We start from the raw sequence: 57671 nt of genomic DNA on the forward strand, positions 1-57671 counted from the left end.
CGAGTCAAGAGCAATGAGGCTTGAACAAAGTGAAAGCCAGCGTCTTTAGGCGCTGGCTGGTAATTTGGGCTTATAGCCCTGAGACAAACCACCCGTTTGACGGGTGGTTATGATTTTGGTTGACGATTCAGGTTGAAAAACCCATTGAAATTATTAAAAACAAGGCAAAAAACAAGCTTATTTTTGTCGTATGGCTTGCTATTATTTCGCTTATCATCCTTGTCTCAGGAATTTTTTTACAAGAAACAAAGAGTAGTCAATCTAGTATTAACATACAGATACAGAATTTAGTACCATGGGACACAGTAAAAGACTGGAGAAGGATTGAATTCCTTGGAATTGAAAGTAACTCTGCTAAAAATGGAGAACTTAGTGATTCAGATGGTAAGTATATACAGATAGTTGCTGCCTTAAAAAACTTAGATTTTTTATATATAGAACGATCTTCGGCATATGTTCCAGATTTCATGAAAACTTCACATGTTATAGAAAATTTTTCTAAACAATTAGAAAATGACGGGATAACGAATCCAGAAATAAATAAAGAGTTGATTTATATCAATCAAACAGGTGCTAACTTACAAAATAAAGTGAATGGAACAAACTATCATCTTTTAGATAATAAGATAGCAACCATCTATATTCCTGAAAAATGGAAAGAAAATCAGAAATCTATTGAGAATACAGTTGTAGCAGAACAATTTATTGGAACAAACTATACAAAAGAAGAGCTTGCAGTACAAATAATTCCTGATGGTAATAAAATTTTTTATTTCAATGAGGATGCTGATATCGATCATAAAAATAAAGATATTTTACCAATGGCAAGTGTAGCAGATAGCAAAGATAACATTGTTGTTGTGTTAGATACAGACAAAATGATGGAAAATAATAAGTTTTCTTTGGCTAGTAACATACTATATAAATCTCTTTTTAGTCCTGAAGCGGTAAAAAAAATAAATGAGATGACTGTCCCGTTGAATTTCTCAATGAATCCAGTAGATGTTTACCAAATTGTGAAATTAAAGATCCAATCCTTAGAGCACCAAATTCTACTATCACAAATCTTGCAGAAGATAATTTACAGTATTGTCTTTATACTCATTTATCAATATGTCCAACTTTTTATTACTCTAAAACAGAATGAATATGTGAAAAAAATCATTTTGGGTCTGTCAAAAACATATATAGCAATTTCAAGTCTCAAATATTTTATGATGACTATTACAATGGTTATTCTATTTACATTTCTTATGACAGGGCAAATAGAGTTGTTATATATTGGAGCGGCTTCTCTGCTAGTTTTGATGTTGTCAATCATAATGAGTTTTAGGAAATTATCTGAAAGCTACACTAAAATTTTAAAAGGAGATGAATCATGACAATTGACCTTTTGAACGTTTCAAAGAGTTTCGGCTCAAAGAAGATCTTTACAGACTTAAATTTAATATTTGAATCTGGAAAAAGCTATGCATTGATTGGAGGTTCTGGCTCCGGTAAAAGTACCCTTCTTAATATTATAGGAAGATTAGAAAAAATTGACAGTGGGAATGTTTTAGTTGATAAACAAGATATTTGGAAGATAAAAGAAAGAACTTTTTTTAAAAATACTGTTGGATATGTATTTCAGAATTATTCTTTAATAGATAACAAAACAGTATATGATAATCTGAGCCTTATCACTAAAGACAAAAAAACAATAACTGACGTACTTGAAAAAGTAGGACTGTCAAGTGACTATTTACATCAAAAAATATACGAATTGTCTGGTGGGCAGGCTCAACGTGTAGCTATTGCCAGAATGTTAATGAAACCACGTAAAATTATTTTAGCAGATGAGCCCACAGGAGCTTTAGATGGTGAGATTGGAAAAGAAATCATTCGTTTGTTATTAAATGAAAAAGATGAAGACAAATATGTTATAATAGCGACGCATGATCCAGCTGTCTATAACGAAGTTGATGTGATAATTGACATGAAAGATATAGGGTATAATGTATGAAAAAGATAATTTATATTGCTTTGATCTTTGTAGCTGGGTTACTTGCCTTCTTCTTTTTTGGAAAACAAATGATTACAAAAGAAAATATCAATAAGCCAACGGTAGAGTTAACAGTCTATACGCTTTCTTCTAGTGATACAGAAAAATGGAATAAAGTGAGACAAGTAGAAACGGAAGAGGCTATATACTTCATAATTGTGAAAGAAGCAGAGTCTTCTGAAGAAGTATTTTCAAACATCATTGCAAATGGAGCTGCTACGGGGTTCGGAGTTCGTGAAGAAGAAGTGAAGAAATTCAATAATGATTTAGGAGACACTATAGAGGACTCTAAGCATAATAAACTAATTGAAATAGAATTTTTTACTTTTTCTGATGCTGACGAGGGGATTTGTAGTAGCAAACTTTGACTACGGTAAAGAAGAGTTGAATTCTCAGAAAAAAGATATAAAAGAGTTATATAAAAAAATATATGAATCTTTTAAAGAAAAGAATAAATGATTGTATTATAATCCTTGTATTTTGCTATGGTTTGTTAATTGATTTTTGCATATCTTATTTCAACATACTATAAAATAAGACATAAGAAAACGAGTATCTCCAACTACGGAAATACTCGCTTTTTGGTATTTAGAAGTGTTTTTTGCTCTGCTTCTTTTATTCCGATTAACGCATGGTTACAAATTCTTCAGATGCAGTTGGGTGAATCGCTACGGTTGCATCAAAGTCTGCCTTGGTTGCTCCCATTTTGATAGCAACAGCAAATCCTTGAATCATTTCATCAACGCCGTAGCCAATTCCATGAAGTCCGACAACTTTTTCTTCTGAACCAGCTGTGATCAATTTGAAACGAGTTTCTTGACGGTTGCAAGTGCAAGCAGAGTACATAGAAGTAAAGCTTGATTTGTAAACCTTGATTTGGTCTTGACCGTATTCTTTAATAGCTTGTTCTTCTGTCAAACCAACCGTTCCGATAGCAGGGTGTGAAAAGACAACAGTTGGAATAGTTGAGTAGTCCATTTTTGCAGTTGTTTTTCCGTTAAAGAGACGTTCAGATAGGGTACGCCCAGCCTTGATAGCTACTGGAGTCAGTTCCTTTTCACCTGTTACATCACCTAGAGCGTAGATTCCCTCAACAACAGTATTTTGGTATTCATCCACTTGTATAAAGCCACGTTCGTTCAAAGTTACTCCAGCTTTTTCAAGTTGCAAGCCCTTAACGTTTGGACGGCGGCCTGTAGCCCAGATAACTTGGCTAGCTGTGTGACTAGTACCATCTTCGAAATGAATGGTAATGCCTTCAGCAGTTTTTTCTAACTTAACAGGGACTTTGTGAGTGTGAAGTGGTAAGTTTGTTCTTTCCATTTCCTTGACCAAACCTTCAACGATGTAAGAATCAAAACCACGTAAAGGACGATCGCGGCGAACAAAGAGATCTGTCTTGACACCAAAAGTGTGGAGTACGCCAGCCAATTCAACGGCAATATAACCAGCGCCTAGAATGGCAACTGATTCTGGCAATTCTTCCCAGGCAAATACATCATCAGAAGAGCCACCTAGTTCAGCACCAGGAATGTTTGGAATACTTGGATGGGCACCAGTAGCAATCACAATATGTTTAGCACGAATCAGTTCACCATTTACGCTAACAGTATGAGAATCTACAAATTCAGCATGACCTTCAATCAAGTCCACGCCGTTGCGTTTAAAACTGCCATCATAAGAAGAACGAGCGCGATCAATGTAGGCTTCACGATTGCGACGTAGGGTTGCAAAGTCAAAGTTAAGATCAGTAGTCTTAAAGCCGTAGTCTTCTCCAAATTGATGGAAAGTCTCAGCGATTTGCGCCCCGTACCACATGATTTTTTTAGGAACACAGCCGACATTGACACAGGTTCCACCTAGTTTCTTTTCCTCAATAACGGCCGCTTTGGCTCCGTGTTCACCAGCACGGTTCATGGTAGCAATCCCTCCGCTACCTCCACCGATAGCAATGATATCGTATTCTCTCATTGAAAACTCCTTTGTACTCTTTTAAATAGTAGAGTGTCATTTTTTGATAGTCATATTCTATCTTTTTTTTAATTTGATTGCAAAAATCTGCTACGTTCAAAAAATTTAAAGAAAAGGCTTGCAAAAAGGAAAAATAAAGTGCATTATATATCTAGTACAATAACTAAACAAAAATTCCGAACAATAATTAAATCCTGAAATGTCATTATTTCGTTCTAAAATGTTATTGTTTCAAATTGATAATTTTTGTATAATATTGTTAAGAACTTTAAATCAAAAAGGAGTTTCATTATGAAAAAGAATGGTAAAGCTAAAAAGTGGCAATTGTATGCAGCAATCGGTGCTGCCAGTGTAGTTGTATTGGGTGCCGGGGGGATTTTACTCTTTAGACAACCCTCGCAAACCGATGTTAAGGATGAAATACCACATCTAGTAGTGGCAAAAGAGGGAACTGTTGCTTCGTCGGTTTTATTGTCAGGGACAGTAACAGCAAAAAATGAACAATATGTTTATTTTGATGCTAGTAAGGGAGATTTAGATGAAATCCTTGTTTCTGTGGGTGATAAGGTCAGTGAAGGGCAGGCTTTAGTTAAGTACAGTAGTTCAGAAGCCCAGGCGGCCTATGATTCAGCGAGTCGAGCAGTTGCGAAGGCAGATCGTCATATCAATGAACTCAATCAAGCACGAAATGAAGCCGCTTCAGCTCCGGCTCCTCAAACCTCTGCGCCAGCAGGAGGAGAAGATGCAACGGTGCAAAGCCCAACTCCAGTGGCTGGAAATTCTCTTGCTTCTATTGACGCTCAGTTGGGTGATGCCCGTGATGCTCGTGCAGATGCAGCAGCACAATTAAGTAAGGCTCAAAGTCAGTTAGATGCAATGACGGTTCTCAGTACCCTAGAGGGAACTGTGGTCGAAGTCAACCACAATGTTTCTAAATCTCCAACAGGAGCTAGCCAAGTAGTCGTTCATGTCGTAAGTAATGAAAACTTGCAAGTTAAGGGAGAACTGTCTGAATATAACCTCGCCAACCTATCTGTAGGTCAAGAAGTAACCTTTACTTCTAAAGTTTACCAAGATAAGAGCTGGACTGGTAAGATTAGCTATATCTCTGATTACCCTAAAAACAATGGCGAAGCAGCAAGTACAGCTGTAGCAGCAGGCGGTAATTCTGGCTCTAAATATCCATATACCATCGATGTTACAAGTGAAATCGGTGATTTGAAACAAGGATTCTCAGTAAGTGTTGAGGTCAAGAATAAGAGTAAAGCTATTCTGGTTCCTCTAACAAGTGTTGTGACTGAAAATGATAAGAACTATGTCTGGGTGCTTGACGAGCAGAAAAAGGCCAAGAAAGTGGAAGTTGGTTTGGGCAATGCTGATGCAGACAACCAAGAAATCACTTCAGGTCTGACAAATGGAGTCAAGGTCATCAGTAACCCAACGTCTTCTCTAGAGGAAGGAAAAGAGGTGAAGGCTGATGAAGCAACTAATTAGTCTAAAAAATATCTGCAGAAGCTACCGTAACGGTGACCAAGAACTGCAGGTTCTCAAAAATATCAACCTAGAAGTGAATGAGGGTGAGTTTGTTGCCATTATGGGACCATCTGGTTCTGGTAAGTCTACTCTCATGAATACGATTGGCATGTTGGATACACCAAGTAGTGGAGAGTATTATCTTGAAGGTCAAGAAGTGGCTGGATTGGGTGAAAAACAACTAGCTAAGGTTCGCAACCAACAAATCGGTTTTGTCTTTCAGCAGTTCTTTCTTCTGTCTAAACTCAATGCTCTGCAAAATGTAGAATTACCCTTGATTTACGCGGGAGTTTCGGCTTCAAAACGGCGCAAGTTAGCTGAGGAATATCTAGATAAGGTTGAATTGACAGAACGTAGTCACCATTTGCCCTCTGAATTATCTGGTGGTCAAAAGCAACGTGTGGCTATCGCGCGTGCCTTGGTAAACAATCCTTCTATCATCCTAGCGGATGAACCGACAGGAGCCTTGGATACTAAAACAGGGAATCAAATTATGCAACTATTGGTTGACTTGAACAAAGAAGGAAAAACCATTATCATGGTAACGCATGAACCTGAAATAGCTGCTTATGCTAAACGCCAGATTGTCATTCGAGATGGAGTCATTTCGTCTGATAGTGCTCAGTTAGAAAAGGAGGAAAACTAAGATGCAGAATCTGAAATTTGCCTTTTCATCTATTATGGCTCACAAGATGCGTTCTTTGCTTACCATGATTGGGATTATTATCGGTGTTTCATCAGTTGTTGTGATTATGGCTCTAGGTGACTCCCTATCTCGTCAACTCAACAAAGATATGACCAAATCTCAGAAGAATATTAGTGTCTTTTTCTCTTCTAAAAAAAGTAAAGATGGGTCTTTTACTCAGAAACAATCAGCTTTTACGGTTTCTGGAAAAGAAGAGGAAGTTCATGTTGAACCACCAAAACCGCAAGAATCTTGGGTCAAGGAGGCAGCCAAACTGAAGGGAGTGGATAATTACTATGTAACCAACTCAACGAACGCCATTTTGACTTATAAAGATAAAAAGGTTGAAAATGCCAATTTGACAGGTGGAAACAGAACTTATATGGAGGCTGTTAAGAATGAAATTATTGCAGGACGTAGTTTGAGAGAACAAGATTTCAAAGAATTTGCAAGTGTCATTTTGCTTGATGAAGAATTATCCATTAGTCTATTTGGATCTCCTCAAGAGGCTATTAACAAGGTTGTAGAAGTTAATGATTTTAGTTATCGAGTCATTGGTGTTTATACTAGCCCAGAATCTAAAAATTCAAAAATATATGGTTTTGGTGGCTTACCTATTACCACAAATATCTCCCTTGCTGCGAATTTTAATGTAGATGAAATAGCTAATATTGTCTTTCGAGTGAATGACACAAGCTTGACTCAAACTCTGGGTCCAGAACTGGCACGAAAAATGACAGAGCTTGCTGGCTTGCAACAGGGAGAATATCAAGTATCAGATGAGTCAGCTGCATTTGCAGAAGTTCAACAAACGTTTAGTTTTATGACGACGATTATTAGTGCCATTGCAGGTATTTCTCTCTTTGTTGGAGGAACTGGTGTTATGAATATCATGCTGGTTTCGGTGACAGAGCGTACCCGTGAAATTGGTCTCCGTAAGGCTTTGGGTGCAACTCGTGCTAATATTTTAATCCAGTTTTTGATTGAATCCATGATTTTGACCTTGTTAGGTGGATTAATTGGCTTGACAATTGCAAGTGGTTTAACTGCCTTAGCAGGTTTGTTACTGCAAGGTTTGATTGCGGGTATAGAAGTGGGAGTATCGATCCCAGTTGCCCTATTTAGTCTTGCAGTTTCGGCTAGCGTGGGTATAGTTTTTGGGGTCTTGCCAGCCAACAAGGCATCGAAACTTGACCCAATCGAAGCCCTTCGTTATGAATAAAATAAACAAGATGGACACTCGTCTATCTTGTTTTTGTATAGATTTCCCTATCGAAAATCCTTAAAAATGTGATATAATGAAGTGTTAGAAAAACAGGTTTCATTTGCCTGGAAAGGAAAAATTATGTCTGAAAAGAATTTTTATATTACAACGCCGATTTACTATCCATCTGGTAAGCTTCATATCGGTTCTGCCTACACAACCATTGCTTGTGATGTCCTAGCACGTTATAAACGCCTGATGGGCTACGATGTCTTTTATTTGACAGGTCTTGATGAACATGGTCAAAAGATTCAACAAAAAGCAGAAGAAGCTGGCATTACACCACAAGCCTATGTTGATGGAATGGCAGTTGGAGTTAAAGAACTCTGGCAATTACTAGATATCTCATACGATAAATTTATCCGTACAACGGATGACTACCATGAAAAAGTTGTCGCACAGGTCTTTGAGCGCTTGCTTGCTCAAGATGACATCTATTTGGGTGAATACTCTGGCTGGTATTCAGTATCAGATGAAGAATTCTTTACAGAAAGCCAGCTTGCGGAAGTATTCCGTGATGAAGCTGGAAATGTAACTGGTGGTATTGCTCCATCAGGTCACGAGGTTGAATGGGTATCTGAAGAATCATACTTCCTTCGCCTCAGCAAATACCAAGATCGTTTGGTCGAATTTTTCAAGTCCCATCCTGAATTTATCACTCCAGATGGTCGTCTGAATGAAATGCTTCGCAACTTCATCGAGCCAGGTTTAGAGGATTTGGCAGTTTCTCGTACAACCTTTACATGGGGTGTGCCAGTCCCATCAAATCCTAAGCACGTTGTCTATGTTTGGATTGATGCCCTTCTTAACTATGCGACAGCTCTTGGCTACGGTCAAGACGAACATAGTAACTTTGACAAGTTCTGGAATGGAACAGTCTTCCACATGGTAGGAAAAGACATCCTTCGTTTCCACTCCATCTACTGGCCAATCCTTCTTATGATGTTGGATGTTAAATTACCTGATCGTTTGATTGCCCATGGTTGGTTTGTCATGAAAGATGGTAAAATGTCTAAATCTAAAGGGAATGTCGTTTACCCTGAAATGTTGGTAGAGCGTTATGGACTAGATCCACTTCGTTACTACCTCATGCGCAGTCTTCCAGTTGGTTCAGACGGAACCTTCACTCCGGAAGACTATGTAGGCCGTATCAACTACGAATTGGCCAATGACCTTGGCAACCTCCTCAATCGTACGGTTTCTATGATTAACAAGTACTTTGATGGACAAATTCCTGCCTATGTAGAGGGTGTAACAGAGTTTGATAATGCTCTTGCTGAGGTTGCAGAACAATCAATTGCTGACTACCATACACACATGGAAGCAGTTGACTACCCACGTGCACTTGAAGCAGTCTGGACCCTGATCTCTCGTACTAACAAATACATCGACGAGACAGCTCCATGGGTACTGGCAAAGGATGAAGCACTCCGCGATCAATTGGCAAGTGTCATGAGTCACTTGGCAGCCAGCCTTCGTGTCGTTGCTCACTTGATTGAGCCATTTATGATGGAAGCCAGTCGTGCAGTCTTGACTCAACTTGGTTTGGATGAAGTAGCGAGCCTTGAGAACTTGAGCTTGGCTGACTTCCCTGCGGGTGTGACTGTAGTTGCTAAGGGAACACCAATCTTCCCACGTCTGGATATGGAAGAAGAAATCGCCTATATCAAGGAACAAATGGAAGGTAACAAACCAGCAGTCGAGAAAGAATGGAATCCAGACGAAGTTGAACTCAAACTAAACAAGGAAGAAATCAATTTTGAAGACTTTGACAAGGTTGAAATCCGTGTCGCAGAAGTCAAAGAAGTGTCTAAAGTAGAAGGTTCAGATAAGTTGCTTCAATTCCGCTTGGATGCTGGTGATGGAGAAGATCGTCAAATCCTCTCAGGAATTGCAAAATACTATCCAAATGAACAAGAATTGGTTGGTAAGAAAGTTCAAATCGTTGCTAACCTCAAACCTCGTAAAATGATGAAGAAATATGTCAGTCAAGGGATGATCCTCTCAGCTGAATATGATGGAAAATTAACCCTTCTCACAGTTGATCCAGCTGTACCAAACGGAAGTGTGATTGGGTAAAAGTAGACAGGACTAGTTCATGCTAGTTCTGTTTTTTTATGTACACTCAATGAAAATCAAAGAGCAAACTAGGAAGCTAGCCGCAGGTTTCTCAAAGCACTGCTTTGAGGTTGNNGTCAGTAACCATATCTACGGTAAGACGACGCTGACGTGGTTTGAAGAGATTTTCTAAGAGTATCAACTATTATGCTTTACAAACTAGTGTGAAGTGGTATATTATAGATGAAGCTACTAGTAAGTATTACAAAATAGATAGAAGGGGGAAGGGATGAAAGAAACTCAACTATTAAAAGGTGTTCTTGAAGGTTGTGTCTTGGATATGATAGGTCAAAAAGAGCGATATGGTTATGAGTTGGTTCAGACTTTGCGAGAGGCTGGATTTGATACTATCGTTCCAGGAACTATTTATCCTTTGTTGCAAAAGTTAGAAAAAAATCAATGGATAAGAGGCGACATGCGCCCGTCGCCAGATGGTCCAGATCGGAAGTATTTTTCATTAACGAAAGAAGGAGAAGAGCGTGTCTCAGTCTTTTGGCAACAATGGGATGATTTGAGTCAAAAAGTAGAAGGAATTAAGAATGGGGATTAAATCATGAAGAAAATGAAGTATTACGAAGAAACAAGCGCTTTGCTACATGAATTTTCTGAGGACAATCAGCAGTATTTTGAGGAACTGTGGGATAGTTTTAATCTTGCTGGATTTCTCTATGATGAAGACTATCTCAGAGAGCAGGTTTATTTGATGATGTTAGATTTCTCAGAAGCAGAACGAGATGGCATGAGTGCAGAGGATTATTTAGGTAAGAATCCTAAAAAAATAATGAAAGAGATTCTCAAGGAAGCACCACGCAGTTCTATCAAGGAGTCCCTTTTAACACCAATTTTTGTCCTAGCGATATTACGTTATTATCAACTACTAAGTGATTTTTCTAAAGGTCCTCTCTTAACAGTCAATTTGCTCACATTTTTAGGGCAACTTCTTCTTTTTTTGATTGGATTTTGGCTTGTAGCCACAATCTTACGATGGAGTTTAGTCCAAGATTCTTCTAAAATGAAAATTGGCACTTATATTGTCGTTGGGATTCTTGTCCTTCTAGTTGTTCTGGGATATGTAGGAATAGGAAGTTTCATACAAGAAGGAGCATTTTATCTTCCTGCTCCCTGGGATAGTTTCCTTGTCTTTACGCTTTCTCTAGTCATCAGTATTTGGAATTGGAAAGAAGCGGTCTTTCGTCCCTTTGTCAGTATGATTGTTGCCCATCTTATTGTAGGCTCTCTGCTCCGTTATTATGCGTGGATGGGCATTTCAAATGTTTTCCTTACAAAATTCATTCCTTTAGCTGTTCTTTTTATTGGCATTTTTCTCTTGTTCCGTGGGTTTAAGAAGATAAAATGGAGTGAAATATAGTCAAAAAGCCGTTGCAAAGCGGTTTTTTGTTATAATGAAGGGAAGAATGTTAGAAATTAAAGGAGAAAAATTTGATGAGATACATAACTCTTGGTCAAGATGACAAAGAATTATCAGAAATTGTTCTCGGAATGATGAGAATAAAAGATAAGTCTGTAAAAGAAGTTGAAGAGCTTGTAGAAACAGCACTTTCTGTTGGAATCAATGCTTTCGACTTGGCTGATATATATGGTCGTGGTCGTTGTGAAGAACTGTTAGGTCTTGTCCTAAAAAATCGTCCAGATTTAAGAGAAAAGATGTGGATTCAGTCCAAATGTGGCATTCGCATAGAAGAATTTACCTATTTTGATTTTTCTAAGGACTATATTATAAAATCAGTAGACGGTATTTTGCAAAGATTGAAGATTGATCATCTGGACAGCTTGCTTCTTCATCGACCAGATGCTTTGATGGAATCTGACCAAGTAGCAGAAGCCTTTGATCTTCTTTATAAACAAGGTAAGGTTCGAGATTTTGGAGTTTCTAATCAAAATCCTATGATGATGGAGTTGCTTAAAAAAGATGTCAAGCAGCCGTTAGCTGTTAATCAGCTACAATTGAGTGCGGCTTTTACTCCAGGATTTGAATCAGGTTTTCATGTTAATATGGAAGATAGTCAAGCAGCTATGCGAGATGGCAGCATTTTTGAATATTGCCAATTACACGATGTGGTCATTCAAGCATGGTCTGTCTTACAATTTGGGTATTTTAAAGGGAATTTTGTTGGAAATGAGAAATTTCAAGCTTTAAATCAAGTACTTGATCGTTTAGCTATTAAATATGGAGTAACCTCTTCAACTATTGCCATTTCTTGGATATTGCGTTATCCAGCAAAAATGCAGGCAGTCGTAGGTACCGCAAATCCTAATCACTTGAGAGAAGTTAGCCAAGCGGCAAACTTTAGCTTAACAAGAAAAGAATGGTATGAAATTTATCTTGCAGCAGGGAATAATTTGCCGTAAGTAGAAGCAGATGTAAATAAATCACAGTCAAAAAGCCGTTGCAAAGCGGTTTTTTTGTTATAATGAAGGGAAGAATTATTGATTTTAAAGGAGAAAAACATGACATTTGAAGAAATTCTACCTGGGTTAAAGGCTAAGAAAAAATATGTACGAACTGGTTGGGGAGGTGCTGAAAACTATGTCCAACTTTTTGACACTATCGAGCAAAATGGGGTTGCACTTGAAGTGACACCTTATTTCCTAATCAACGTTTCTGGGGAGGGAGAAGGTTTTTCCATGTGGAGTCCGACACCTTGTGATGTTTTGGCGACGGATTGGGTAGAAGCGCATGACTAAACGTGTACTCATTACAGGAGTGAGTTCAGGGATTGGTCTGGCTCAAGCTCGACTCTTGTTAGAGAAGGGCTATCAAGTTTATGGAGTTGACCAAGGTGAAAATCCACTCTTAGAGGGTGATTTTCACTTTTTACAGAGAGATTTGACCTTGGACTTGGAGCCTATTTTTGACTGGTGCCCTCAGGTAGATATTTTGTGCAATACTGCTGGAGTGTTGGATGCTTATAAACCCCTATTGGAACAATCAGCGCAGGAAATTCAAGAGATTTTTGAAATCAACTATATGACTCCTGTTGAGTTGACTCGCTATTACTTGACACAAATGCTGGAGAATAAAAAAGGTACCATTATCAATATGTGCTCCATTGCTTCGAGCCTAGCAGGTGGCGGTGGACACGCCTATACTTCTTCGAAGCACGCCTTGGCAGGCTTTACCAAGCAGTTGGCTCTAGACTATGCTGAAACCGGGATTCAGGTATTTGGTATCGCTCCAGGAGCAGTCAAGACAGCTATGACTGCTGCGGACTTTGAGCCAGGTGGATTGGCTACCTGGGTTGCTAGTGAAACACCAATCAAACGCTGGATTGAACCAGAGGAAGTAGCAGAGCTTAGTCTTTTCTTAGCAAGTGGAAAAGCGAGCGCCATGCAAGGACAAATTTTGACAATAGATGGTGGCTGGTCTTTGAAGTAGGAGGATCTGATGGAAATCAAAAGACACTTTGGTGTCTACGCTGTTTGCTTTGAAAATGGGAAGTTACTCTGCATTGAAAAAACGAGAGGCCCTTATCAACATCGGTATGACCTACCTGGAGGCAGTCAGCAACTTGGTGAAGGCCTGACGGAAACGCTGACTAGAGAAGTTATGGAAGAGACGGGATTTACTGTTAGAAGCTACTCTAATCCTCGAATCTACGATGTTTTCGTCAGGGAAGAGTTAAAAAATTTTATGGTTCACCATATCATGGCCTTGTATGATGTTGAAATGAATGAGAGTGCACCTCAAGTTACGATTTCGGAAGCTGTGTCTGATGGTGCGAACGATTCACTTGGATATATTTGGATAGATATTCAAGAGATAACAGAAGAAAATGCATCGCCATTAGTCTTGAAGGTTAAGTCTGAATTATTAGGATTTACAGAACTGGGCAATACTTCTTACATGAATTGGAAGGTGAAGTAGGGGGATAATGGAACTATTTAAAACATGGAAGAAAAATATGGTTCTCTATGGTCTTAAATCTCAAATTGGAACTGTCTACCGAAACAATGATAGGGCAACAAGCTTTTATGATGTTGGGAATTTTCTATACCTAGCAGGGGAGTTGGATTCCAGATTTTGGGAAGATTTTGTTAGAAAATATGGTTTAGATTATAAGATTATTATTTCAGAAAATACTAATTGGCAAGATTTTCTGCATCGGAAAGTGGGGCTAAATTCTTTTACTCGCTATTCTTTTAAAGATAAGGCAAATTTTCAAGTCAAATTTCTAAATGATCTAGTTACTCATTTAGAGGAAGGCTACAATATTGTGCCTATTGATAATCATATTTATAACTGCTTTTCTACGGAAGAATGGTCACAGGATTTACAGGGGGATTTTGAGTCCTATCAGGATTTTGTTTTAAAAGGTGGATTTGGCTTTGTGATTCTTAAAAATAATGAACTGATTGCTGGGATTTCCTCAGGGTTAGTTTACAGTGAAGCAGTTGAAGTGGAAGTTGCAACTAGACCAAACGAACAAGGAAATGGATTTGCTAAAAAGCTTGGTGCTGCAATGATTCTAGAGAGTTTAAATAGAGATATGTTTCCACTTTGGGATGCTCATAACGAGGCTTCCAAAAAAGTAGCAGAATTTTTAGGATATGAGTTAATTGGACCTTATGTAGCTTTTGAACTAGAGAAAAGTGTCATATAATGATAGCTGATATTATATCTTTTAAGATGAGGTGAATGGACATGCAAAATTAACTTGCTCTTAGTGGCGAAAAAATTCTTGAAAAAGTTTATCCTCAACTATTTCACTACATTGGAATGATTCGTGGGGAATACTTGTTGAGAGAGCTTAATCAAAACATCCTATTACCCAGTTGTCAGCAATTTGTAAAAGATTATCTAGAGACTATCTGCTCCCTGTACTCAAATGAAGAAGTTTGGTATCGTTTTTCTGAATTAACGAATATAGAAGCTAATTGTCTAAAGGGGACTAAAGAGTATTTTGATGAACGCCATCCTTTGTTTGGTTATAGAGGGACTAGGCGTTTACTGGCGTGTCTGGATGAATTTCAGGCTGAAGCACATGTCGTTACAGAAGTTTATCAAATCAATCCCAATCTGTCTGTTATCTTTCCTTTTGTCAATGATGCCGATCAATTAAAACAAGCTATTACAGTATTGCGTCGGCATGGCTTTACTGGGAAAATTGCCACGATGATTGAATTACCGTCAGCATATTTTGACTTGGACAGAATAATGGAAACGGGCATTTTAAAGATTGTAGTTGGAATGAATGATTTGACTTCTTTTATTTTTGCCACTGTGAGAAACAGTCAATGGCATGATATGGAAAATCCAATTATGTTAGATATGTTGAGACAGATGCAGAATAAAGCAAGAAAGAACAAGATTGATTTTGCTGTAGCAGGCTATCTGAATACTTCTTTCATACAAAAAATGAATCAGATGGGTATCGAATGCATTCTCCATTACAGCTCTATTCCGGAGATTTTTGATTTAGAAATTGACCATCCAGACCACCTCAAACGTGTAAAAGAAGAAAGTAAAAAATTACAAAGGAGAAACCCATGACACCGCGAGAAATGTGGAATGAATACAAACAAATCAATCCTTCTATCGGAGATGAAATCGATGCTTGGGCTTTTGGAGTGGAAGCCGATCTCTTGGCAGATTTGGTTTTAGAAGGAGAAAAGACGGCAACAGCTTCAGCCTACGACCTCTACGCACTAGAAGATGAACCCCCTCCGCAAGAAGGGACATTTGATGTCATTTTAGACAGTCAAAATCAGGCTGTCTGCATTGTCGAAATTACAAAGGTTTCCGTTCAGTCCTTTAATCAAGTTTCTGCTGACCATGCCTACAAGGAAGGCGAGGGAGACAAATCTTTAGCCTATTGGCGTCAGGTTCATGAGGACTTTTTCACCGAGTGGATGAGGGAGGCAGGACAGACTTTTACACCTGACAGCAAGGTTGTTTTAGAAGAATTTCGCAAGGTCTACCCTCTGTAGACTGTTAGACGGAAGAAAGTTTTGGAAATCGCTGTCCAATCCTTTTTTCTTAGACAAAACATGATATAATAAGTTTGTTTGAAGAAGAGCAGCAGCTCTTAAACTTAGAATAGGAGAAAACTATGCAAGCAGTTGAACATTTTATTAAGCAATTTGTTCCTGAACATTATGATTTATTTTTAGACTTGAGTCGTGAGACCAAGACTTTTTCTGGGAAAGTGACCATCACTGGTCAAGCACAGAGTGACCGCATTTCCCTTCATCAAAAAGACTTGGAAATAGCTTCTGTAGAAGTTGCAGGGGTAGCTCGCCCATTTACTGTTGACCATGACAATGAAGCCCTTCATATCGAATTGGCTGAGGCTGGTCAAGTTGAAGTGGTTATCGCTTTCTCAGGAAAAATCACAGACAACATGACAGGGATTTACCCTTCTTATTACACAGTTGATGGAGTCAAGAAGGAAGTCTTGTCTACTCAATTTGAGAGCCATTTTGCGCGCGAAGCCTTCCCATGTGTGGATGAGCCAGAAGCCAAAGCAACTTTTGACCTCTCTCTACGTTTTGACCAAGTAGAAGGTGAATTGGCCTTGTCTAACATGCCAGAAATCGATGTTGAAAACCGTGAGGAAACAGGTATCTGGAAGTTTGAAACAACACCTCGTATGTCTTCTTACTTGTTAGCCTTTGTTGCGGGTGATTTGCAAGGTGTAACGGCTAAAACTAAAAACGGTACCCTTGTTGGTGTTTACTCAACCAAAGCCCACCCACTATCTAACCTTGATTTTTCACTGGACATCGCTGTTCGCTCTATCGAGTTTTACGAAGATTACTATGGAGTTAAGTACCCAATCCCTCAATCTCTCCACATCGCCCTTCCTGACTTCTCGGCTGGTGCTATGGAAAACTGGGGTCTTGTGACCTACCGTGAAGTTTACTTGGTTGTGGATGAGAACTCAACATTTGCTAGCCGTCAACAAGTTGCCCTTGTTGTGGCACATGAATTGGCTCACCAATGGTTTGGAAATCTCGTTACTATGAAATGGTGGGATGACCTTTGGCTTAATGAAAGCTTTGCGAACATGATGGAGTACGTCTGTGTGGATGCTATTGAACCAAGCTGGAATATCTTTGAAGATTTCCAAACAGGTGGTGTTCCGTCTGCCTTGAAACGTGATGCGACTGATGGTGTTCAATCTGTTCACGTCGAAGTGAAACATCCAGATGAAATCAATACGCTCTTTGACGGAGCTATCGTCTATGCCAAAGGAAGTCGCCTCATGCACATGCTTCGTCGTTGGCTAGGTGATGCCGATTTTGCCAAAGGTTTGCATGCCTACTTTGAAAAACATCAATACAGCAATACAATTGGTCGTGACCTTTGGGATGCTCTTGGTCAAGCGTCTGGACGTGATGTCGCAGCCTTCATGGATTCTTGGTTGGAACAACCTGGTTATCCAGTTCTTACTGTTAAAGTTGAAAATGATGTTTTGAAGATTTCACAAAAACAATTCTTCATCGGTGAGCACGAAGACAAGAACCGTCTCTGGGTTGTGCCACTCAATAGTAACTGGAAAGGCTTGCCTGATACACTTGAAACTGAAAGCATCGAAATCCCTGGCTACGCAGCCCTTCTTGCTGAAAATGAAGGAGCTCTTCGCTTCAACACTGAAAATACAGCCCACTACATTACAGACTATCAAGGAGACTTGCTAGATGCTGTTCTTGATGACCTAGTTGAGCTTGATAATACAAGCAAACTGCAAATCGTCCAAGAACGTCGTTTGCTTGCTGAGGCAGGACACATTTCTTATGCTGACTTGCTCCCAGTTCTTGATAAACTTGCCAAGGAAGAATCTTACCTTGTTGTTTCAGCTGTTTCTCAAGTGATTTCGGCCCTTGAGCGCTTTATCGATGAAGGAACAGAAGCTGAAAGAGCCTTCAAAGCCTTGGTTGCTAAATTGGCTCGTCACAACTATGACCGTCTTGGTTTTGAAGCTAAAGATGGCGAATCAGATGAGGATGAATTGGTTCGTCAGCTGGCTGTTTCTATGATGATTCGCTCAAATGATGCAGAAGCTAGTCAAGTCGCTAGCCAAATCTTCGCGGCTCACAAGGAGAATCTTGCAGGACTTCCAGCAGCTATTCGTTCACAAGTTCTGATTAATGAGATGAAACATCATGAGACTAAAGACTTGTTAGCACTTTATCTTGACACTTATACGCACGCAACAGATGCTGTCTTTAAACGTCAGTTGGCAGCTGCTCTTGCTTACAGTACAGATGCGAACAATATCCAAACCTTGATTGCTTCTTGGAAGGACAAATTTGTGGTGAAACCACAAGACTTGTCTGCTTGGTATTACCAATTCCTAGCTCATCAAGCAACTCAGGAAACAGCTTGGTCTTGGGCGCGTGAAAACTGGGCTTGGATTAAGGCAGCTCTTGGAGGAGATATGAGCTTTGATAGCTTTGTTATCCTTCCTGCTCATGTATTTAAGACTCAGCAACGCTTGGTGGAATACAAGGAATTCTTTGAGCCACAACTTTCTGATCTTGCTCTCAGCCGTAACATCGGTATGGGAATCAAGGAAATTGCAGCGCGTGTTGACTTGATTAACCGTGAAAAAGCTGCAGTGGAAGCAGTCGTTCTTCAATATGGAAAAGCTTAAACGTTCGTAAAATAATAAAAACTCAACTTTCTCTCTTAAAGTGAGAGGGAGTTGAGTTTTTTTTAAGGCAAATTTGGTATAATGGTTTTAATAAGGAGGAGTTTCTCATGATAAAAATCTTATTAGTTGAGGATGACCTAGGCTTGTCAAATTCAGTATTCGACTTTTTAGACGATTTTGCGGATGTCATGCAGGTATTTGATGGGGAAGAAGGTCTCTACGAAGCTGAAAGTGGTGTCTATGACTTGATTTTGCTCGATTTGATGTTACCAGAAAAAAATGGCTTCCAAGTCTTGAAAGAATTGCGTGAAAAGGGAATTACGACTCCAGTTCTGATCATGACCGCCAAGGAAAGTTTGGATGACAAGGGACATGGATTTGAACTGGGAGCGGATGATTATCTGACCAAGCCTTTCTACCTAGAAGAACTCAAAATGCGGATTCAGGCCCTTCTCAAACGTTCAGGTAAGTTTAATGAAAATACGCTATCTTATGGAGATATTCTCATCAATTTATCAACCAATACCGTTAAGGTTGAAGATACTACTGTCGAATTGCTGGGGAAAGAGTTCGATTTACTAGTTTATTTCCTTCAAAATCAAAATGTTATTTTGCCTAAGACGCAGATTTTTGATCGTCTATGGGGATTTGATAGTGATACAACGATTTCAGTTGTCGAAGTCTATGTTTCAAAAGTCCGTAAGAAATTAAAAGGAACCACTTTTGCAGAGAATTTACAAACCTTGCGCAGTGTTGGGTATATTTTAAAAGATGTTCAGTAAACTAAAAAAAACATGGTATGCGGATGACTTTAGTTATTTTATCCGCAACTTTGGTGTCTTCACTCTGATTTTCTCTACAATGACTCTGATTATTTTGCAAGTCATGCATTCGAGTCTCTATACTTCGGTGGATGATAAGCTCCACGGACTGAGTGAAAATCCTCAAGCAGTTATTCAGCTTGCTGTAAATAGGGCAACAGAAGAGATTAAAGATTTAGAAAATGCCGCTACAGATACTAGCAAGACTGAGATAAAACCCAATGTCAGTTCCAATACGGAAGTCATTCTCTTTGATAAGAATTTTACCCAACTCCTTTCTGGAAATCGATTTTTGGGCTTGGATAAGATTAAGTTAGAGAAAAAAGAACTAGGCCATATCTACCAGATTCAAGTTTTTAATAGCTATGGACAAGAAGAAATCTATCGCATGATTTTGATGGAAACGAATATCAGTTCGGTTTCAACCAATATCAAGTATGCTGCTGTCTTGATTAACACCAGTCAGTTGGAGCAGGCCAGTCAAAAGCATGAGCAATTGATTGTGGTCGTGATGGCTAGTTTCTGGATTTTGTCTTTACTTGCCAGTCTCTATCTAGCTAGGGTCAGTGTTCGTCCTTTGCTTGAGAGCATGCAGAAGCAACAGTCCTTTGTGGAAAATGCCAGTCATGAGTTACGAACTCCACTTGCAGTTTTGCAAAATCGCTTAGAGACCCTTTTCCGTAAGCCAGAAGCAACCATTATGGATGTGAGCGAAAGCATTGCATCGAGTTTGGAAGAAGTCCGAAATATGCGTTTTTTGACGACAAACTTGCTGAACTTAGCTCGGAGAGATGATGGGATTAAGCCGGAGCTTGCAGAAGTTCCAACTAGTTTTTTCAATACGACTTTCACAAACTATGAGATGATTGCTTCGGAAAATGATCGTGTCTTCCGTTTTGAAAATCGGATCCATCGTCCGATTGTGACGGATCAACTGCTCTTGAAGCAGTTGATGACTATCTTATTTGATAATGCTGTCAAGTATACTGAAGAGGATGGTGAAATTGATTTTCTTATCTCGGCGACCGATCGTAATCTTTATTTGCTAGTTTCCGATAATGGAGTCGGTATTTCGACAGAAGATAAAAAGAAAATTTTTGATCGTTTTTATCGAGTCGACAAGGCTAGAACCCGGCAAAAAGGTGGCTTTGGTTTAGGATTGTCCCTAGCCAAGCAAATTGTAGATGCGCTAAAAGGAACCATTACTGTTAAAGATAATAAGCCAAAGGGAACAATCTTTGAAGTGAAGATTGCCATTCATACATCATCTAAAAAGAAAAAATAAACATATCGCTCCAGATGGGGCGATATGTTTATTTTTTAAGTTTTCGTTTGATAATAGAGCGTTGGACTTTTAAAACAAGTAAGCTGGATACTATTGCTGCAGGTAAGGCGAGCACAGTTGTTAATTTTAATGATAAAAAGATAAAACTAAAGATGGCAATGCAGATACAAAAAACAGCGATATTGACAAAAAATAAAATTTCTTTGAGATTGCTATCAGTTTGTGCTTCAGGTGTATAAGCTTGATAATGAGGAAGTTGCTGGTTTAATTCTTCTTGATAGTCTACTTCATAGGATTGTAATTTTCTTACGGGCATGATTCTCTCCTTAACAGTACATACCTATTTTATCATTTTTTCAGCAGAGAATTATTACAGAAAGGTTACAAAAAGAATAAGGTCCCTTTTCATTTTCAAAGAATAGCTGATTTTGGAGAAATATGGTATAATTTTCCTTATGGAAAAGATTATCATTACAGCAACTGCTGAAAGTATTGAACAAGTTGAACAACTGCTCGAAGCTGGCGTAGACCGTATCTATGTCGGTGAGAAAGATTTTGGCCTTCGTCTGCCAACAACCTTTAGTCATGATCAATTGCGTGAAATCGCTAAGCTGGTTCATGATGCTGATAAGGAATTGATTGTTGCAGTCAATGCCCTTATGCACCAAGACATGATGGATCGTATTAAGCCCTTCCTCGATTTCTTGGAAGAAATTAAGGCCGATTACATTACGATTGGGGATGCAGGCGTTTTTTACGTGGTCAATCGCGATGGTTATTCATTTAAGACCATCTATGATGCTTCAACCATGGTGACAAGCAGTCGTCAGATTAACTTCTGGGGACAAAAGGCTGGCGCATCTGAGGCTGTTTTGGCGCGTGAAATTCCATCGGCTGAACTCTTCAAAATGCCAGAGATTTTAGAAATTCCTGCTGAAGTTTTGGTGTACGGTGCTAGTGTCATCCATCATTCTAAACGTCCACTTTTGCAAAACTACTATAACTTTACGCATATCGATGATGAAAAGACGCGCAAGCGTGACCTCTTCTTGGCAGAGCCAAGTGACCCAGAGAGCCACTATTCCATTTTTGAAGATAATCATGGTACCCATATCTTTGCCAATAACGACCTTGATTTGATGACTAAATTGACAGAATTGGTGGAGCATGGTTTTACCCATTGGAAATTAGAAGGACTTTATACTCCAGGTCAAAACTTTGTTGAGATTGCAAAACTCTTTATCCAAGTGCGTAGCTTGATTCAAGAGGGCAACTTTAGCCATGACCAAGCCTTCTTGCTGGATGAAGAAGTGCGTAAACTTCACCCTAAAAACCGTTTCCTTGATACAGGATTTTATGACTACGATCCTGACATGGTTAAATAAAGTAAATGATTCGTTGAGAGAAGAAAGATGCAAACATTTCTTCTCTCAATTTTTCTTATTCTCCAATATTTTCAAAAAATAAGTAGGCTAGGATGCTCTATTTATTAGGATTTTTAAGAAAAGTGACCTTCTTGAGTTTGAAAATTATCCTATGTTTGCAGGTGCCAAATGGCCCTTTTTTTGGTATAATTTTTTATAATGAAAACGATTGGTAATCGCTATGTTGTGGTGGATTTAGAGGCAACTAGCACAGGTAGTAAGGCTAAAATTATCCAAGTGGGAATTGTCGTGATTGAGGACGGAAAAATCGTCGATCACTATACGACGGATGTCAATCCACATGAACCCTTGGATGCTCATATCAAAGAACTGACAGGATTGACAGACCAACGTCTGGCGCAAGCACCTGATTTTTCGCAAGTTGCTAGAAAAATCTTTGACTTGGTGGAGGATGGGCTTTTTGTAGCCCATAATGTTCAGTTTGATGCCAATCTTTTGGCGGAAAATTTATTTTTTGAAGGCTATGAACTAAGAAATCCTCGTGTTGACACGGTCGAATTGGCCCAAGTCTTTTTCCCTGAACTGGAAAAATATAGTTTGCCGATATTGTGCCGAGAATTAGGAATTCCTCTAAAACACGCTCACACAGCCCTTTCAGACGCCCAAGCTACAGCGGAATTACTCTTATTTCTACGGGAAAAGATGGCCCAGCTTCCGAAAGGTCTCTTGGAACGCTTGCTGGAAATGGCTGACGCTCTCTTATATGAGTCCTACCTGGTTATTGAGGAAATTTATCGCAACCAATCTATCCTTAGTTCTCCAGACTTGATTGAAGTTCAAGGGCTATATTTCAAGAAAACTGCAGCTCCCAATGAGCCACGAAAACTATCTCAAGATTTTTCTAAAAATATTTCTTTGTTGAACCTTGAAGTGAGGGAGGAACAAGAAAGTTTTGCTAAAGAGGTTGGCTTGCTATTGAAAGATGAGCCTGTCTCTCTGATTCAAGCGCCGACTGGGATTGGGAAAACTTATGGCTATCTCTTACCCGCTTTGTCCCAAGTGGAAAATCGTCAGATTGTCCTTAGTGTTCCGACAAAGATTCTTCAAAATCAAATCATGGAAGAAGAAGGTAAACGTCTCAAGGAAGTATTTCATACAGATATTCATTCTTTAAAGGGACCACACAATTATCTGAAGTTGGATACCTTTTATCGTTCCTTGCAGGAAAATGATGAAAATCGCTTATTTAGACGTTTTAAAATGCAACTCTTGGTCTGGTTGACTGAGACAGAGACAGGGGATTTGGATGAGATTGGGCAACTCTACCGTTATCAACATTTTCTAACAGATCTTCGTCATGACGGAAAGTTATCTTCTAAAAGTTTATTTGTAACAGAAGATTTTTGGAAACGTAGTCAAGAAAGGGCAGAGACCTGCAAGCTTTTAGTGACCAATCATGCCTATCTTGTAACCAGACTGGAAGATAATCCTGAATTTATCAGTGACCGTTTATTGATTATTGATGAAGTTCAAAAGATCTTGTTGGCTCTAGAAAATCTGCTTCAAGAGCCCCACGATATCCAGTCTATTATCGCTTTGCTTGATAAGGCTTTAGTAGGAGAAGAAAACAGGATTCAACAACGAATACTAGAAAGTATTCGCTTTGAGTGCTTCTACTTGATAGAACAATTTCAGTCTGGAAAATCTAGGAAAAATATCTTAGATTCTCTTGCCAATCTCCACCAGTATTTTTCAGAATTAGAGGTAGAAGGCTTTGAGGAGCTGGTTCGCTATTTTACAGCTGACCGAGATTACTGGCTTGAAGCAATTGAAACGAGTCAAAAGAAAATTCAGATTTCTTCTACAAAATCAGGCCGTATTCTCCTATCTTCTTTAGTACCTAATTCATGTCAAGTCTTGGGAGTATCGGCTACTCTTGAGATTAGTCAGAGAGTTTCTTTGGCAGACCTTCTAGGCTATCCTGAAGCCAAATTTGTTAAGATTGAAGCTGGTAAAAAACAGGATCAAGAAGTGGTCTTGGTCAAAGATTTTCCCCTGGTAACAGAAACCTCCTTAGAAGTCTATGCCAGAGAGGTAGCTGCTTTACTAGTGGAAATTCAAGCTTTCCAGCAACCGATTTTGGTTCTCTTTACTGCTAAAGACATGCTTCTAGCAGTATCGGATTTACTTCCAGTTAACCACTTGTCCCAGTATAAAAATGGGGATGTTCATCAGCTAAAGAAACGCTTTGAAAAAGGTGAACAACAAATCCTGCTTGGTGCAGCAAGTTTCTGGGAGGGAGTTGATTTTTCAAGTCATCCTTTTGTGATTCAAGTTGTATCAAGACTTCCTTTCCAAAATCCCCAAGAACCCTTGACGAAAAAGATCAATCAGGAACTGAATCAAGAAGGGAAAAATGCCTTTTATGATTATCAATTGCCGATGGCTATTATTCGTTTAAAACAGGCTTTGGGAAGAAGTATGAGACGTGAACACCAACGTTCCTTAACCCTCATTCTGGATAGGAGAATTGTCGGAAAACGATACGGCAAGCAAATAGTGACTTCTCTAGCAAAAGAAGCGAGTGTTACAACGATTGCTCAATCTGAAGTTAATGAGGCTATTGATAGATTTTTAAATGAACTTTGATAAATAGTATTGTATGAAAGTATAAGGTTAGTGTATATGAAACGTTCTCTCGACTCTAGAGTCGATTATAGTTTGCTCTTGCCAGTATTTTTTCTACTGGTTATTGGCGTGGTGGCTATCTATATAGCCGTTAGTCATGATTATCCAAATAATATTCTGCCCATTTTAGGGCAGCAGGTCGCCTGGATTGCCTTGGGGCTTGTGATTGGTTTTATCGTCATGCTCTTCAATACAGAGTTTCTTTGGAAGGTGACCCCCTTTCTATATATTTTAGGCTTGGGACTCATGGTTTTGCCGATCGTCTTTTATAATCCAAGCCTGGTTGCATCAACGGGTGCCAAAAACTGGGTATCAATAAATGGAATTACCCTATTCCAACCGTCAGAATTTATGAAGATATCCTATATTCTCATGTTGGCTCGTGTGATAGTTCAATTTACAAAGAAACATAAGGAATGGAGACGCACGGTTCCGCTGGACTTTTTGTTAATTTTTTGGATGATTCTCTTTACCATTCCAGTCCTAGTTCTTTTGGCACTTCAAAGTGACTTGGGGACGGCTTTGGTTTTTGTAGCCATTTTTTCAGGAATCGTTTTATTATCAGGGGTTTCTTGGAAAATTATTATCCCAGTATTTGTGACTGCTGTAACAGGAGTTGCTGGTTTCTTAGCAATCTTTCTTAGCAAGGACGGACGAGCTTTTCTTCACCAGATTGGAATGCCGACCTACCAAATCAATCGGATTTTGGCTTGGCTCAATCCCTTTGAGTTTGCCCAAACAACGACTTACCAGCAGGCTCAAGGGCAGATTGCCATTGGGAGTGGTGGCTTATTTGGTCAGGGATTTAATGCTTCGAATCTGCTTATCCCAGTTCGAGAGTCGGATATGATTTTCACGGTCATTGCAGAAGATTTTGGCTTTATTGGCTCTGTCCTTGTTATCGCCCTTTATCTCATGTTGATTTATCGTATGTTGAAGATTACTCTGAAATCAAATAACCAATTCTACACCTATATTTCCACTGGCTTGATTATGATGTTACTCTTTCATATCTTTGAGAATATCGGTGCCGTAACAGGTTTGCTTCCTTTGACTGGGATTCCCTTGCCTTTCATTTCTCAAGGGGGATCAGCTATTATCAGTAATTTGATTGGTGTTGGCTTGCTTTTATCGATGAGTTACCAGACTAATCTAGCTGAAGAAAAGAGCGGAAAAGTTCCATTCAAACGGAAAAAGGTTGTATTAAAACAAATCAAATAAGGAGAAAATCATGGTAACAGTAGCAGTTATGTTAGCTCAGGGCTTTGAAGAAATTGAAGCCTTGACAGTTGTAGATGTCTTGCGTCGCGCCAATATCACTTGTCATATGGTAGGATTTGAAGAGCAAGTGACAGGCTCGCACGCAATCCAAGTAAGAGCAGATCGTGTCTTTGATGGTGATTTATCAGACTATGACATGATTGTCCTTCCTGGAGGGATGCCTGGTTCTGCACATTTGCGCGATAATCAGGCTTTGATGCAAGAATTGCAAAGTTTCGAACGAGAAGGGAAGAAACTGGCAGCTATTTGTGCGGCGCCAATTGCCCTCAATCAAGCAGGGCTATTGAAAAACAAGCAGTACACTTGTTATGACGGTGTTCAAGAGCAAATCCTTGATGGTCACTACGTCAAGGAAACAGTAGTGGTAGATGGTCATTTGATAACCAGTCGAGGTCCATCAACAGCCCTTGCCTTTGCCTACGAGTTGGTGGAGCAATTAGGAGGAGACGCAGAGACTTTACGAACAGGAATGCTCTATCGAGATGTCTTTGGTAAAAATCAGTAAAACGGGAGTTATTCTCTCGTTTTTCATGTGGAAAAATCAGGGAAATCATCGCTTTTTTCATAAAAAAATGCTATAATGAAGGGTATGAAATATCACGATTATATCTGGGATTTAGGTGGAACTTTACTGGATAATTATGAAACTTCAACAGCTGCCTTTGTTGAAACATTGGCACTGTATGGCATCACACAAGACCACGATAGTGTCTATCAAGCTTTAAAGGTTTCTACTGATTTTGCGATTGAGACATTCGCTCCCAACTTAGAGCATTTTTTAGAAAAATACAAGGAAAATGAAGCCAGAGAGCTAGAACACCCGATTTTATTTGAAGGAGTTTCTGACTTATTGGAAGATATTTCAAATCAAGGTGGCCGTCATTTTTTGGTCTCTCATCGAAATAATCAGCTCTTAGAAATTTTAGAAAAAACTTCTATAGCAACCTATTTTACGGAAGTAGTGACTTCTAGCTCAGGCTTTAAGAGAAAGCCAAATCCTGAGTCTATGATTTATTTAAGAGAAAAATATCAGATTGGCTCTGGTCTTGTCATTGGTGATCGGCCGATTGATATTGAAGCAGGTCAAGCTGCAGGACTGGATACCCACTTGTTTACCAGTATCGTGAATTTAAGACAAGTATTAGACATGTAAGAAAAAGGAATAAGATGACAGAAGAAATCAAAAATCTGCAGGCACAGGATTATGATGCCAGTCAAATTCAAGTTTTAGAGGGCTTAGAGGCTGTTCGGATGCGTCCAGGGATGTATATCGGGTCAACTTCAAAAGAAGGTCTTCACCATCTAGTCTGGGAAATTGTTGATAACTCAATTGATGAGGCCCTGGCAGGATTTGCCAGTCATATTCAAGTCTTTATTGAGCCAGATGATTCGATTACTGTTGTCGATGATGGGCGTGGTATCCCAGTCGATATTCAGGAAAAAACAGGCCGACCTGCTGTTGAGACAGTCTTTACGGTTCTTCATGCTGGAGGAAAATTCGGCGGTGGCGGCTATAAGGTCTCAGGTGGTCTTCACGGAGTAGGGTCATCAGTAGTTAACGCCCTTTCCACTCAATTAGATGTTCATGTCCACAAAAACGGTAAGATTCATTACCAAGAATACCGTCGTGGTCATGTTGTCGCAGACCTTGAGGTAGTCGGAGATACAGATAGAACTGGAACAACGGTTCACTTCACACCAGACCCAGAAATCTTTGCTGAAACAACAACCTTTGATTTTGATAAATTAAATAAACGGATTCAAGAGTTAGCCTTTCTAAATCGCGGTCTTCAAATCTCCATCACAGATAAGCGTGAAGGTTTGGAACAAACCAAGCACTATCATTATGAAGGTGGGATTGCTAGTTACGTTGAATATATCAACGAGAACAAGGATGTTATCTTTGATACACCAATCTATACAGATGGTGAGATGGATGATATCACAGTTGAGGTAGCCATGCAGTACACAACGGGTTACCATGAAAATGTCATGAGTTTCGCCAATAATATTCATACCCATGAAGGTGGAACGCATGAACAAGGTTTCCGTACAGCCTTGACACGTGTTATCAACGATTATGCACGTAAGAATAAGTTACTGAAAGATAATGAAGACAACTTAACAGGGGAAGATGTCCGTGAAGGCCTGACTGCAGTTATCTCAGTTAAACACCCAAATCCGCAGTTTGAAGGACAAACCAAGACCAAATTGGGAAATAGTGAAGTGGTCAAGATTACCAATCGCCTCTTCAGTGATGCTTTCTCCGATTTCCTCATGGAAAATCCACAGATTGCCAAACGTATCGTGGAAAAAGGGATTTTAGCTGCTAAGGCTCGTGTAGCTGCCAAGCGTGCGCGTGAAGTCACCCGTAAAAAATCTGGTTTGGAAATTTCCAACCTTCCAGGTAAACTAGCAGACTGTTCTTCTAACAATCCTGCTGAAACAGAACTCTTCATCGTCGAAGGAGACTCAGCTGGTGGATCAGCCAAATCGGGTCGTAACCGTGAATTTCAGGCAATTCTTCCAATCCGCGGTAAGATTTTGAACGTTGAAAAGGCAAGTATGGATAAGATTCTAGCTAACGAAGAAATTCGTAGTCTTTTCACAGCGATGGGAACAGGATTTGGGGCAGAATTTGATGTTTCGAAAGCCCGTTACCAAAAACTCGTTTTGATGACCGATGCCGATGTCGATGGAGCCCACATTCGTACCCTTCTTTTGACCTTGATTTATCGTTATATGAAACCAATCCTAGAAGCTGGTTATGTTTATATCGCCCAACCACCAATCTATGGTGTCAAGGTTGGAAGCGAGATTAAAGAATATATTCAGCCAGGAGCAGATCAAGAAATTAAACTCCAAGAAGCTTTAGCCCGCCATAGTGAAGGACGTGCCAAACCAACCATTCAGCGTTATAAAGGTCTGGGTGAAATGGATGATCACCAATTATGGGAAACAACCATGGATCCCGAACATCGCTTGATGGCCAGAGTTTCTGTGGACGATGCTGCAGAAGCAGATAAAATCTTTGATATGTTGATGGGGGATCGAGTAGAACCTCGTCGTGAGTTTATCGAAGAAAATGCTGTCTATAGCACGTTGGATGTCTAAAAAATTGGGAGAAGTAGTTCCCTTGGTCTAAAAAATATGATATAATCATTACGATTGTTTCAAGTAAAAAAGGAGTTTGATATGTCTAATGGACAACTAATTTATTTAATGGTTGCAATTGCAGTCATTTTAGTTCTGGCTTATGTAGTGGCAATCTTTCTACGTAAGCGAAACGAGGGAAGATTAGAGGCGCTAGAAGAAAGAAAAGAAGAACTATACAATCTTCCAGTAAATGATGAAGTAGAAGCTGTAAAAAATATGCACTTGATTGGACAAAGTCAAGTGGCTTTCCGTGAATGGAATCAAAAATGGGTCGATTTATCTCTCAACTCTTTTGCCGATATTGAAAATAATCTCTTTGAAGCAGAAGGCTATAACCATTCATTTCGTTTTCTCAAGGCCAGTCATCAAATTGACCAAATTGAGAGTCAAATTACTTTGATTGAAGAAGATATTGCTGAAATTCGCAATGCTTTGGCAGACTTAGAGAAGCAAGAATCTAAAAATAGTGGTCGTGTTCTCCATGCTTTGGATTTATTTGAGGAACTTCAGCATAGAGTTGCTGAAAATTCAGAACAGTATGGTCAAGCCTTGGATGAAATTGAAAAACAATTAGAAAATATCCAATCTGAATTTTCACAATTTGTAACCTTGAATTCATCGGGTGACCCTGTGGAAGCCGCAGTGATTTTGGATAATGCTGAAAATCATATCTTGGCTTTGACACATATTGTTGATCGTATACCAGCAATTGTAACAACATTATCTAAAGAGCTACCAGATCAACTAGAAGATTTAGAAGATGGTTATCGTAAACTAATTGATGCTAATTATCATTTTGTTGAAACGGATATTGAAGCACGTTTCCACTTGCTTTATGAAGCATTCAAGAAAAACCAAGAGAATATTCGTCAGTTGGAATTGGATAATGCCGAATATGAGAATGGACAGGCACAAGAGGAAATCAATGCCTTGTATGATATTTTTACTCGAGAAATTGCTGCTCAGAAAGTAGTGGAAAATCTACTTGCAACTCTTCCAACTTACCTTCAACATATGAAAGAGAATAATATTTTATTGGGAGAAGATATTGCACGTTTGAGCAAGACCTATTTACTTCCTGAGACAGCTGCAAGCCATGTTCGTCGTATTCAGACAGAATTAGAGAGTTTTGAGGCAGCTATTGTTGAGGTAACTTCAAATCAAGAAGAACCAACCCAAGCTTATTCAGTTCTTGAAGAAAATCTTGAGGATTTACAAACTCAACTAAAAGATATTGAAGATGAGCAAATTTCAGTTAGTGAGCGCCTGACACAAATTGAGAAAGATGATATCAATGCACGTCAAAAGGCCAATGTTTATGTCAATCGTCTCCATACTATCAAGCGATACATGGAAAAACGCAATCTGCCAGGTATTCCACAAACTTTCTTGAAGTTATTCTTTACGGCAAGCAATAATACCGAGGATTTAATGGTTGAGTTAGAACAGAAAATGATTAACATTGAATCTGTTACCCGAGTTCTTGAAATTGCAACGAATGATATGGAAGCTTTAGAAACGGAAACTTATAATATTGTACAGTATGCAACCTTGACAGAGCAACTCTTACAATATTCTAACCGCTATCGCTCATTTGATGAACGCATTCAAGAAGCATTTAACGAAGCTTTAGAGATTTTTGAAAAAGAATTTGATTATCGCGCTTCATTTGACAAGATTTCTCAAGCATTGGAAGTGGCAGAGCCTGGTGTAACCAACCGCTTTGTTACCTCATATGAGAAAACACGTGAAACGATTCGTTTTTAATAAAAGAAAAAGATTTGATTGTGTGAGGAGCAGAATCAAATCTTTTTCTATAGTAATATCGTGAGCAAAAGATTTCAAAATGATAAAAACGCATAATAGCGGGTGTAAAAACTCTTGCTACTATGCGTTTTATTATGGAAAGACTTATTGGACTTTCTCTCAAATCGAGTTTTTACTCAATTTCCTTACTTGATTGGGATTGAAATTCCAATCAATTTCTCTGAGTAGAGTGTCTTGATATTGGCTTCATCAATAGAGTCCTTATCAATTTTACGTTTCAAGAAAAATTCTTGAATGGTTTCGATTTCAGGCTCACGAATAGCACGGTGTTTATTTGAGATGAGGATTTCATAGTGAAGCGGCGCTTGGGTAAAAATAACATCAGTATTTCCTGCTGAGTAAACCTCAACAAGGGTTGCATCTGTACTTTCTAGCTGGCTTTTTACAAGTTGCGAGTGTGAGTTTGTCGTATTGATAAGCTTCATAATATTTCCTCCGATTTTCTAATTCTATTATAGCACTTTTTGAATAAAGTCGCTTGATTTATACTCAATGAAAATCAAAGAGCAAACTAGGAAGCTAGCCGTAGGCTGCTCAAAACACAGTTTTGAGGTTGTAGATAAGACTGACGAAGTCAGTGACCATATCTACGGTAAGGCGACGCTGACGTGGTTTGAAGAGATTTTCGAAGAGTATTAGCCAATCTTATGCTGTTTTTTCCAAGATTGGATGGCCCATTTATGGCTACCACGTTTAAGATTTTCAATAGCCTCATCAATAGGGAACCAAGCAATATGATTAAAGTCTTCTAGTGGCTTTTGCACTTCTTTGAAAGAAGTCGCTTCATAGAGGTAGGCAGGATTGTAGTAGTAGGTATCACGGTGACGAGAGTAGAAATATTCGTCAGCTTGTCCGTAATAGGTACCAATTTCAGCAGTGAATCCAAGTTCTTCAATCAATTCACGTTTTAGGGCTTCCTGATGATTTTCCCCTGCTTCAATTTCGCCACCTGGTAAGAACCAAGCACCATTAGGAGCTTGAACTAAAACTATTTGTTTTTGTTCAGCGTCAGGAATAACTGCATATACTCCATAGCGTGCAACATAGTCTGTATTCGCTTTTTTTTCTCCGAAAGTTGGGTTTGCCATTGCATTTTCCTCATTATCTAGTATCGTTATTATTATCATAATGGACAAAGGGCAAGCTGTCAAGAAATTACAGTTATTTTAGTAAAAAAGAAGCAGAAAATTTTCATTTTCTACTTATTTTATATAGTATTTATTTTTCTGTTTCAGAAGCTTTCACTTCAGCTTTTTTGGCAGACTTAATTTGAATCTTGCCCTTGCTGGTCATAACTGCCTTGAGGTCTTTTTCGCTTGGATTTTCAAGGTAGTAGTCAGTGATTGCGTCCTCAATATAGTCTTGAATAGTCCGGCGAAGTGGGCGTGCTCCCATTTTTGGATCATAACCGAGGTCAACCAATTTTTCCTTGACTTTGTCTGTCACATCGAGATGGATATTGTTGCTAGAGAGGCGCTTATTAACATCAGCTAGCATAAGCTCGACGATTTGAAGGAGGTTGTCTTTGCTGAGAGCTTTGAACTCGATGATGCCGTCAAAACGATTCATAAATTCTGGGCTAAAGAAGTTGCCGAGTTCACCGAGAACAGAGTTGGTACGTCCTTCGCGCGCTGCCCCAAAACCAACGCTAGCTTCGGCCTTACCTGTACCTGCATTTGAAGTCATGATGATGATGGCATCCTTAAAGCTGACGGTACGTCCTTGCCCATCTGTCAAACGACCATCATCCAAGACCTGGAGGAACATGTGCATAACATCAGGGTGAGCTTTTTCCACTTCATCGAGAAGGATGAGAGAATATGGATTGCGGCGAACTTTTTCAGTTAATTGACCAGCCTCATCATAGCCAACATAACCTGGAGGAGCGCCGACCAACTTAGCCACACTATGTTTTTCCATGTATTCACTCATATCAAAGCGAATCATACTGTCAGCAGAACCAAAGAGTTCGATAGCTAGTTGTTTGGAAAGTTCTGTCTTACCGACACCAGTTGGTCCGACGAAGAGGAAGCTTCCGATTGGGCGGTTAGGTGTACCGAGACCGACACGATTACGGCGAATAGCCTTGGCAATCTTATCGACAGCATCATCTTGTCCAATAACATGAGACTTGAGATCTTCGGCTAGATGGATGAGTTGAGATTGTTCTTTCTCTTTCAAATCACCAACAGGGATATTGGTTTTCTGCTCAATAATGTGCTCAATAGTTTTCTCGCTGATGATAGGAGTATCTTGGTCTGTGACCTTTTTCTTTTGCATTTCTTTATACTTGGCAATCTGGTCGCGGAAATAGGCAGCCTTCTCAAAATCTTCTTCTCGTGTAGCTTGAGATTTGAGATTTTCAGCCTCAATCAAGCGCTGATCAATGACTTTAGGATCCACAAAATTCAAGGTCAAGTTCATCTTAGAACCTGCTTCATCTAGGAGGTCAATGGCCTTGTCAGGTAAGAAGCGGTCTTGAATATAACGATTGGAAAGAGTTGCAGCTGCTTCAATTGCAGCATCGGTATATTGAACGTGGTGATAGTCTTCGTATTTCTTTTGAATTCCTTTGAGGATAATGATTGTTTCGTCCACCGTTGGTTCATCGACTTTGACAGGCTGCATACGACGCTCTAAGGCAGCATCCTTTTCAATGATACGGTATTCATTGAGGGTAGTAGCGCCGACAAGTTGCAGTTCTCCACGAGCAAGGGCTGGCTTGAGGATATTTCCAGCATCCATATTACCATCGCTCGCAGAACCTGCACCGACAATTTCATGGATTTCATCGATAAAGAGGATAATATCCTCACGTTTGCGAATTTCTTCCATGAGTTTTTGCATGCGTTCTTCAAATTGTCCTCGGATACCTGTTCCTTGAACCAAGCTAACCACATCCAAGCGGATGACTTGTTTGCCTTGGAGTTTATGTGGAACATCGCCATCAACGATTTTCTGAGCTAGACCTTCGACAACGGCCGTTTTTCCGACACCTGGTTCACCGATAAGGACAGGATTATTCTTGGTTCTACGATTGAGAATCTCGATGACACGGATAATCTCATCGTCGCGCCCGATAACGGGGTCAATGTCTCCACGACGGGCAATCTCAGTTACGTTGATACCAAATTCTTCTAGCAGGCCTTTTTCTTGGCTTGGGGGCGGAGTTTGAGCAGATCCACGATTTTGGGAACCATAACCGCCGTTTCCACCGTAACCTCCACCTGATTGGGTTGGGGGAATAGGAGGAGTATTGCTAGAAGGTCTGAAATTGTTTAGATCATTGAAGAAATCACCAAAAGGATCGAAATCACGATTGTTCAAATCTGTCATTCCTTTAAAGAGACTGTTATTAGGATCTGTTTTGATAATCTTGTAGCAGTTTTGACAGAGGTCAATTTGTTTTTGTTTTCCATTGAGATTGGTGTAAAGATGAATTGTTGAGTCGTTGATTTTACAGTTTTGACAAAGCATACATCTACCTCATTTCTTTCTTTAGCCTGACCTGTTCAAAGGTCAAAAATAGTCAAATTCCTATACTCTCATTATAACAGGATTGGGGTGTAAAGCAAGTAAAAAGATTGAAGCTTTGAGAAGTTGTTACAATGAAAATTTTTGTGAATTTGGACTAAAAAAAATCCTATTTGTGAGACAAAAAGGATTTTGGTTAGACATGCAGGGGCAATCCCAGCTTGCTTTAGATTAGTAGAGGAGTTCGTAAATCTCCATTGCAATTAAGTCAATGCTATCAAAAGTATAAGTTTCGCGAGCTTCTACATCACGAAGGGTAAAGATTGATCCGTTTTCTTCGTCGTGGCTGTATGCAACTTCTGCAACAACAACTCCTTCGCGTTCAAAATTACGTTTTAAATTTCCGCCATCGTTTGCCATTGCTTCAAGGCGGTTGATGATTCTAACCAAATGTGATTCCATTTTGATTCTCCTTCATTTCTTATCGTTACTATTTTACCATAAAGGAGGCCAACTTGACTAGAAAAAACTAAGATTTCTCGCTAATTCTGCTAGTTTAAAGATTTTTAAATAAATTGGATAAAAGATTTGAATTTTAATTCAATGCATGTTATAATCATACAGTACTCTATTTTAGAAAGCAGTGTGACTATGAATTTTTCTTTTTTACCTAAGTATTTACCTTATTTTAACTATGGGGCTGTTGTGACGGTTCTCATTTCTATCTGTGTTGTCTTTTTGGGAACTATTTTGGGTGTTGTCTTGGCTTTTGGGCAACGTTCAAAGTTTAAACCGCTTGTTTGGCTGGCCAACTTGTACGTTTGGATTTTCCGCGGGACACCGATGATGGTTCAGATTATGATTGCCTTTGCTCTAATGCATATCAATGCTCCGACTATTCAGGTTGGAATTTTGGGTGTTGACCTTTCTCGTCTGATTCCAGGGATTTTGATTATTTCTATGAACAGTGGTGCTTATGTTTCTGAGACTGTTCGTGCCGGAATCAATGCAGTTCCAAAAGGTCAGCTAGAAGCGGCTTATTCGCTAGGGATTCGTCCTAAAAATGCGATGCGGTATGTGATTTTGCCACAAGCAATCAAAAATATTTTGCCAGCATTGGGGAACGAATTTATCACCATTATCAAGGACAGCTCCCTCTTATCAGCTATTGGGGTTATGGAGTTGTGGAACGGTGCTACAACAGTTTCTACAACAACCTATCTACCTTTAACACCACTTTTATTTGCAGCCTTTTATTACTTGATTATGACTTCTATTTTGACAGTAGCCTTGAAAGCTTTTGAAAAACGTATGGGACAAGGAGATAAGAAATAATGACAGAAACCTTGATAAAAATTGAAAATTTACATAAATCCTTTGGAAAGAATGAAGTATTGAAGGGCATCAACCTCGAGATTAAAAGAGGAGAAGTTGTTGTTATCATCGGTCCTTCGGGGAGCGGGAAATCTACCTTGCTTCGCTCTATGAATTTGTTGGAAGAAGCAACAAAGGGGAAGGTTATCTTTGAGGGAGTCGATATTACGGACAAGAAGAATGACCTGTTTGCCATGCGTGAGAAGATGGGCATGGTTTTCCAACAATTTAATCTCTTTCCTAATATGACTGTGATGGAAAATATCACCTTGTCACCTATCAAGACCAAAGGTGAGAGCAAGACAGTGGCTGAGAAGAGAGCCCAAGAGCTTTTGGAAAAAGTTGGTTTGCCAGATAAGGCAGACGCTTATCCACAGAGTTTGTCAGGTGGTCAGCAACAACGGATTGCCATCGCGCGTGGTTTGGCTATGGAACCAGATGTTTTGCTCTTTGACGAACCAACTTCAGCCTTGGATCCTGAGATGGTAGGTGAGGTATTGGCTGTTATGCAAGACCTTGCCAAGTCAGGAATGACCATGGTTATCGTAACACATGAGATGGGATTTGCCCGCGAGGTGGCAGATCGTGTTATCTTTATGGCAGACGGTGTGGTTGTTGAAGACGGAACACCTGAACAGATTTTTGAACAAACCCAAGAACAACGGACTAAGGACTTCTTGAGTAAGGTTTTATAATCTATTTTAAAATTTCAAGACAAGATTAGTGAAAAGCTCAACCAGAGCTTTTTCTTATAGTTTGAAACTATAGGATTGCCTAGGAAAGAAGTGTTAGAGGGTACTAGCAGTTTTTGGTATAATGGAAGATATTTGAAAGAAAAGAAAAGAGAAGTGATATGACACAGATTATTGATGGGAAAGCTTTAGCTGCCAAATTGCAGGGGCAGTTGGCTGAAAAGACTGCAAAATTAAAGGAAGAAACAGGTCTAGTGCCTGGTTTGGTAGTGATTTTGGTTGGGGACAATCCAGCCAGCCAAGTCTACGTTCGCAACAAGGAGAGGTCAGCTCTTGCGGCTGGTTTCCGTAGCGAAGTAGTGCGAGTTCCAGAGACCATTACTCAAGAGGAATTGTTAGACTTGATTGCCAAATACAATCAAGATCCAGCTTGGCATGGGATTTTGGTTCAGTTGCCATTACCAAAACATATCGATGAAGAGGCGGTTCTATTGGCTATTGACCCAGAAAAGGATGTGGATGGTTTCCATCCTCTAAATATGGGACGCCTTTGGTCTGGACATCCAGTTATGATTCCATCAACACCTGCAGGAATTATGGAAATGTTTCATGAATATGGGATTGACTTGGAAGGTAAAAATGCGGTCGTCATCGGTCGTTCTAATATCGTTGGAAAACCCATGGCCCAGCTTCTTTTGGCAAAGAATGCTACAGTGACCTTGACTCACTCACGCACCCATAATCTCGCTAAGGTGGCTGCAAAAGCGGATATTCTTGTAGTAGCAATCGGTCGCGCCAAGTTTGTTACTGCTGACTTTGTGAAACCCGGTGCGGTAGTCATTGACGTTGGGATGAACCGAGATGAAAATGGTAAGCTCTGTGGGGATGTGGATTATGAGGCAGTTGCCCCACTTGCTAGCCATATTACGCCAGTCCCTGGAGGTGTCGGTCCTATGACCATTACTATGCTGATGGAGCAAACTTATCAAGCAGCACTTCGGACATTGGATAGAAAATAAGAGAAAAATCGCTGAAGAGAGTGTATTTTCTATAGCTATATCTGAAATGGCAGAAATGAGTATTAAATTTTAGAAATAAGTTTATAAAAGGAGGTCTGCGCCTCCTTTTTGTTGTATAATGGAGTGAGGTGATTAGATGATTTTAAAAATTTATAATGGGGAATATAGTTTACAATGGGATGGAATATACTACTTATCACTAATTGATTATCCAAATATTCAAGAGTGGGAATTAGAAAAAATTGCTAAATTTATAGCTTACGAAAAACTTCATAAACGTCAAACAAGTATTGAGTGTGCTGATTTTTGTTTAAAAAAAGAAATTTTAGATTACATCTATCAGCATCCCTTTCTGCCACCATTTACCCCTACAGATAAAAGAGTAGCCTCGACTTATGATCTACATAAGAGGTTAGTGACTTCGGACTACTGTAGTCATACTACGACTATAGATGCAGCGATTTCTATCTTTAAAACAGGTCAGCTCTTATCTGCTGTGAAAGCCTTTGGGCGAGATGCTGAGGAGTTGGTTTTGGATAGTAGAAATGCTGCATCGGATCCGATAGATTATTTTGACTATGTCATGTTAGGGTGGTCAAATACAAGTTCTGGTTATCGATTAGCGATGGAGCGTTTATTAGGTCGAGCTCCTTCAGAGAAAGAATTACAAGACAAGTTTATTCCTGGAGTGAGTTTTCATTTTATCTATACAGATTTGATTAAAGTTACTGGTTATATTTTTGATGGCTACCATGTTGCAAAAATTAAGGACATGTTGAATTTATTTAGTGAGTTGTATATTTGTATTATTCCAACTCATAATAAGAGCCAATTTGAAAATATTATTCCAACTAAAATACAAGATAGGGTGCATTATCTTGACTATGCTGGAGAAGACTTAGAAGAGTGGACTAAGAAAGTCTATCAAGTTGTTTTAAAACAATCAGATAAAGGATAGTTGAGGAAAAACGATGAGAGTGATTGAGCAAGCATTATTAGAAAAAGTCATTATAAAACGTTCTCGTACAAGTCATAAAGGAAACTATGGTCGTCTGCTGTTGCTTGGTGGGACTTATCCTTATGGTGGCGCCATCATTATGGCTGCTTTGGCAGCTGTTAAAAGTGGGGCTGGTTTGGTGACTGTTGGAACAGATAGGGAAAATATCCCAGCTTTGCACAGTCATTTACCTGAGGCTATGGCCTTTTCTCTTCAAGACCAGCAATTGTTAAAAGAGCAATTGGAGAAGGCAGAAGTTGTCTTGCTGGGGCCTGGTTTACGAGACGATACTTTTGGAGAAAATATAGTAAAACAGGTCTTTGCTAGCTTAAAAAAGAATCAGATTTTGATTGTAGACGGAGGGGCCTTAACTATCATTGCTAGGATAAGTTTGTCGTTTCCGTCTAACCAGCTTATCCTAACTCCCCACCAAAAAGAATGGGAAAAGCTGTCTGGTATTGCTATTGAAAAGCAAAAGGAAGCTGCAACGGCTAGTGCCCTAACTTCCTTCCCTCAAAGAACAATTTTGGTGGAGAAAGGCCCAGCTACTCGTATTTGGCAAGCTGGTCAGTCTGATTATTACCAGTTACAGGTTGGCGGTCCCTATCAGGCGACTGGGGGAATGGGAGATACGCTTGCTGGAATGATTGCAGGATTTGCAGGCCAATTCCGACAGGCCAGTCTCTACGAACGTGTGACAGTAGCGACCCATCTTCATTCAGCTATTGCCCAAGAACTAGCTCAAGAACAGTATGTGGTTTTGCCAACGGAGATTAGTAATTGTCTTCCTAAAGTAATGAAAATTATTTGTCAACAAGAGAGGGTAAGCGAAGATAAATTTGTTTAAAATAGACAGAGAAACCTACTTCCTTCTCTTGATTTATGATTCTTGAAATGCGCCTGCTTTAATGCTAAACTAGACGTATCAAAGTTAAGGTCTTGTTTTTGGAACTGGAAAGAGATGAACAAATCAAATACATAAAAGATAAACTCATTTTTATTCGTTTGGTAAAAAGAAAATGCATATTTTTAAAGAAAGATTGATGAAAAATGTAGATTTGATGTTTTTACTTGAATAAAAAGCGGTTTCATAGTAGAATAAGAACTGAGAATGATGGAGGTAAATCGGTGGAAAATCTGAAGAAAATGGCAGGTATCAAGGCTGCTGAGTTCGTGAGCGATGGAATGGTCGTTGGACTTGGAACAGGCTCGACTGCCTATTATTTTGTCGAAGAAATCGGTCGTCGTATCAAGGAAGAAGGATTGCAGATTACAGCTGTAACAACTTCTAGTGTGACCACTAAACAGGCAGAAGGCCTTAATATCCCGCTCAAGTCTATTGACCAAGTAGACTTGGTTGATGTGACGGTTGACGGGGCGGATGAAGTTGATAGTCAGTTTAACGGAATCAAAGGCGGTGGTGGTGCTCTTCTGATGGAGAAGGTTGTTGCGACACCATCAAAAGAATATATTTGGGTGGTGGATGAAAGCAAGCTGGTCGAAAAACTAGGTGCTTTTAAATTGCCAGTAGAAGTGGTTCAGTATGGTGCAGAGCAGGTCTTTCGTCATTTTGAACGAGCTGGCTACAAACCAAGCTTCCGTGAAAAAGACGATCAACGTTTTGTGACCGATATGCAGAATTTTATCATCGATCTTGCCTTGGATGTCATCGAAGATCCAATTGCTTTCGGACAAGAATTGGACCATGTCGTTGGTGTCGTAGAACACGGTTTATTCAACCAAATGGTGGATAAGGTCATCGTTGCTGGACGAGATGGGGTTCAGATTGTAACCTCAAGAAAAGAAAAATAGAAGGGGGCATAAGATGTCTAAATTTAATCGTATTCATTTGGTGGTACTGGATTCTGTAGGAATCGGTGCAGCACCAGATGCTAATAACTTTGTCAATGCAGGGGTTCCAGATGGAGCTTCTGACACACTGGGACACATTTCAAAAACAGTTGGTCTGAATGTGCCAAACATGGCTAAAATCGGTCTAGGAAATATTCCTCGTAAAACTCCTCTTAAGACTGTAGCAGCTGAAAGCAATCCAACTGGATATGCAACAAAATTGGAAGAAGTATCTCTTGGTAAGGATACCATGACTGGACACTGGGAAATCATGGGACTCAACATTACTGAGCCTTTCGATACTTTCTGGAACGGATTTCCAGAAGAAATCTTGACAAAAATCGAAGAATTTTCAGGACGTAAGGTCATTCGTGAAGCTAACAAACCTTACTCAGGAACAGCCGTTATCGATGATTTTGGACCACGTCAGATGGAAACTGGAGAGTTGATTATCTATACTTCAGCTGACCCTGTTTTGCAAATTGCTGCCCACGAAGATATTATTCCTTTGGACGAATTGTACCGTATCTGTGAATACGCTCGTTCAATTACTCTTGAGCGCCCAGCCCTTCTAGGACGTATCATTGCTCGGCCTTATGTAGGTGAACCAGGTAACTTCACTCGTACTGCAAACCGTCGTGACTTGGCGGTATCTCCATTTGCACCAACTGTTTTGGATAAATTGAATGAAGCTGGTATCGATACTTATGCTGTTGGTAAAATCAACGATATCTTTAACGGTGCTGGTATCAACCACGACATGGGCCATAACAAGTCAAATAGCCATGGAATTGATACACTATTGAAGACCATGGGCCTTGCTGAGTTTGAAAAAGGATTCTCGTTCACAAACTTGGTTGACTTTGATGCCCTTTATGGCCACCGTCGTAATGCTCATGGCTACCGTGATTGTTTGCATGAGTTTGATGAACGCTTACCTGAAATTATCGCAGCCATGAGAGAGAACGACCTTCTCTTGATTACTGCGGATCACGGGAACGACCCAACTTACGCAGGAACAGACCACACTCGCGAATATATCCCACTTTTGGCTTACAGTCCTGCCTTTAAAGGAAATGGCGTCATTCCAGTCGGACATTTCGCAGATATTTCAGCGACTGTTGCCGATAACTTTGGTGTGGAAACTGCTATGATTGGGGAAAGTTTCTTAGATAAATTGGTATAAGATGACTCGCTATGCTTTGCTGGTGAGAGGCATCAATGTTGGTGGCAAGAATAAGGTCGTCATGGCGGAGCTTCGTCAAGAACTGACAGATTTGGGACTGGAAAAGGTTGAAAGCTACATCAACAGTGGCAATGTTTTCTTTACTTCGACAGGGCTAAAAGCCCAATTGATTGAAAAATTAGAGACTTTCTTTGAAGCCCGTTATCCATTTATTCAGAGCTTTTCTTTACTGAGTCAGGAAGACTATGAAGCAGAAGTGGAAAATCTCCCAGCTTGGTGGAGCGAAGACTTGGAACGAAAAGACGTCCTATTTTACACTGAGGGTTTGGATGTGGATCAAGTCATCGAGAAAGTAGACAGTTTAAAACTGGAAGATGAAGTTCTTCATTTTGGAAAACTTGGTATTTTCTGGGGGAAATTTTCTGAAGAAACCTACTCTAAAACTGCCTATCACAAGGATCTGCTCAAGATGCCTTTCTATCGCCACATTACCATTCGCAATGCTAAAACTTTTGACAAAATCGGTCAAATGCTAAAAACTAAAAAAGGAGACACACAATGACATTTTTAGATAAAATCAATGAAACAGCTGCCTTCCTGAAAGAAAAGGGAATCCAAGCGCCTGAGTTCGGTCTAATCCTTGGGTCAGGACTTGGAGAATTGGCAGAAGAAATCGAAAATCCAGTTGTAGTAGATTATGCTGATATTCCAAACTGGGGCCGTTCAACAGTAGTTGGCCACGCTGGTAAATTGGTATATGGGGAACTTGCAGGTCGCAAGGTCTTGGCTCTTCAAGGTCGCTTCCATTTCTACGAAGGCAATCCTCTGGAAGTCGTGACTTTCCCAGTTCGTGTCATGAAAGTCCTCGGATGTGAAGGTGTCATTGTAACCAATGCGGCTGGTGGTATCGGATTTGGTCCTGGTACTTTGATGGCTATCTCAGACCATATCAATATGACAGGACAAAACCCATTGATAGGTGAAAACTTGGATGACTTTGGTCCTCGTTTTCCAGATATGTCTAAGGCCTACACACCAGAATACCGTGCTACTGCCCATGAAGTAGCTAAAAAACTGGGTATCAAGCTTGATGAAGGTGTCTATATCGGTGTAACTGGTCCAACTTATGAAACACCAGCAGAGATTCGTGCCTATAAGACACTGGGAGCAGATGCAGTTGGTATGTCTACTGTTCCTGAAGTGATCGTGGCAGCCCACTCTGGCTTGAAAGTTCTAGGAATTTCATGTATTACTAACTTTGCGGCTGGTTTCCAAGAAGAACTCAATCACGAAGAAGTTGTAGAAGTAACCGAACGTGTCAAAGGTGATTTCAAAGGCTTGCTTAAAGCTATTCTTGCAGAATTGTAAGAAAAAAGATTTAAAAGGGGGAATGCCTCTTTCCTTTCATGGTTGACTATTCGGAATAAAGAAGAAACATAGGTAGACTATGGGGTTCTTCCTACTCTTGTACCTGAAAGAGTCTGACAGTTAGCATTGTGAAAGACAAGATTCTAGGATACTAGCATTAGCTTCCTACCAAGCAGACTAGGATGATAAGGAAAGATAAGAATGAATTTATACTCAATGAAAATCAAAGAGCAAACTAGGAAGTTAGCCGCAGGTTGCTCAAAACACAGTTTTGAGGTTGTAGATAAGACTGACGAAGTCAGTGACCATATCTACGGTAAGGCGACGCTGACGTGGTTTGAAGAGATTTTCGAAGAGTATTACTTTCTGAATTTCTCAACCTTGTCTTATATAGGGGACAAGGAGATTTAGTTTGAGTCTGCTTATAAATAAACGAAAAGAAAGATAAGAAATAATGAAAATTGGTCAACGAATTATGCGCTTTGGCATAAAAAAATTAAGTATCGGAGTTGTATCTGTTGCAGTCGGCTTCGCATTTCTAGCTCCAGCTGGAATTTCAGCCAATGAAGTAAAACAAGATGTAACATCTGAAGTGGCAACAAGAGTGCCAGATTCTAAGGAGGAATTGAGAGAGCCGGAAAATGTTGCTCCAAAACTAGAAACTCCTCTTAGAGAGGAGCCAAGACTAGCTCCTCAACCGCTTCCGGAAGCAAGTGAAGTTCTTGAAAACAAAAGGGAAGAGTCAAAAGTAGAGATGACAGAGCCAGCTCAAGACTCACCTGTTCATGCTCCTGTAGAAGAAACTAAAGAAGAAGTTGTGACAGAAAAACCAACAAATACTCGTTCTCTAACCGCAGAAGATTTGGTGAAGATTTCCAAAGGGGAATTGCATTTAGAAAATGATTTGATTGATGAATCTCTCTATGGTGAAAAAGTTCTTGATTTGGAAGGGGATGATGACCAAGATGGCATCAAAAACAAAGATGAACTTTATGTTTACAACAAAGATGGTAAGGATTATCTAGGATATAACAGTCATCCCTTGCTAGCAGACAGTGATGGGGATGGTTTGGCAGATGGAGAAGATGACAATAAGAAAGAATGGTATGTCACAGATCGTGATTCTCTTCTCTTTATGGAGTTAGCCTATCGAGACGATGATTATATTGAGAAAATTTTAGATCATAAGAATCCTTTCCCTAGTCTCTATCTTGACCGTCAAGAATACAAACTCATGCACAATGAATTGGCTCCTTTCTGGAAAATGAAAAAAGCCTACCATACAGATAGTGGTTTGGATGCTTTCTTATTTGAGACCAAGAGCGACCTTCCTTATCTCAAAGATGGAACGGTGCACATGTTGGCTATTCGTGGAACGCGAGTTAATGACGCCAAGGACTTAAGTGCAGATTTGGTTTTATTAGGTGGAAATAAACCAGCTCAAGCAGATGATATCCGCAAGGTTGTTGGGGAATTAGCCAAGGATAAAAGTATTACCAAGTTGTATATGACAGGTCATTCTCTTGGAGGCTACCTAGCTCAGATTGCAGCGGTTGAAGCTTACCAAAAATATCCTGACTTTTATAACCATGTATTGAGGAAAGTGACGACTTTCAGTGCGCCTAAAGTGATTACTTCCAGAACTGTTTGGAATGCTAAGAATGGTTTCTGGGATGTTGGTTTGGAAAGCCGTAAATTAGCTGTTAGTGGAAAAATTAAGCATTATGTAGTTGATAATGATAATGTTGTGACTCCATTGATTCATAATGATCGTGATATTGTTACATTTACAGGTAATTCACGCTTTAAACACCGTTCTCGTGGCTATTTTGAAAGTCGAATGAATGATATTCCTAACTTTAATATTGGTAAACGAGCTACCTTGGATAAACATGGTTATCGTGATCCGAAATTGGATAAAGTGCGATTCTTTAAGAAACAGGCTCTGCCTCAATCTTCTAGTCAACCAAGCGCTGAACCAATGGAAAATATTGCCTTAGGGAAACAGGTTACTCAAAGTTCGACAGCTTTCGGAGGAGATGCTAGAAGAGCTGTGGATGGCAAAGTTGATGGTAACTATGGTCACAATTCTGTCACTCATACCAACTTCCAATCCAAGCCTTGGTGGCAAGTAGATTTGGCTAAAGAAGAAACCATTCGCCAAATCAATATTTACAACCGAACAGACACTGCCCAGGATAGATTGGCAAACTTTGATGTCATTCTTTTAGACAGTTCTGGTAAAGAAATTGAGAGAAAACGAATAACATCTCTTAAAGATGTGTCAGCACAAATTGCGATTAACCATAAAAAAGCGCGCTATGTTCGGATTGAGCTAGAAGGCTATAATGCCCTCAGTCTTGCAGAAGTCCAAGTATATCGTGCTGAGAATATCGCTTGGAAAAAACAAGCTAAGCAAAGTTCTACTGATTTTGGTGGAGATGCTAGTCGAGCCTTGGATGGCAATACCAATAGTAGTTATAGCCAGCAATCAATTACCCATACAAAATTTGAAAACCAGCCTTGGTGGGAAGTTGATTTAGGTCGTACAGAACAGGTAGGACTTGTTCGCCTTCATAACCGTGGGGATGGCGAGCTTTCTAAACGTCTGTCAGACTTTGATGTGATTTTATATGATGAAAAAGGGAAAGAAGTTGCTAGACAGTATGTTTCTAAACTTGACGGAACGAGCTTGGATGTTCAATTAAATGGGAAATTGGGACGCCGTGTTCGTGTGCAACTACGTAAGAACAATCAAGCCCTCAGTCTTGCAGAAGTAGAAGTTTTCCGCTTTATCGCTACGAATGGTGAGACAGCGACACAAGTTTCTAAGCCAGTTCAACCAATCAGTCAGACGCCTGTGAAAGATAAAACATTGACAATTCAACATAGTGGAGCTTACATTGCTCGCTACTCTATAACTTGGGAAGAAGTTACAGTAGACAAAGATGGAAACCAAGTTGTTCGTAGTCGTTCTTGGGAAGGAAACGGTCGCAACCAGACTGCAGGTTTTGTCCTCAACCTCCCAATCAAAGAAAATATGAGAAATCTGCGAATTAAGATTGAAAAGAGAACAGGTCTTATCTGGAATAGATGGCAAACAATCTATGAAAATAGACCAATTTTAGCTCAACCCCACCGTAAAATTACCCATTGGGGAACAACATTGAATTCTAAGATTTCTGATGACGATGTCTTGTAATCTGATGATACAATGACAGTTAGATAATTTAGTTTATAATATAACTACCTGAGTTTGTCCGGAACTCAGGTAGCTCTCTGTGAAAGAAAAAAATAAAACAGAAAGGTAGAGCGCGTGTTCTAATTTGAACACGAGCAGAAATTCGTACCTATAAGATGCTTGGAACAGATGTGGTCGGAATGTCAACTGCTCCTGAAGTTATTGTTGTAGCCTACTCGGGTTTGAAACTTCTAGGAATTTTATGTATTACTAACTATACTACTGGTTTCAAAGAAGAGATTAACCACGAAGAGGTTATAGAAGTGACTGAGTGTGTTAAAGGTGATTTTAAAGGCTTACTTAAAGCCGTTTTTGCTGAATTATTACTATGTTAAAAGAATTGAGGAGTATTTTTCTACATTATCTTTTAAAGATAATAGAGGAGATAGCTTTTGGTCAATCAGAGCATCAAACTGTATTCTTGACAGATGGAGTTTCCTCGTCGCGGATAGGATTAAGTTTAATAATCGTGGGTGCCAGCTCATCCTTGGTCTGGTATTTCTTGCAAAAAAAATCACAGATTTTTTCCATTAAAGCGCAGATGAAGGATGAGACTTCACAATACAAACTTCATTTTTTAAAACAGCTATTTCATTCAATTTGGCAGATTATTGCAGTTGTAGGGGGAGCACCTATTGGTAAAGAAGCTGCGCCACGAGAGATTGGGACTCTATTTGCAGGACCAATTGGAAAAATATGTTCTCTCTCTCTAAGAAGGATCAAATTTTTCTCCTTGCTTGTGGTGCTGGTGCTGGTTTAGCAGCTGTCTATCAGGTTCCATTAACAAGTGTCTTCTTTGTTTTTGAAACTCTAGGAATTGCTCTATCTATTAAACGAGTTGTCTTAGTCGGTTTGACTACCTATGTCTCAACCTATACAGCAGGCTTGGTTATTTCAGATCAGGCTCTCTACCAGATTCCAGCCATCGCATGGTCATTAAAGGAAATGTGGATTATTCCCTTGCTACTTCTTTTCTTAACCCCACTAGCTTGGTTTTTTGGTTGCTTAAGTAAAGAAGTGTCTTCAAACAGGATAAAAGATAAACGAGTACTTCTCACATTGCCTACAGCTTTTCTTTTTCTTGCTGGGTTGGCAAGTTATTTTCCACATCTACTTGGAAATGGACGTATGATGGCTCAGGAAGTATTGAATGCTAGCAATGGTAAAACAGTATTCCTCTTGTTTATCCTAAAAGCACTGGTCGTTCTTATTACTCTGTGGGCAGGGACCTATGGTGGTACTCTTACGCCATCTTTTGCCTTGGGGATGGCTGGAGCTGCTCTCTTTGGAATGATTCTAGGTGGGGATAACCAGCCAAGCATTTTGCTTTTGGGATCGGTTTGCTTTTTGTCTGTGACCTTGAGGGCTCCCTGGTCTGCAACTGGATTAGTAATAGGGTTCACTGGGCTAGCTTTAGATTCTCTTCCGTATCTCTTAGTAACAGCTGTTTTAGCCTATGAATTTGCAAAAATATTAGACCGTTTTTCTTGGGCTAACATACTGTGTCAGAAGTCAAAGAATAAAGAATAGAGTAATAAGATAGAGAACGATCGTTTCTTCTAATCAAAGATTTATCTTAAAAGATTAAAAACTATTGTCAATTTATCAATAACTGTTTGAAATAAAAAAGAAGTAGGCTTATCGGAGTCATGATTGAATCCGATTTTTCCTAGCTATGAAATATAAAAAAAGAAAGGTAGAGCGAGATGTTCTGATTTGAACACGAGCGGAGAACTTTTCTAAAAACTTAGAGAGGGTAGTTTGGTTTTGAATTGAACCCGTGCTATTCTCCTATTTGTCATCAAAATTAAGAAAGAAAGGAATTGAACCCACCCTAAAAGCAGTGGGAAAAAGATAGTTGGTCTAACGAGCATCGCTCACTGAACCCAACTCCTATTTTCCCTTTGCTTTTTGACGGGTTTGGTATCTTTCTGATTATAAATTTTAGAATAAAGAAAGGATGGGTTAACTGTATTCATTGAACTGAATACGGGCGGAGAACTGTGTAAAAAAGATAAACTGTCTAGCATCTGCGATGCGTCGTCAGTTTCCTATTTTTACTTTGTTCTCTGTCGCCCTTTATATCTTAACTATGTCTATCCATATTGCTGCTCAGCAGGGTAAAATTGCTGATAAAATTCTTCTTCCTGGGGATCCTCTTCGTGCTAAGTTTATTGCGGAGAATTTCCTTGAAGATGCTGTTTGTTTTAACGAAGTACGTAACATGTTGGGTTATACTGGTACTTACAAGGGTCACCGTGTATCTGTCATGGGAACTGGGATGGGTATGCCCTCTATTTCGATTTATGCGAGTGAGTTGATTGTTGACTACGGTGTGAAGAAATTGATTCGTGTTGGAACTGCGGGTTCTTTGAATGAAGATGTACACGTTCGTGAATTGGTTTTGGCGCAAGCAGCTGCAACTAATTCAAACATCGTCCGTAATGACTGGCCACAGTATGATTTCCCACAAATCGCTAGCTTTGACTTGCTGGACAAGGCCTACCATATCGCCAAAGAACTTGGTATGACAACCCACGTTGGGAACGTTTTGTCATCTGATGTCTTTTACTCAAACTACTTTGAAAAGAATATCGAGCTTGGTAAATGGGGAGTTAAGGCTGTGGAAATGGAAGCGGCAGCTCTTTACTATTTGGCGGCTCAGCACCATGTTGATGCTCTTGCTATCATGACCATCTCTGATAGTTTGGTTAATCCAGACGAAGACACAACTGCAGAAGAACGCCAAAATACCTTCACCGATATGATGAAGGTTGGTTTGGCAACCTTGATTGCAGAATAATTATAGCCAAAAAAGGAAGCCCTTCTTTATGAATTGGAGGACTTCCTTTTCTTATCCAGAAATTGATCTAGTTCTTTCTGATTTCGAAGAATAGTGACTTTATGTGAGTATTCTTGGCAAAGTTTTTGGTAATTCTCTTTTTGAGCTTTAGTCCGCCCATCCCAGAGAATCCAACGAATAAATTCCCAGTTGAATTGCTCGGGGCATCCCTTAGCCATACTTTCTCTGACTTTTCCTCGGTATTTAAGATAACGCTTAAAGGCCCGAAAGAGACAGGTAAATGGTGAAAAATTGAGAAAGATGATTTGGTCAGATTCCTGCATTCTTTCCTCATAGAAACACCAAGAATAATTACCATCGATGACCCAAGCTTCATGCTTGGTGAGAAAATTTTTCATCTCGGTTAACATCCAATCACGGTCACTGTCTTGCCAACCAGGTTGAAATTGGAGTGTGTCCATGTGAAGTTTTGGGATGGAGTAGTAGAGAGATAACTTTTCAGCTAGCGTTGACTTACCAGCACCAGAATATCCGATAATTGCGATTTTCATTTTCTACCCTTTCCTATTTGGAGACAAAAAAACAGCCTCTATGGACTGTTTCTTATTTAGCAAGTTTAGCTGAAAGACGAGCTTTATCGCGGCTTGCTTTGTTTTTGTGAATCAAACCTTTAGTTTCTGCTTTATCGATAGCTGAGCTAGCAGCACGGAAAAGTTCTTCAGATGGGTTTGCTTCGAAAGCTTTGATAGCAGTACGCATAGCTGATTTTTGAGCTGAGTTCTTTTCGTTTTGTTTAACGTTCAATTCAGCGCGTTTGATAGCTGATTTAATGTTTGCCAATGTTCTTACCTCCATATTTACTAACTATACCATTATATCTGAAAACTTACGTTTTGACAAGGGAAAATTACTTTTTTAAGTAAATTTCATCGATTTCATGGTTCTTACTTTTATGTAGAATCACTTCCGCACGATTTCTGGTTGGTTCAATATAATTTTGTAGATTTGTGAGATTGATACTGGTCCAGACCTGATGGGCAAAGGACTCCACTTCCCCAATCGGCATTTGTGTAAAACGATAATAGTAGCTATTAGGGTCATTTTGGGCTAGGCTCAGCATTTTCAAGAAACGGTCCAGATACCAACTCTCGATGTCATCGACTGCAGCATCAACATAGATGGAAAAGTCAAAGAAGTCAGTAATGTAGAGACGCTCGTTTTGTGGATTTTGAAAGACATTGATTCCTTCAACAATCACAAAATCAGCAGCTTTGACGCTTTGCTTTTCCTCGGGTACGATGTCGTAGACTTCATGAGAATAGACAGGAATATCTACATCTTGTCCATTTTTGATGCGGTCCAAGAAGTTGAGAAGAGCTTCCATATCATAGCTTTCAGGAAATCCTTTACGATTTAAAATCCCCTGCTCAATCAAGGTCTGGTTGGGATAGAGAAAGCCATCAGTTGTAACCAACTCAACACTAGCATCAGTTACAGTTCTAGAAAGCAGGATTTGAAGTAGGCGACTGGTTGTGGATTTTCCAACGGCAACACTCCCAGAAACCCCAATAATAAAAGGCTGAGATTTACTTTCACGTTGGAGGAAAATTCCTTTTGAAAAGGCTAAATCTTCCTTAGTTCGCTTGTAAATCTGAATCAGATGAGCCAAGGGGAGATAGATATCTGTAACGTCTTGAAGACTGATTTGGTCATTAAAACTCTTGATAGATTCCAATTCTTCTTCTGTCAAAGGAGGTGTTGTCTTTCGATGTAAAGATTGCCAAGTCTGGCGGCTGATTTTTTCAAAATGTAAAAATTCGTTGGTCATTTGTTTTCCCCTAGATATTTTGTCTATCATACCATAAAAAGCTAAAAAAATAAAGCGGTTTCTTGAATGTGGTAAGTCAATAGTATATAATATAAGTAGATAGAGGATGAACAATTTATTGATGAAGTAGGAGCTGCTTTATAGCTGACTTATCAGCTATAAAGGGGGCTTTGGGGTTTATAACTTATAGGAGGTGTACTATGAAAATCTTGAAACCTTACCTATTGGAACTCTGTTTTATTTTAAGTTTTGCCTTACCTTTTATAAAAGGAGTCAATGCGGATAATGGTAGACGCTTTGTGGAAATCTATTACGGTTTTACTTTTTTGATGGAGCATGCCATTATAACAACTGTCTTTATCTGTTCGCTCTTGATTGCTTGGCTACTCAAAAAACGGTGGACGAAACGACTTGCTGCTGGAAGTTATCTATTTTTGATTTTGTGGATTGCGACAGAGGGTTATTTCTTCCGCATGTCGATAGAAGATTTGCTACGACTTTGGACAAGTTCAGAAATCTTGACACAAACTTATCAGTTGGGTTTTTATTTAAACATTTTGTTGGGAATCCTATTGATAGTGAAATATTTAAAAGTAAAGAAATAGCGCTGACAATGCGTCTGATGATAGACAATAAACTTTGTGTTATGTGTTTTATCGTGGCAATGATAACTGTAGTCCTAGATGAAATACAATTTGCTTATAAAAGTTGAAAGAGATTGAAGGGGAGCTATTGTAAAGCAACTTCCTTCAATCTTTTTGTCTCATTCTGGATATGTAAACGATTTACAATTTAAGTCAAATTATGGTAAAATAGTTTCATGAGTAAAATGTATTATGCAGAAAATCCTGACGCTGCTCACGATATTCATGAGTTGAGAGTAGAATTGTTGGGAGAAAAAATGACCTTTTTGACGGATGCAGGTGTTTTTAGCAAAAAGATGGTTGATTTTGGAAGTCAACTCTTGCTCAAGTGTCTTGAGGTCAACCAAGGAGAGACAGTCCTAGATGTAGGCTGTGGTTACGGTCCATTAGGATTGTCCTTGGTCAAGGTTTACGGAGTTCAGGCGACCATGGTTGATATCAATAATCGTGCCTTGGATTTGGCGCGACAAAATGCTGAACGAAATAAAGTAGAAGCGACGATTTTCCAGTCCAACATCTATGAACAAGTTGAAGGGAATTTTGACCACGTCATTTCTAATCCTCCTATCCGTGCAGGAAAGCAAGTGGTTCATGAAATCATTGAGAAAAGTAAAGATTTCTTGGAAATTGGTGGTGATTTGACAATCGTCATCCAGAAGAAACAAGGGGCTCCAAGTGCTAAGTCTAAGATGGAAGATGTGTTTGGAAATTGTGAAATCCTTAAAAAAGACAAGGGATACTATATCCTTAGAAGTGTGAAAGAATGAGAGCAGTTGATTTAATCCAAAAAAAACGAGACGGTCAAGAACTGACTTCGAGTGAAATTGAATGGTTAGTTGAAGGCTATGTGTCAGGAACGGTTCCTGATTATCAGATGTCTGCCTTTGCTATGGCTGTCTATTTCAAAGGAATGACGACTCGTGAAATTTCTGATTTAACGATGAATATGGTTAAGACTGGGCAAGAGTTTGACCTGTCTGTCATTGATGGTGTGAAAGTTGACAAGCATTCTACGGGTGGTGTTGGTGATAAGGTGACCTTGATTTTGGCTCCTCTTGTTGCTAGCTTTGGTGTGCCTGTGGCAAAAATGAGTGGTCGTGGTCTCGGCCATACTGGTGGAACAATTGATAAATTGGAGTCCATTAAGGGCTATCAAGTCGAGCGCAGTCAAGAAGATTTCATTCGTCAGGTTCAGGATATTGGAGTATCTGTCATTGGGCAATCAGACCAGCTGGTCAAAGCTGATAAGCTTCTCTACGCCCTCCGTGATGTGACCGCAACTGTCGACACGATTCCTTTGATTGCGAGTTCGGTGATGAGCAAGAAAATTGCGGCAGGGGCGGATGCTATTTTGCTAGACGTGACTGTCGGTGAGGGTGCCTTCATGAAGACGGTTGATGAGGCGCGTGAATTGGCTCAAACCATGGTGGAACTTGGTAAGGCTGTTGGACGGAAGACAGTAGCAGTGATTACGGATATGAGCCAGCCTTTGGGACGAGCGATTGGAAATCGTCTGGAGATTCTTGAAGCATTGGAGATTTTACAAGGGCAAGGCCGTCAGGATATTACCCACTTCATCTGTGAATTGGCTCAAATTATGCTTGGCCTGGCAAATATAAATAAGACAGTTGAAGAAGTTCGCCAACATCTTGAAAATCGTCAAGCGCTGGCTAAGTTTGAGGAGATGGTCCAAGCCCAAGGTGGAGACTTGGAGGACCTCTATCGCCCAGTCAATGTTGCCCATGTGGTGGAAATCCCTGCTCAGGAAACGGGTGTCATTTCTGCTCTTCCGGCTATGGAATTTGGGCTTTATGCTATGAGACTGGGAGCTGGTCGTGCAGTCAAGTCTGATGCCTTGGACTATGAGACAGGAATTGTTTTTGAAAAGAAAGTTGGAGATTCCGTTCAAAAGGGAGAAATTGTTGCAAAAGTATACACAAATGGAAAAATTTCTCCTCAGCTAGTTACAGATTTTCAAAAATATGTTAAAATAAATGATAGGGTGCAAAGTTTACGAGAAATTATAGAAATTATCTCATAAACAGCAGGAGAATCCGAATATGAAATTAAATAAATATATCGATCATACGCTTTTAAAACAAGATGCAACAGAAAATCAAATTGATTGTTTGTTGTCTGAGGCTAGGGAGTATGATTTTGCCAGTGTTTGCGTTAATCCGACCTGGGTTGAACATGCCAAAAAAGGGCTTGAAGGCACAGATGTCAAGGTCTGCACAGTAGTAGGTTTCCCTTTGGGGGCAACAACTTCAACTGTGAAAGCTTTTGAGACAAAAGAAGCTATCCAAAATGGTGCAGATGAGATTGATATGGTGATCAATGTTGGGGCTCTCAAATCAGGTAATTTAGCCTTGGTTGAATCGGACATCCGTGCTGTTGTAGAAGCAAGTGGTGACAAGTTAGTGAAAGTCATTATTGAAGCTTGCCTTCTGACAGATCAAGAAAAAGTTGTGGCTTGTCAATTAGCCCAAAAAGCAGGAGCTGATTTTGTTAAAACATCTACTGGCTTTTCAACTGGTGGCGCTACGATAGCAGATGTTCAATTGATGCGTGAAACAGTTGGGCCTGATATGGGTGTCAAGGCTGCTGGTGGAGCTCGTTCTTATGAGGATGCTCTTGCCTTTGTCGAAGCAGGTGCGACCCGTATCGGAACGTCAGCTGGAGTAGCAATTCTAAAAGGAGAATTGGCAGATGGCGACTACTGAGTTGATTGAACTGGCAATTGAAACCAGCAAGAAAGCCTATGTCCCTTATTCTCACTTTCCTATCGGAGCAGTTTTAGTAGCCAAAGACGGCAGTGTTTACACGGGAGTGAATATCGAAAATGCTAGCTATCCTTTGACAAACTGCGGAGAGCGTACAGCGATTTTTAAAGCAGTTTCTGAAGGGCAAAGAGAATTTTCAGAGCTGATTGTTTATGGTCAAACTGAAAAACCAATCTCACCATGTGGTGCTTGTCGCCAAGTAATGGTCGAATTTTTTGAACAAGATCTAAAAGTGACCTTAGTCGCAAAAGATAAATCGACGGTCGAGATGACGGTCGGGGAATTACTTCCATATTCTTTTACAGACTTAAATTAGTCTGAGTCGCTCTTTGAGTGGCACGGTCCTTGTGGCCAACCAATCCATACTTGCAACATCGTTGCACATCTTATTTAGGAGGTTCAGTAATGAACAAGAAACAATGGCTAGGTCTTGGCCTAGTAGCAGTGGCAGCAGTTGGACTTGCTGCATGTGGTAACCGCTCTTCTCGTAAGGCAGATTCATCTTCTGATGTGAAGACAAAAGCAGCAATCGTCACTGATACTGGTGGTGTTGATGATAAATCATTCAACCAATCAGCTTGGGAAGGTTTGCAGGCTTGGGGTAAAGAACACAATCTTTCAAAAGATAACGGTTTCACTTACTTCCAATCAACAAGTGAAGCTGACTACGCTAACAACTTGCAACAAGCGGCTGGAAGTTACAACCTAATCTTCGGTGTTGGTTTTGCCCTTCACAATGCGGTTGAAGAAGCAGCTAAAGAACATTCTGACTTGAACTATGTCTTGATTGATGATGTGATTAAAGATCAAAAGAATGTTGCGAGCGTAACTTTCGCTGATAATGAGTCAGGTTACCTTGCAGGTGTAGCTGCAGCAAAAACAACTAAAACAAAACAAGTTGGTTTTGTAGGTGGGCAGGAGTCAGAAGTTATCTCTCGTTTTGAAGCTGGTTTCAAGGCAGGTGTTGCCTCAGTAGACCCATCTATCAAAGTACAAGTTGACTATGCTGGTTCATTTGGTGATGCTGCTAAAGGTAAAACAATTGCAGCAGCACAATACGCAGCTGGTGCAGATATTGTTTACCAAGTAGCTGGTGGTACAGGTGCTGGTGTCTTTGCAGAAGCAAAATCACTCAACGAAAGCCGTCCTGAAAATGAAAAAGTTTGGGTTATCGGTGTTGACCGTGACCAAGAAGCAGAAGGTAAATACACTTCTAAAGATGGCAAAGAATCAAACTTTGTTCTTGCATCTACTTTGAAACAAGTTGGTACAACTGTAAAAGATATTTCTAACAAGGCAGAAAAAGGTGAATTCCCTGGCGGTCAAGTGATCGTTTACTCATTGAAAGATAAAGGGGTTGACTTGGCAGTAACAAACCTTTCAGAAGAAGGTAAAAAAGCTGTCGAAGATGCTAAAGCTAAAATCCTTGATGGAAGCGTAAAAGTTCCTGCAAAATAATGGATGGAAGTTATTTCTTAGGAAGCGGCCATCGGCCGCTTTTTAAGAGTTGAGACAAAGTCATTTTGTCTCAGTAAAGCTTGCTACTAGAGAAACTAGCAAGTTTTATTGAAATAAAATAAGACTCTGAAAGGAAGAGCACATGGCACACGAAAATGTCATTGAGATGCGTGATATTACCAAGGTGTTTGGTGAATTTGTTGCCAACGACAACATCAACCTGCACCTACGAAAAGGTGAAATTCATGCACTTTTAGGAGAAAATGGGGCTGGTAAGTCCACGCTAATGAACATGTTAGCGGGTCTTCTTGAACCAACTAGTGGTGAAATTGTGGTCAACGGTCAAGTTGTCAACCTCGACTCACCATCTAAAGCGGCTAGCTTGGGAATCGGAATGGTTCACCAGCACTTTATGTTGGTAGAAGCCTTCACAGTGGCTGAAAACATCATTTTAGGTAGTGAATTAACTAAAAATGGTGTATTAGATATCGCTGGAGCTAGCAAAGAAATCAAGGCTCTTTCTGAACGTTATGGCTTAGCTGTTGATCCTTCTGCCAAAGTGGCAGATATCTCAGTTGGAGCCCAACAACGTGTAGAAATTTTAAAAACCCTTTATCGGGGGGCTGATATCCTTATCTTTGACGAACCAACGGCTGTTTTGACTCCATCAGAAATTGATGAGTTGATGGCTATCATGAAAAATCTTGTTAAAGAAGGAAAATCAATTATCTTGATTACCCACAAGTTGGATGAGATTCGTGCAGTTTCTGACCGAGTTACAGTTATCCGTCGTGGGAAATCAATTGAAACTGTCGAAATTGCAGGGGCTACCAATGCTGATTTAGCAGAAATGATGGTGGGACGTTCTGTTTCCTTTAAAACAGAGAAACAAGCCTCTCAACCAAAAGAAGTAGTCTTGTCTATTAAAGACTTGGTGGTCAATGAAAACCGCGGTGTCCCAGCTGTTAAAAATCTGTCCTTGGATGTTCGTGCTGGAGAGATTGTTGGTATTGCAGGGATTGATGGAAATGGTCAGTCTGAACTGATTCAAGCCATCACAGGTCTTCGCAAGGTTGAATCTGGTAGCATTGAGCTAAAAGGAGATTCAATTGTAGGCTTGCATCCACGACAAATTACAGAGCTAAGTGTTGGGCACGTTCCAGAAGACCGTCATCGTGATGGTTTGATTTTGGAAATGATGATCTCTGAAAATATTGCCCTTCAAACCTACTACAAAGAACCACATAGTAAAAATGGAATTTTGAACTATTCAAATATTACTTCTTATGCTAAAAAGCTAATGGAAGAATTTGATGTTCGTGCTGCCAGTGAATTTGTGCCTGCAGCTGCACTCTCAGGAGGAAATCAACAAAAAGCAATTATTGCTCGTGAAATTGATCGAGATCCTGATCTCCTTATCGTCAGTCAGCCAACTCGTGGTTTGGATGTCGGTGCCATTGAATATATCCACAAGCGCTTGATTGAAGAGCGTGATAATGGTAAGGCTGTTCTAGTTGTCAGCTTTGAATTGGATGAGATTTTAAACGTCTCAGACCGTATTGCCGTTATACACGATGGTAAGATTCAAGGTATTGTATCACCAGAAACAACCAATAAACAAGAACTTGGTGTCTTGATGGCTGGTGGAAACTTGGGAAAGGAGAAGAGTGATGTCTAAAAAATTACAACAAATTTCGGTTCCCTTGATTTCTGTCTTCCTAGGAATTTTACTTGGAGCCATTGTCATGTGGATATTCGGTTATGATGCTATTTGGGGCTACGAAGAATTGTTCTATACAGCCTTTGGTAGTCTGCGTGGGATTGGAGAAATCTTCCGTGCTATGGGTCCTTTGGTCTTGATTGGTCTTGGTTTTGCTGTTGCCAGTCGTGCAGGTTTCTTTAACGTCGGACTTCCTGGTCAGGCTTTGGCAGGTTGGATTCTCAGTGGTTGGTTTGCCCTGTCGCATCCAGATATGCCGCGTCCCTTGATGATTCTAGCAACCATCGTGATTGCCTTGATTGCTGGTGGAATTGTTGGCGCGATTCCAGGTATTCTGAGAGCCTATCTAGGGACGTCAGAGGTTATTGTAACCATCATGATGAACTACATTGTCTTGTATGTAGGGAATGCCTTTATCCATGCCTTCCCTAAAGACTTTATGCAAAGTACAGATTCGACCATTCGTGTTGGTGCTAATGCAACCTACCAGACACCTTGGTTGGCTGAGTTGACTGGTAACTCACGGATGAATATTGGTATTTTCTTTGCCATCATTGCTG

The 57671-nt window shown here is 39.8% G+C and carries 53 protein-coding genes and 5 pseudogenes (1 of these 58 running past the window's edge); 49 read left to right on the plus strand and 9 right to left on the minus strand.

Annotation, left to right across the window (positions count from 1 at the left end; all coding sequences use genetic code 11):
• Window positions 1-104: 104 nt before the first annotated feature.
• The 3 genes and pseudogenes from HT696_RS09695 to HT696_RS09705 form a co-directional block, all read left to right on the plus strand.
• Window positions 105-1382: pseudogene (locus HT696_RS09695) on the plus strand (ABC transporter permease); the annotation flags it as partial.
• Window positions 1379-2002, plus strand: a complete 624-nt coding sequence (locus tag HT696_RS09700; RefSeq protein ID WP_000151028.1) for an ATP-binding cassette domain-containing protein — start codon at window positions 1379-1381, stop codon at window positions 2000-2002. The pseudogene HT696_RS09695 and the gene HT696_RS09700, both read left to right, overlap by 4 nt.
• Window positions 1999-2500: pseudogene (locus HT696_RS09705) on the plus strand (hypothetical protein). Before HT696_RS09700 ends, HT696_RS09705 begins: the two are co-directional and overlap by 4 nt.
• A gap of 165 nt (window positions 2501-2665) precedes the next feature.
• Here HT696_RS09705 and gor read toward each other — a convergent pair.
• Complete coding sequence (gene gor, locus HT696_RS09710) at window positions 2666-4012, minus strand: glutathione-disulfide reductase (protein ID WP_136937285.1); 1347 nt, start codon at window positions 4010-4012, stop codon at window positions 2666-2668.
• Between the two features lie 288 nt (window positions 4013-4300).
• Between gor and HT696_RS09715 the strand changes: the two genes are divergently transcribed.
• The 16 genes and pseudogenes from HT696_RS09715 to ciaH all read left to right on the plus strand — a co-directional run bounded on the left by HT696_RS09715 (window position 4301) and on the right by ciaH (window position 20336).
• On the plus strand, window positions 4301-5506 hold the full coding sequence (locus HT696_RS09715; protein WP_173283002.1) for an efflux RND transporter periplasmic adaptor subunit: 1206 nt from the start codon (window positions 4301-4303) through the stop codon (window positions 5504-5506).
• Complete coding sequence (locus tag HT696_RS09720) at window positions 5490-6191, plus strand: ABC transporter ATP-binding protein (protein WP_000811469.1); 702 nt, start codon at window positions 5490-5492, stop codon at window positions 6189-6191. Before HT696_RS09715 ends, HT696_RS09720 begins: the two co-directional genes overlap by 17 nt.
• A gap of 1 nt (window position 6192) precedes the next feature.
• Window positions 6193-7452 (plus strand): ABC transporter permease, encoded by a 1260-nt coding sequence (locus HT696_RS09725; RefSeq protein WP_173217618.1) that lies wholly within the window; start codon window positions 6193-6195, stop codon window positions 7450-7452.
• A 123-nt stretch (window positions 7453-7575) separates the two neighbouring features.
• A complete protein-coding gene (gene metG, locus HT696_RS09730) occupies window positions 7576-9573 on the plus strand; it encodes a methionine--tRNA ligase (RefSeq protein ID WP_173217616.1) in 1998 nt (665 codons plus the stop codon).
• 268 nt (window positions 9574-9841) lie between these two features.
• Complete coding sequence (locus tag HT696_RS09735; protein WP_112443498.1) at window positions 9842-10162, plus strand: PadR family transcriptional regulator; 321 nt, start codon at window positions 9842-9844, stop codon at window positions 10160-10162.
• Window positions 10163-10165: 3 nt separating this feature from the next.
• Complete coding sequence (locus HT696_RS09740) at window positions 10166-10981, plus strand: hypothetical protein (protein WP_112443499.1); 816 nt, start codon at window positions 10166-10168, stop codon at window positions 10979-10981.
• Window positions 10982-11055: 74 nt separating this feature from the next.
• Window positions 11056-11982: an aldo/keto reductase family oxidoreductase gene (locus HT696_RS09745; RefSeq protein ID WP_112443500.1), complete on the plus strand. Its 927-nt coding sequence runs from the start codon at window positions 11056-11058 to the stop codon at window positions 11980-11982.
• A 99-nt stretch (window positions 11983-12081) separates the two neighbouring features.
• Window positions 12082-12318 carry a DUF2829 domain-containing protein gene (locus HT696_RS09750; RefSeq protein ID WP_000141912.1) on the plus strand — a complete coding sequence of 79 codons (237 nt, stop codon included), beginning with the start codon at window positions 12082-12084 and terminating at the stop codon, window positions 12316-12318.
• Window positions 12311-13009 (plus strand): 3-oxoacyl-ACP reductase, encoded by a 699-nt coding sequence (locus HT696_RS09755; RefSeq protein WP_112443501.1) that lies wholly within the window; start codon window positions 12311-12313, stop codon window positions 13007-13009. Before HT696_RS09750 ends, HT696_RS09755 begins: the two co-directional genes overlap by 8 nt.
• 9 nt (window positions 13010-13018) lie before the next feature.
• On the plus strand, window positions 13019-13498 hold the full coding sequence (locus tag HT696_RS09760; protein ID WP_112443502.1) for an NUDIX hydrolase: 480 nt from the start codon (window positions 13019-13021) through the stop codon (window positions 13496-13498).
• A 7-nt stretch (window positions 13499-13505) separates the two neighbouring features.
• Window positions 13506-14234 carry a GNAT family N-acetyltransferase gene (locus HT696_RS09765; protein ID WP_112443503.1) on the plus strand — a complete coding sequence of 243 codons (729 nt, stop codon included), beginning with the start codon at window positions 13506-13508 and terminating at the stop codon, window positions 14232-14234.
• Window positions 14235-14308: 74 nt separating this feature from the next.
• Window positions 14309-15146: pseudogene (locus HT696_RS09770) on the plus strand (putative PEP-binding protein).
• A complete protein-coding gene (locus HT696_RS09775; protein ID WP_173282983.1) occupies window positions 15121-15561 on the plus strand; it encodes an ASCH domain-containing protein in 441 nt (146 codons plus the stop codon). Before HT696_RS09770 ends, HT696_RS09775 begins: the two are co-directional and overlap by 26 nt.
• A gap of 122 nt (window positions 15562-15683) precedes the next feature.
• Entirely contained in the window at window positions 15684-18230 is a 2547-nt protein-coding gene (locus HT696_RS09780; protein ID WP_173282984.1) for a M1 family metallopeptidase, read from the plus strand.
• A gap of 107 nt (window positions 18231-18337) precedes the next feature.
• The gene (gene ciaR / locus HT696_RS09785; protein ID WP_000590628.1) at window positions 18338-19012 is read left to right on the plus strand and encodes a two-component system response regulator CiaR; all 675 of its coding nucleotides are present in this window, start codon (window positions 18338-18340) and stop codon (window positions 19010-19012) included.
• The gene (gene ciaH, locus HT696_RS09790) at window positions 19002-20336 is read left to right on the plus strand and encodes a two-component system sensor histidine kinase CiaH (protein ID WP_173283604.1); all 1335 of its coding nucleotides are present in this window, start codon (window positions 19002-19004) and stop codon (window positions 20334-20336) included. Before ciaR ends, ciaH begins: the two co-directional genes overlap by 11 nt.
• 28 nt (window positions 20337-20364) lie before the next feature.
• Here ciaH and HT696_RS09795 read toward each other — a convergent pair whose 3' ends face one another.
• Entirely contained in the window at window positions 20365-20652 is a 288-nt protein-coding gene (locus HT696_RS09795; protein WP_050971616.1) for a DUF3270 domain-containing protein, read from the minus strand.
• A gap of 139 nt (window positions 20653-20791) precedes the next feature.
• On the opposite strand from HT696_RS09795, the gene HT696_RS09800 reads away from it, so the two are divergent.
• The 7 genes from HT696_RS09800 to ezrA all read left to right on the plus strand — a co-directional run bounded on the left by HT696_RS09800 (window position 20792) and on the right by ezrA (window position 30613).
• Window positions 20792-21721: a peptidase U32 family protein gene (locus tag HT696_RS09800; RefSeq protein ID WP_173283605.1), complete on the plus strand. Its 930-nt coding sequence runs from the start codon at window positions 20792-20794 to the stop codon at window positions 21719-21721.
• A gap of 198 nt (window positions 21722-21919) precedes the next feature.
• Window positions 21920-24370: a bifunctional DnaQ family exonuclease/ATP-dependent helicase gene (locus HT696_RS09805; RefSeq protein WP_173217606.1), complete on the plus strand. Its 2451-nt coding sequence runs from the start codon at window positions 21920-21922 to the stop codon at window positions 24368-24370.
• A gap of 36 nt (window positions 24371-24406) precedes the next feature.
• Window positions 24407-25630, plus strand: coding sequence for an FtsW/RodA/SpoVE family cell cycle protein (locus HT696_RS09810; protein WP_112443510.1), 1224 nt, complete (start codon window positions 24407-24409; stop codon window positions 25628-25630).
• A 10-nt stretch (window positions 25631-25640) separates the two neighbouring features.
• On the plus strand, window positions 25641-26195 hold the full coding sequence (locus HT696_RS09815) for a DJ-1 family glyoxalase III (RefSeq protein ID WP_112443511.1): 555 nt from the start codon (window positions 25641-25643) through the stop codon (window positions 26193-26195).
• Window positions 26196-26279: 84 nt separating this feature from the next.
• A complete protein-coding gene (locus HT696_RS09820; protein WP_173217604.1) occupies window positions 26280-26843 on the plus strand; it encodes an HAD family hydrolase in 564 nt (187 codons plus the stop codon).
• Between the two features lie 14 nt (window positions 26844-26857).
• The gene (gyrB, locus tag HT696_RS09825; RefSeq protein ID WP_173217602.1) at window positions 26858-28804 is read left to right on the plus strand and encodes a DNA topoisomerase (ATP-hydrolyzing) subunit B; all 1947 of its coding nucleotides are present in this window, start codon (window positions 26858-26860) and stop codon (window positions 28802-28804) included.
• Between the two features lie 81 nt (window positions 28805-28885).
• Entirely contained in the window at window positions 28886-30613 is a 1728-nt protein-coding gene (gene ezrA, locus HT696_RS09830; RefSeq protein WP_173217600.1) for a septation ring formation regulator EzrA, read from the plus strand.
• Window positions 30614-30798: 185 nt separating this feature from the next.
• Here the strand turns inward: ezrA and HT696_RS09835 are convergent, their stop codons facing one another.
• Window positions 30799-31098 carry a DUF1827 family protein gene (locus tag HT696_RS09835; RefSeq protein ID WP_000767194.1) on the minus strand — a complete coding sequence of 100 codons (300 nt, stop codon included), beginning with the start codon at window positions 31096-31098 and terminating at the stop codon, window positions 30799-30801.
• Window positions 31099-31165: 67 nt separating this feature from the next.
• On the opposite strand from HT696_RS09835, the gene HT696_RS10805 reads away from it, so the two are divergent.
• Window positions 31166-31312, plus strand: a complete 147-nt coding sequence (locus tag HT696_RS10805; protein WP_000693452.1) for a hypothetical protein — start codon at window positions 31166-31168, stop codon at window positions 31310-31312.
• Here the strand turns inward: HT696_RS10805 and HT696_RS09845 are convergent.
• From HT696_RS09845 to HT696_RS09855, 3 genes are all read right to left on the minus strand, one after another.
• On the minus strand, window positions 31309-31761 hold the full coding sequence (locus tag HT696_RS09845; RefSeq protein WP_112443514.1) for an NUDIX hydrolase: 453 nt from the start codon (window positions 31759-31761) through the stop codon (window positions 31309-31311). The two genes, HT696_RS10805 and HT696_RS09845, sit on opposite strands and share 4 nt — an antisense overlap.
• 130 nt (window positions 31762-31891) lie before the next feature.
• Window positions 31892-34150, minus strand: coding sequence for an ATP-dependent Clp protease ATP-binding subunit (locus tag HT696_RS09850; protein ID WP_112443515.1), 2259 nt, complete (start codon window positions 34148-34150; stop codon window positions 31892-31894).
• Between the two features lie 228 nt (window positions 34151-34378).
• Window positions 34379-34609 carry a DUF1797 family protein gene (locus HT696_RS09855; RefSeq protein ID WP_000443574.1) on the minus strand — a complete coding sequence of 77 codons (231 nt, stop codon included), beginning with the start codon at window positions 34607-34609 and terminating at the stop codon, window positions 34379-34381.
• A gap of 189 nt (window positions 34610-34798) precedes the next feature.
• On the opposite strand from HT696_RS09855, the gene HT696_RS09860 reads away from it, so the two are divergent.
• The 14 genes and pseudogenes from HT696_RS09860 to deoD all read left to right on the plus strand — a co-directional run bounded on the left by HT696_RS09860 (window position 34799) and on the right by deoD (window position 48678).
• On the plus strand, window positions 34799-35482 hold the full coding sequence (locus tag HT696_RS09860) for an amino acid ABC transporter permease (protein WP_001011642.1): 684 nt from the start codon (window positions 34799-34801) through the stop codon (window positions 35480-35482).
• Window positions 35482-36216 (plus strand): amino acid ABC transporter ATP-binding protein, encoded by a 735-nt coding sequence (locus tag HT696_RS09865; RefSeq protein WP_112443516.1) that lies wholly within the window; start codon window positions 35482-35484, stop codon window positions 36214-36216. The genes HT696_RS09860 and HT696_RS09865 overlap by 1 nt, the downstream gene beginning before the upstream one ends.
• Window positions 36217-36374: 158 nt before the next feature.
• Entirely contained in the window at window positions 36375-37232 is an 858-nt protein-coding gene (locus HT696_RS09870) for a bifunctional methylenetetrahydrofolate dehydrogenase/methenyltetrahydrofolate cyclohydrolase (RefSeq protein ID WP_000192089.1), read from the plus strand.
• 136 nt (window positions 37233-37368) lie between these two features.
• A complete protein-coding gene (locus HT696_RS09875; protein WP_173217598.1) occupies window positions 37369-38190 on the plus strand; it encodes a phosphate ABC transporter ATPase in 822 nt (273 codons plus the stop codon).
• A 13-nt stretch (window positions 38191-38203) separates the two neighbouring features.
• A complete protein-coding gene (locus tag HT696_RS09880) occupies window positions 38204-39076 on the plus strand; it encodes an NAD(P)H-hydrate dehydratase (protein ID WP_173217595.1) in 873 nt (290 codons plus the stop codon).
• A 281-nt stretch (window positions 39077-39357) separates the two neighbouring features.
• On the plus strand, window positions 39358-40041 hold the full coding sequence (rpiA, locus tag HT696_RS09885) for a ribose-5-phosphate isomerase RpiA (RefSeq protein WP_166736654.1): 684 nt from the start codon (window positions 39358-39360) through the stop codon (window positions 40039-40041).
• A 13-nt stretch (window positions 40042-40054) separates the two neighbouring features.
• Window positions 40055-41266, plus strand: coding sequence for a phosphopentomutase (locus tag HT696_RS09890; protein ID WP_166736655.1), 1212 nt, complete (start codon window positions 40055-40057; stop codon window positions 41264-41266).
• 1 nt (window position 41267) lies between these two features.
• Window positions 41268-41828, plus strand: a complete 561-nt coding sequence (locus HT696_RS09895) for a DUF1697 domain-containing protein (protein WP_173282930.1) — start codon at window positions 41268-41270, stop codon at window positions 41826-41828.
• The gene (locus HT696_RS09900; protein WP_138702284.1) at window positions 41825-42634 is read left to right on the plus strand and encodes a purine-nucleoside phosphorylase; all 810 of its coding nucleotides are present in this window, start codon (window positions 41825-41827) and stop codon (window positions 42632-42634) included. Before HT696_RS09895 ends, HT696_RS09900 begins: the two co-directional genes overlap by 4 nt.
• Window positions 42635-42835: 201 nt before the next feature.
• The gene (locus tag HT696_RS10810; RefSeq protein WP_240148104.1) at window positions 42836-43045 is read left to right on the plus strand and encodes a hypothetical protein; all 210 of its coding nucleotides are present in this window, start codon (window positions 42836-42838) and stop codon (window positions 43043-43045) included.
• A gap of 43 nt (window positions 43046-43088) precedes the next feature.
• Window positions 43089-45836: a thiol-activated cytolysin C-terminal domain-containing protein gene (locus HT696_RS10875; protein ID WP_173282931.1), complete on the plus strand. Its 2748-nt coding sequence runs from the start codon at window positions 43089-43091 to the stop codon at window positions 45834-45836.
• 128 nt (window positions 45837-45964) lie between these two features.
• Window positions 45965-46210, plus strand: a pseudogene (locus tag HT696_RS09915) (purine-nucleoside phosphorylase); the annotation flags it as partial.
• Window positions 46211-46224: 14 nt separating this feature from the next.
• Window positions 46225-47405 (plus strand): annotated as a pseudogene (locus HT696_RS09920) (chloride channel protein); the annotation flags it as partial.
• A 562-nt stretch (window positions 47406-47967) separates the two neighbouring features.
• The gene (gene deoD / locus HT696_RS09925; protein WP_173217591.1) at window positions 47968-48678 is read left to right on the plus strand and encodes a purine-nucleoside phosphorylase; all 711 of its coding nucleotides are present in this window, start codon (window positions 47968-47970) and stop codon (window positions 48676-48678) included.
• Window positions 48679-48704: 26 nt separating this feature from the next.
• On the opposite strand, the gene HT696_RS09930 is transcribed toward deoD, so the two are convergent.
• The 3 genes from HT696_RS09930 to coaA all read right to left on the minus strand — a co-directional run bounded on the left by HT696_RS09930 (window position 48705) and on the right by coaA (window position 50506).
• Entirely contained in the window at window positions 48705-49229 is a 525-nt protein-coding gene (locus HT696_RS09930) for a DNA topology modulation protein (protein WP_173217589.1), read from the minus strand.
• A 52-nt stretch (window positions 49230-49281) separates the two neighbouring features.
• Window positions 49282-49518 (minus strand): 30S ribosomal protein S20, encoded by a 237-nt coding sequence (rpsT, locus tag HT696_RS09935; protein ID WP_001274000.1) that lies wholly within the window; start codon window positions 49516-49518, stop codon window positions 49282-49284.
• Window positions 49519-49585: 67 nt separating this feature from the next.
• Window positions 49586-50506: a type I pantothenate kinase gene (gene coaA, locus HT696_RS09940; RefSeq protein WP_173217587.1), complete on the minus strand. Its 921-nt coding sequence runs from the start codon at window positions 50504-50506 to the stop codon at window positions 49586-49588.
• Window positions 50507-50706: 200 nt separating this feature from the next.
• Between coaA and HT696_RS09945 the strand changes: the two genes are divergently transcribed.
• The 8 genes from HT696_RS09945 to HT696_RS09980 form a co-directional block, all read left to right on the plus strand.
• Window positions 50707-51111, plus strand: a complete 405-nt coding sequence (locus HT696_RS09945; protein ID WP_173217585.1) for a hypothetical protein — start codon at window positions 50707-50709, stop codon at window positions 51109-51111.
• A gap of 215 nt (window positions 51112-51326) precedes the next feature.
• Window positions 51327-51917, plus strand: a complete 591-nt coding sequence (locus HT696_RS09950) for a class I SAM-dependent methyltransferase (RefSeq protein ID WP_319946291.1) — start codon at window positions 51327-51329, stop codon at window positions 51915-51917.
• On the plus strand, window positions 51914-53191 hold the full coding sequence (locus HT696_RS09955) for a pyrimidine-nucleoside phosphorylase (RefSeq protein WP_173217583.1): 1278 nt from the start codon (window positions 51914-51916) through the stop codon (window positions 53189-53191). The genes HT696_RS09950 and HT696_RS09955 overlap by 4 nt, the downstream gene beginning before the upstream one ends.
• Before the next feature lie 19 nt (window positions 53192-53210).
• Window positions 53211-53873, plus strand: coding sequence for a deoxyribose-phosphate aldolase (gene deoC / locus HT696_RS09960; RefSeq protein ID WP_054392738.1), 663 nt, complete (start codon window positions 53211-53213; stop codon window positions 53871-53873).
• Window positions 53860-54249: a cytidine deaminase gene (locus HT696_RS09965; RefSeq protein WP_000246098.1), complete on the plus strand. Its 390-nt coding sequence runs from the start codon at window positions 53860-53862 to the stop codon at window positions 54247-54249. Before deoC ends, HT696_RS09965 begins: the two co-directional genes overlap by 14 nt.
• Window positions 54250-54338: 89 nt before the next feature.
• Entirely contained in the window at window positions 54339-55391 is a 1053-nt protein-coding gene (locus HT696_RS09970; protein WP_049524889.1) for a BMP family protein, read from the plus strand.
• A 142-nt stretch (window positions 55392-55533) separates the two neighbouring features.
• Complete coding sequence (locus HT696_RS09975; protein WP_173217581.1) at window positions 55534-57069, plus strand: ABC transporter ATP-binding protein; 1536 nt, start codon at window positions 55534-55536, stop codon at window positions 57067-57069.
• Window positions 57062-57671, plus strand: partial view of an ABC transporter permease gene (locus HT696_RS09980; RefSeq protein ID WP_023942990.1) — the 5' portion only. It continues 449 nt past the right edge of the window; 610 of the gene's 1059 nt are visible here — the first part of the coding sequence; the start codon lies at window positions 57062-57064; its stop codon lies beyond the right edge, outside the window. Before HT696_RS09975 ends, HT696_RS09980 begins: the two co-directional genes overlap by 8 nt.

The sequence above is a fragment of the Streptococcus sp. 9903 genome (assembly GCF_013276625.1).
Taxonomy (GTDB): domain Bacteria; phylum Bacillota; class Bacilli; order Lactobacillales; family Streptococcaceae; genus Streptococcus.

Coding starts and splice junctions, on each gene's coding strand:
- HT696_RS09950 (WP_319946291.1), top strand. CDS start 51,327: ATGAGTAAAATGTATTATGCAGAAAATCCTGACGCTGCTCACGATATT.
- HT696_RS09860 (WP_001011642.1), top strand. CDS start 34,799: ATGAATTTTTCTTTTTTACCTAAGTATTTACCTTATTTTAACTATGGG.
- HT696_RS09750 (WP_000141912.1), top strand. CDS start 12,082: ATGACATTTGAAGAAATTCTACCTGGGTTAAAGGCTAAGAAAAAATAT.
- deoC (WP_054392738.1), top strand. CDS start 53,211: ATGAAATTAAATAAATATATCGATCATACGCTTTTAAAACAAGATGCA.
- HT696_RS09970 (WP_049524889.1), top strand. CDS start 54,339: ATGAACAAGAAACAATGGCTAGGTCTTGGCCTAGTAGCAGTGGCAGCA.
- HT696_RS09720 (WP_000811469.1), top strand. CDS start 5,490: ATGAAGCAACTAATTAGTCTAAAAAATATCTGCAGAAGCTACCGTAAC.
- HT696_RS09890 (WP_166736655.1), top strand. CDS start 40,055: ATGTCTAAATTTAATCGTATTCATTTGGTGGTACTGGATTCTGTAGGA.
- HT696_RS09805 (WP_173217606.1), top strand. CDS start 21,920: ATGAAAACGATTGGTAATCGCTATGTTGTGGTGGATTTAGAGGCAACT.
- HT696_RS09745 (WP_112443500.1), top strand. CDS start 11,056: ATGAGATACATAACTCTTGGTCAAGATGACAAAGAATTATCAGAAATT.
- HT696_RS09855 (WP_000443574.1), bottom strand. CDS start 34,609: ATGGAATCACATTTGGTTAGAATCATCAACCGCCTTGAAGCAATGGCA.
- HT696_RS09815 (WP_112443511.1), top strand. CDS start 25,641: ATGGTAACAGTAGCAGTTATGTTAGCTCAGGGCTTTGAAGAAATTGAA.
- HT696_RS09965 (WP_000246098.1), top strand. CDS start 53,860: ATGGCGACTACTGAGTTGATTGAACTGGCAATTGAAACCAGCAAGAAA.
- HT696_RS09755 (WP_112443501.1), top strand. CDS start 12,311: ATGACTAAACGTGTACTCATTACAGGAGTGAGTTCAGGGATTGGTCTG.
- HT696_RS09810 (WP_112443510.1), top strand. CDS start 24,407: ATGAAACGTTCTCTCGACTCTAGAGTCGATTATAGTTTGCTCTTGCCA.
- HT696_RS09900 (WP_138702284.1), top strand. CDS start 41,825: ATGACATTTTTAGATAAAATCAATGAAACAGCTGCCTTCCTGAAAGAA.
- metG (WP_173217616.1), top strand. CDS start 7,576: ATGTCTGAAAAGAATTTTTATATTACAACGCCGATTTACTATCCATCT.
- coaA (WP_173217587.1), bottom strand. CDS start 50,506: ATGACCAACGAATTTTTACATTTTGAAAAAATCAGCCGCCAGACTTGG.
- HT696_RS09880 (WP_173217595.1), top strand. CDS start 38,204: ATGAGAGTGATTGAGCAAGCATTATTAGAAAAAGTCATTATAAAACGT.
- HT696_RS09895 (WP_173282930.1), top strand. CDS start 41,268: ATGACTCGCTATGCTTTGCTGGTGAGAGGCATCAATGTTGGTGGCAAG.
- HT696_RS09765 (WP_112443503.1), top strand. CDS start 13,506: ATGGAACTATTTAAAACATGGAAGAAAAATATGGTTCTCTATGGTCTT.
- HT696_RS09865 (WP_112443516.1), top strand. CDS start 35,482: ATGACAGAAACCTTGATAAAAATTGAAAATTTACATAAATCCTTTGGA.
- HT696_RS09870 (WP_000192089.1), top strand. CDS start 36,375: ATGACACAGATTATTGATGGGAAAGCTTTAGCTGCCAAATTGCAGGGG.
- ciaR (WP_000590628.1), top strand. CDS start 18,338: ATGATAAAAATCTTATTAGTTGAGGATGACCTAGGCTTGTCAAATTCA.
- HT696_RS09845 (WP_112443514.1), bottom strand. CDS start 31,761: ATGGCAAACCCAACTTTCGGAGAAAAAAAAGCGAATACAGACTATGTT.
- HT696_RS10875 (WP_173282931.1), top strand. CDS start 43,089: ATGAAAATTGGTCAACGAATTATGCGCTTTGGCATAAAAAAATTAAGT.
- HT696_RS09800 (WP_173283605.1), top strand. CDS start 20,792: ATGGAAAAGATTATCATTACAGCAACTGCTGAAAGTATTGAACAAGTT.
- HT696_RS09775 (WP_173282983.1), top strand. CDS start 15,121: ATGACACCGCGAGAAATGTGGAATGAATACAAACAAATCAATCCTTCT.
- ciaH (WP_173283604.1), top strand. CDS start 19,002: ATGTTCAGTAAACTAAAAAAAACATGGTATGCGGATGACTTTAGTTAT.
- HT696_RS09835 (WP_000767194.1), bottom strand. CDS start 31,098: ATGAAGCTTATCAATACGACAAACTCACACTCGCAACTTGTAAAAAGC.
- HT696_RS09875 (WP_173217598.1), top strand. CDS start 37,369: ATGATTTTAAAAATTTATAATGGGGAATATAGTTTACAATGGGATGGA.
- HT696_RS09735 (WP_112443498.1), top strand. CDS start 9,842: ATGAAAGAAACTCAACTATTAAAAGGTGTTCTTGAAGGTTGTGTCTTG.
- gor (WP_136937285.1), bottom strand. CDS start 4,012: ATGAGAGAATACGATATCATTGCTATCGGTGGAGGTAGCGGAGGGATT.
- ezrA (WP_173217600.1), top strand. CDS start 28,886: ATGTCTAATGGACAACTAATTTATTTAATGGTTGCAATTGCAGTCATT.
- HT696_RS09740 (WP_112443499.1), top strand. CDS start 10,166: ATGAAGAAAATGAAGTATTACGAAGAAACAAGCGCTTTGCTACATGAA.
- gyrB (WP_173217602.1), top strand. CDS start 26,858: ATGACAGAAGAAATCAAAAATCTGCAGGCACAGGATTATGATGCCAGT.
- HT696_RS09760 (WP_112443502.1), top strand. CDS start 13,019: ATGGAAATCAAAAGACACTTTGGTGTCTACGCTGTTTGCTTTGAAAAT.
- HT696_RS09780 (WP_173282984.1), top strand. CDS start 15,684: ATGCAAGCAGTTGAACATTTTATTAAGCAATTTGTTCCTGAACATTAT.
- HT696_RS10805 (WP_000693452.1), top strand. CDS start 31,166: ATGAAAATCAAAGAGCAAACTAGGAAGCTAGCCGTAGGCTGCTCAAAA.
- HT696_RS09700 (WP_000151028.1), top strand. CDS start 1,379: ATGACAATTGACCTTTTGAACGTTTCAAAGAGTTTCGGCTCAAAGAAG.
- HT696_RS09850 (WP_112443515.1), bottom strand. CDS start 34,150: ATGCTTTGTCAAAACTGTAAAATCAACGACTCAACAATTCATCTTTAC.
- HT696_RS09820 (WP_173217604.1), top strand. CDS start 26,280: ATGAAATATCACGATTATATCTGGGATTTAGGTGGAACTTTACTGGAT.
- HT696_RS09795 (WP_050971616.1), bottom strand. CDS start 20,652: ATGCCCGTAAGAAAATTACAATCCTATGAAGTAGACTATCAAGAAGAA.
- HT696_RS09945 (WP_173217585.1), top strand. CDS start 50,707: ATGAAAATCTTGAAACCTTACCTATTGGAACTCTGTTTTATTTTAAGT.
- HT696_RS09930 (WP_173217589.1), bottom strand. CDS start 49,229: ATGAAAATCGCAATTATCGGATATTCTGGTGCTGGTAAGTCAACGCTA.
- deoD (WP_173217591.1), top strand. CDS start 47,968: ATGTCTATCCATATTGCTGCTCAGCAGGGTAAAATTGCTGATAAAATT.
- HT696_RS09975 (WP_173217581.1), top strand. CDS start 55,534: ATGGCACACGAAAATGTCATTGAGATGCGTGATATTACCAAGGTGTTT.
- HT696_RS10810 (WP_240148104.1), top strand. CDS start 42,836: ATGAATTTATACTCAATGAAAATCAAAGAGCAAACTAGGAAGTTAGCC.
- HT696_RS09955 (WP_173217583.1), top strand. CDS start 51,914: ATGAGAGCAGTTGATTTAATCCAAAAAAAACGAGACGGTCAAGAACTG.
- HT696_RS09725 (WP_173217618.1), top strand. CDS start 6,193: ATGCAGAATCTGAAATTTGCCTTTTCATCTATTATGGCTCACAAGATG.